This is a genomic window from Jejudonia soesokkakensis, from assembly GCF_042664795.1.
Taxonomy (GTDB): Bacteria; Bacteroidota; Bacteroidia; order Flavobacteriales; family Flavobacteriaceae; genus Jejudonia; species Jejudonia soesokkakensis.
The window spans coordinates 230,687-288,357 of record NZ_JBHTBN010000004.1 but is presented as its reverse complement, the minus strand read 5'-3'; the positions used below and the strand labels follow the sequence as shown (position 1 = coordinate 288,357).

The 57,671-nt window shown below is 36.7% G+C and carries 48 protein-coding genes (2 of these 48 running past the window's edge); 8 read left to right on the top strand and 40 right to left on the bottom strand.

What is annotated here, in order from left to right:
* The 3 genes in view from ACFQO1_RS09790 to ACFQO1_RS09780 are tightly spaced (at most 7 nt apart) and all read left to right on the top strand, a layout consistent with a single transcriptional unit that may run on beyond the window.
* Positions 1 to 300, top strand: partial view of a thioredoxin domain-containing protein gene (locus ACFQO1_RS09790; RefSeq protein ID WP_380217856.1) — the 3' portion only. Its footprint begins 1,737 nt before the window's first position; only the last 300 of its 2,037 coding nucleotides appear in the window; its start codon lies beyond the left edge, outside the window; the stop codon is at positions 298 to 300.
* Positions 301 to 304: 4 nt separating this feature from the next.
* Positions 305 to 1,156, top strand: a complete 852-nt coding sequence (locus ACFQO1_RS09785; RefSeq protein ID WP_380217855.1) for a mechanosensitive ion channel family protein — start codon at positions 305 to 307, stop codon at positions 1,154 to 1,156.
* Positions 1,157 to 1,163: 7 nt separating this feature from the next.
* Complete coding sequence (locus ACFQO1_RS09780; RefSeq protein ID WP_380217854.1) at positions 1,164 to 1,862, top strand: hypothetical protein; 699 nt, start codon at positions 1,164 to 1,166, stop codon at positions 1,860 to 1,862.
* A gap of 2 nt (positions 1,863 to 1,864) precedes the next feature.
* Here the strand turns inward: ACFQO1_RS09780 and tsaB are convergent, their stop codons facing one another.
* From tsaB to cyoE, 15 genes are all read right to left on the bottom strand, one after another.
* Complete coding sequence (gene tsaB, locus ACFQO1_RS09775) at positions 1,865 to 2,521, bottom strand: tRNA (adenosine(37)-N6)-threonylcarbamoyltransferase complex dimerization subunit type 1 TsaB (RefSeq protein WP_380217852.1); 657 nt, start codon at positions 2,519 to 2,521, stop codon at positions 1,865 to 1,867.
* Positions 2,521 to 3,810, bottom strand: coding sequence for an efflux RND transporter periplasmic adaptor subunit (locus ACFQO1_RS09770; RefSeq protein WP_380217851.1), 1,290 nt, complete (start codon positions 3,808 to 3,810; stop codon positions 2,521 to 2,523). The genes tsaB and ACFQO1_RS09770 overlap by 1 nt, the downstream gene beginning before the upstream one ends.
* Positions 3,811 to 3,812: 2 nt before the next feature.
* A complete protein-coding gene (locus ACFQO1_RS09765; protein WP_380217850.1) occupies positions 3,813 to 5,255 on the bottom strand; it encodes a TolC family protein in 1,443 nt (480 codons plus the stop codon).
* Between the two features lie 94 nt (positions 5,256 to 5,349).
* Positions 5,350 to 6,510, bottom strand: coding sequence for an efflux RND transporter periplasmic adaptor subunit (locus tag ACFQO1_RS09760; RefSeq protein ID WP_380217849.1), 1,161 nt, complete (start codon positions 6,508 to 6,510; stop codon positions 5,350 to 5,352).
* 48 nt (positions 6,511 to 6,558) lie between these two features.
* Positions 6,559 to 7,818 (bottom strand): ABC transporter permease, encoded by a 1,260-nt coding sequence (locus ACFQO1_RS09755; protein WP_380217847.1) that lies wholly within the window; start codon positions 7,816 to 7,818, stop codon positions 6,559 to 6,561.
* A gap of 1 nt (position 7,819) precedes the next feature.
* Positions 7,820 to 9,064 (bottom strand): ABC transporter permease, encoded by a 1,245-nt coding sequence (locus tag ACFQO1_RS09750; RefSeq protein ID WP_380217846.1) that lies wholly within the window; start codon positions 9,062 to 9,064, stop codon positions 7,820 to 7,822.
* The gene (locus ACFQO1_RS09745; RefSeq protein ID WP_380217845.1) at positions 9,057 to 9,764 is read right to left on the bottom strand and encodes an ABC transporter ATP-binding protein; all 708 of its coding nucleotides are present in this window, start codon (positions 9,762 to 9,764) and stop codon (positions 9,057 to 9,059) included. Before ACFQO1_RS09745 ends, ACFQO1_RS09750 begins: the two co-directional genes overlap by 8 nt.
* A gap of 149 nt (positions 9,765 to 9,913) precedes the next feature.
* Positions 9,914 to 10,144, bottom strand: coding sequence for a hypothetical protein (locus tag ACFQO1_RS09740; protein WP_380217844.1), 231 nt, complete (start codon positions 10,142 to 10,144; stop codon positions 9,914 to 9,916).
* Positions 10,144 to 10,665 (bottom strand): DUF420 domain-containing protein, encoded by a 522-nt coding sequence (locus ACFQO1_RS09735; protein ID WP_380217843.1) that lies wholly within the window; start codon positions 10,663 to 10,665, stop codon positions 10,144 to 10,146. Before ACFQO1_RS09735 ends, ACFQO1_RS09740 begins: the two co-directional genes overlap by 1 nt.
* Position 10,666: 1 nt before the next feature.
* Complete coding sequence (locus ACFQO1_RS09730) at positions 10,667 to 11,302, bottom strand: SCO family protein (RefSeq protein ID WP_380217842.1); 636 nt, start codon at positions 11,300 to 11,302, stop codon at positions 10,667 to 10,669.
* Positions 11,299 to 11,949: a hypothetical protein gene (locus tag ACFQO1_RS09725; protein ID WP_380217841.1), complete on the bottom strand. Its 651-nt coding sequence runs from the start codon at positions 11,947 to 11,949 to the stop codon at positions 11,299 to 11,301. The genes ACFQO1_RS09730 and ACFQO1_RS09725 overlap by 4 nt, the downstream gene beginning before the upstream one ends.
* 125 nt (positions 11,950 to 12,074) lie before the next feature.
* Entirely contained in the window at positions 12,075 to 12,461 is a 387-nt protein-coding gene (locus ACFQO1_RS09720; protein ID WP_380217840.1) for a cytochrome C oxidase subunit IV family protein, read from the bottom strand.
* Between the two features lie 16 nt (positions 12,462 to 12,477).
* Entirely contained in the window at positions 12,478 to 13,458 is a 981-nt protein-coding gene (locus ACFQO1_RS09715; protein ID WP_380217865.1) for a cytochrome c oxidase subunit 3, read from the bottom strand.
* A 44-nt stretch (positions 13,459 to 13,502) separates the two neighbouring features.
* On the bottom strand, positions 13,503 to 14,084 hold the full coding sequence (locus tag ACFQO1_RS09710) for a cytochrome c oxidase subunit 3 (protein ID WP_380217839.1): 582 nt from the start codon (positions 14,082 to 14,084) through the stop codon (positions 13,503 to 13,505).
* Positions 14,084 to 14,977, bottom strand: coding sequence for a heme o synthase (gene cyoE, locus ACFQO1_RS09705; RefSeq protein WP_380217838.1), 894 nt, complete (start codon positions 14,975 to 14,977; stop codon positions 14,084 to 14,086). The genes ACFQO1_RS09710 and cyoE overlap by 1 nt, the downstream gene beginning before the upstream one ends.
* Before the next feature lie 147 nt (positions 14,978 to 15,124).
* On the opposite strand from cyoE, the gene ACFQO1_RS09700 reads away from it, so the two are divergent.
* Positions 15,125 to 16,108: an MBL fold metallo-hydrolase gene (locus ACFQO1_RS09700; RefSeq protein WP_380217837.1), complete on the top strand. Its 984-nt coding sequence runs from the start codon at positions 15,125 to 15,127 to the stop codon at positions 16,106 to 16,108.
* Here the strand turns inward: ACFQO1_RS09700 and ACFQO1_RS09695 are convergent.
* The 11 genes from ACFQO1_RS09695 to ruvB form a co-directional block, all read right to left on the bottom strand.
* Complete coding sequence (locus tag ACFQO1_RS09695; protein ID WP_380217836.1) at positions 16,105 to 18,249, bottom strand: gliding motility protein RemB; 2,145 nt, start codon at positions 18,247 to 18,249, stop codon at positions 16,105 to 16,107. The genes ACFQO1_RS09700 and ACFQO1_RS09695 overlap by 4 nt on opposite strands.
* A gap of 96 nt (positions 18,250 to 18,345) precedes the next feature.
* Positions 18,346 to 19,146 (bottom strand): energy transducer TonB, encoded by an 801-nt coding sequence (locus ACFQO1_RS09690; RefSeq protein WP_380217835.1) that lies wholly within the window; start codon positions 19,144 to 19,146, stop codon positions 18,346 to 18,348.
* A 105-nt stretch (positions 19,147 to 19,251) separates the two neighbouring features.
* A complete protein-coding gene (locus ACFQO1_RS09685) occupies positions 19,252 to 19,977 on the bottom strand; it encodes an energy transducer TonB (protein WP_380217834.1) in 726 nt (241 codons plus the stop codon).
* An 80-nt stretch (positions 19,978 to 20,057) separates the two neighbouring features.
* Complete coding sequence (locus tag ACFQO1_RS09680) at positions 20,058 to 20,441, bottom strand: VanZ family protein (protein WP_380217833.1); 384 nt, start codon at positions 20,439 to 20,441, stop codon at positions 20,058 to 20,060.
* Positions 20,407 to 20,787: a glycine cleavage system protein GcvH gene (gene gcvH / locus ACFQO1_RS09675; protein ID WP_380217832.1), complete on the bottom strand. Its 381-nt coding sequence runs from the start codon at positions 20,785 to 20,787 to the stop codon at positions 20,407 to 20,409. The genes ACFQO1_RS09680 and gcvH overlap by 35 nt, the downstream gene beginning before the upstream one ends.
* Before the next feature lie 27 nt (positions 20,788 to 20,814).
* On the bottom strand, positions 20,815 to 28,137 hold the full coding sequence (sov, locus tag ACFQO1_RS09670) for a T9SS outer membrane translocon Sov/SprA (RefSeq protein WP_465262159.1): 7,323 nt from the start codon (positions 28,135 to 28,137) through the stop codon (positions 20,815 to 20,817).
* Positions 28,138 to 28,140: 3 nt separating this feature from the next.
* Positions 28,141 to 28,722, bottom strand: coding sequence for a Holliday junction branch migration protein RuvA (gene ruvA / locus ACFQO1_RS09665; protein WP_380217831.1), 582 nt, complete (start codon positions 28,720 to 28,722; stop codon positions 28,141 to 28,143).
* A gap of 85 nt (positions 28,723 to 28,807) precedes the next feature.
* Positions 28,808 to 31,114, bottom strand: coding sequence for an NADP-dependent malic enzyme (locus ACFQO1_RS09660; protein ID WP_380217830.1), 2,307 nt, complete (start codon positions 31,112 to 31,114; stop codon positions 28,808 to 28,810).
* 55 nt (positions 31,115 to 31,169) lie between these two features.
* Positions 31,170 to 32,096, bottom strand: coding sequence for a tRNA epoxyqueuosine(34) reductase QueG (gene queG, locus ACFQO1_RS09655; protein WP_380217829.1), 927 nt, complete (start codon positions 32,094 to 32,096; stop codon positions 31,170 to 31,172).
* 3 nt (positions 32,097 to 32,099) lie between these two features.
* Complete coding sequence (locus tag ACFQO1_RS09650; RefSeq protein ID WP_380217827.1) at positions 32,100 to 33,434, bottom strand: cytochrome P450; 1,335 nt, start codon at positions 33,432 to 33,434, stop codon at positions 32,100 to 32,102.
* 2 nt (positions 33,435 to 33,436) lie between these two features.
* Complete coding sequence (gene ruvB, locus ACFQO1_RS09645) at positions 33,437 to 34,459, bottom strand: Holliday junction branch migration DNA helicase RuvB (RefSeq protein WP_380217826.1); 1,023 nt, start codon at positions 34,457 to 34,459, stop codon at positions 33,437 to 33,439.
* Positions 34,460 to 34,590: 131 nt separating this feature from the next.
* Here ruvB and ACFQO1_RS09640 point away from each other — a divergent pair, with 131 nt between their 5' ends.
* On the top strand, positions 34,591 to 35,103 hold the full coding sequence (locus ACFQO1_RS09640; protein WP_380217825.1) for a peroxiredoxin-like family protein: 513 nt from the start codon (positions 34,591 to 34,593) through the stop codon (positions 35,101 to 35,103).
* 311 nt (positions 35,104 to 35,414) lie between these two features.
* Here ACFQO1_RS09640 and ACFQO1_RS09635 read toward each other — a convergent pair whose 3' ends face one another.
* From ACFQO1_RS09635 to ACFQO1_RS09600, 8 genes are all read right to left on the bottom strand, one after another.
* Complete coding sequence (locus ACFQO1_RS09635; protein ID WP_380217824.1) at positions 35,415 to 37,241, bottom strand: cytochrome c oxidase subunit I; 1,827 nt, start codon at positions 37,239 to 37,241, stop codon at positions 35,415 to 35,417.
* A 21-nt stretch (positions 37,242 to 37,262) separates the two neighbouring features.
* Positions 37,263 to 38,327, bottom strand: a complete 1,065-nt coding sequence (locus ACFQO1_RS09630) for a cytochrome c oxidase subunit II (protein WP_380217823.1) — start codon at positions 38,325 to 38,327, stop codon at positions 37,263 to 37,265.
* A 25-nt stretch (positions 38,328 to 38,352) separates the two neighbouring features.
* On the bottom strand, positions 38,353 to 39,765 hold the full coding sequence (locus ACFQO1_RS09625) for a quinol:cytochrome C oxidoreductase (protein WP_380217822.1): 1,413 nt from the start codon (positions 39,763 to 39,765) through the stop codon (positions 38,353 to 38,355).
* A gap of 24 nt (positions 39,766 to 39,789) precedes the next feature.
* Positions 39,790 to 40,473 (bottom strand): c-type cytochrome, encoded by a 684-nt coding sequence (locus ACFQO1_RS09620; RefSeq protein ID WP_380217821.1) that lies wholly within the window; start codon positions 40,471 to 40,473, stop codon positions 39,790 to 39,792.
* 1 nt (position 40,474) lies between these two features.
* Positions 40,475 to 41,011, bottom strand: a complete 537-nt coding sequence (locus ACFQO1_RS09615) for a DUF3341 domain-containing protein (protein ID WP_380217819.1) — start codon at positions 41,009 to 41,011, stop codon at positions 40,475 to 40,477.
* A 1-nt stretch (position 41,012) separates the two neighbouring features.
* Positions 41,013 to 42,788: an NrfD/PsrC family molybdoenzyme membrane anchor subunit gene (gene nrfD / locus ACFQO1_RS09610; RefSeq protein WP_380217818.1), complete on the bottom strand. Its 1,776-nt coding sequence runs from the start codon at positions 42,786 to 42,788 to the stop codon at positions 41,013 to 41,015.
* Positions 42,789 to 42,815: 27 nt separating this feature from the next.
* On the bottom strand, positions 42,816 to 45,878 hold the full coding sequence (locus ACFQO1_RS09605) for a TAT-variant-translocated molybdopterin oxidoreductase (RefSeq protein ID WP_380217816.1): 3,063 nt from the start codon (positions 45,876 to 45,878) through the stop codon (positions 42,816 to 42,818).
* 66 nt (positions 45,879 to 45,944) lie between these two features.
* Positions 45,945 to 47,291, bottom strand: coding sequence for a c-type cytochrome (locus ACFQO1_RS09600; RefSeq protein WP_380217815.1), 1,347 nt, complete (start codon positions 47,289 to 47,291; stop codon positions 45,945 to 45,947).
* A 223-nt stretch (positions 47,292 to 47,514) separates the two neighbouring features.
* On the opposite strand from ACFQO1_RS09600, the gene ACFQO1_RS09595 reads away from it, so the two are divergent.
* Positions 47,515 to 47,907, top strand: a complete 393-nt coding sequence (locus ACFQO1_RS09595) for an SPOR domain-containing protein (RefSeq protein WP_380217814.1) — start codon at positions 47,515 to 47,517, stop codon at positions 47,905 to 47,907.
* Positions 47,908 to 48,000: 93 nt separating this feature from the next.
* Here the strand turns inward: ACFQO1_RS09595 and infB are convergent, their stop codons facing one another.
* Genes infB through rimP form a run of 3 tightly spaced genes read right to left on the bottom strand, consistent with a single transcriptional unit; the run spans position 48,001 to position 52,503 of the window.
* Entirely contained in the window at positions 48,001 to 50,745 is a 2,745-nt protein-coding gene (gene infB / locus ACFQO1_RS09590) for a translation initiation factor IF-2 (protein WP_380217813.1), read from the bottom strand.
* Positions 50,746 to 50,796: 51 nt separating this feature from the next.
* Positions 50,797 to 52,029 (bottom strand): transcription termination factor NusA, encoded by a 1,233-nt coding sequence (gene nusA, locus ACFQO1_RS09585; protein WP_380217812.1) that lies wholly within the window; start codon positions 52,027 to 52,029, stop codon positions 50,797 to 50,799.
* Positions 52,030 to 52,041: 12 nt separating this feature from the next.
* The gene (gene rimP / locus ACFQO1_RS09580) at positions 52,042 to 52,503 is read right to left on the bottom strand and encodes a ribosome assembly cofactor RimP (protein WP_380217811.1); all 462 of its coding nucleotides are present in this window, start codon (positions 52,501 to 52,503) and stop codon (positions 52,042 to 52,044) included.
* Positions 52,504 to 52,665: 162 nt separating this feature from the next.
* Between rimP and ACFQO1_RS09575 the strand changes: the two genes are divergently transcribed.
* Positions 52,666 to 53,487, top strand: coding sequence for a universal stress protein (locus ACFQO1_RS09575; protein ID WP_380217810.1), 822 nt, complete (start codon positions 52,666 to 52,668; stop codon positions 53,485 to 53,487).
* A 5-nt stretch (positions 53,488 to 53,492) separates the two neighbouring features.
* On the top strand, positions 53,493 to 54,095 hold the full coding sequence (locus ACFQO1_RS09570; RefSeq protein ID WP_380217809.1) for a hypothetical protein: 603 nt from the start codon (positions 53,493 to 53,495) through the stop codon (positions 54,093 to 54,095).
* Here ACFQO1_RS09570 and flxY read toward each other — a convergent pair whose 3' ends face one another.
* The 3 genes in view from flxY to ACFQO1_RS09555 are tightly spaced (at most 2 nt apart) and all read right to left on the bottom strand, a layout consistent with a single transcriptional unit that may run on beyond the window.
* On the bottom strand, positions 54,096 to 55,382 hold the full coding sequence (flxY, locus tag ACFQO1_RS09565; RefSeq protein ID WP_380217808.1) for a flexirubin biosynthesis putative acyl-CoA ligase FlxY: 1,287 nt from the start codon (positions 55,380 to 55,382) through the stop codon (positions 54,096 to 54,098).
* A 2-nt stretch (positions 55,383 to 55,384) separates the two neighbouring features.
* The gene (locus tag ACFQO1_RS09560; RefSeq protein ID WP_380217807.1) at positions 55,385 to 57,043 is read right to left on the bottom strand and encodes a C45 family autoproteolytic acyltransferase/hydolase; all 1,659 of its coding nucleotides are present in this window, start codon (positions 57,041 to 57,043) and stop codon (positions 55,385 to 55,387) included.
* On the bottom strand, positions 57,033 to 57,671 hold the 3' portion of the coding sequence (locus tag ACFQO1_RS09555) for a cupin-like domain-containing protein (protein ID WP_380217806.1). The gene runs 240 nt beyond the window's last position; 639 of the gene's 879 nt are visible here — the last part of the coding sequence; its start codon lies beyond the right edge, outside the window; its stop codon occupies positions 57,033 to 57,035. The genes ACFQO1_RS09560 and ACFQO1_RS09555 overlap by 11 nt, the downstream gene beginning before the upstream one ends.

The following is a 57,671-nucleotide window of genomic DNA, read 5'->3' as shown; positions in this document are numbered from 1 at the left end:
GTTGAAAAAGAAATGCAGCAATATCCTACAGGATTTTCTAACTGGCTGGATCTTTTGGCGAATTATCAGTCAAAATTTTATGAAGTTGTCGTTGTAGGACCAGAAGCTTCAGAAAAAATAAATGAGATCAATAAAACATATATTCCAAATAAATTAGTTGCTGGGAGCACTACTAAAGATGATGCATATTTATTGGAAGGCCGCTATATTGAAGGACAGACGTTAATTTATGTATGCGTCAATAACACGTGTAAATTACCCGTAAAAGAAGTTTCAGCAGCACTAAAATTAATACAATAAATACATGGAAAAATTTAAAGACTTAGATCTTTATATTGACAAATACGGACAGAAATTAATTGACTTTTTACCCAACTTTATAGGAGCTATTCTCTTATTATTTATAGGCTTATGGGTTATAAGGATGATCAATAAGCTTGTAAATAAGTTTTTTACAAAAAAAGATTACGATCCTACTTTGGAAAAATTTATAGGAAGTCTTATAGGCTGGGGCCTTAAGATTGTTCTTTTTGTTTTAGTCATTACACAACTAGGCGTAGAATCTGCTTCGCTAGTTGCTATTATTGGTGCAGCAGGACTTGCTATTGGTCTGGCATTACAAGGCTCTCTTGCTAATTTTGCTGGTGGAGTACTTATATTACTATTAAAACCTTTTAAGGTAGGTCATTTTATAAAAGCGCAAGGTGTTGAAGGTACTGTAAAAGAAATTTCTATTTTTAATACAAAGCTTACAACCTTTGGAAACCAATTGGCTGTTATTCCAAATGGAAAACTATCCAACGACAACATAATAAACTTCACAGAAGAAGGATTGCGTCGTGAGGCACTTACTTTTGGCATAAGTTATGATAGTAATATAAAAGAGGCCAAGGATATTTTACTTAATTTAGTTATGGAACAGGAAACAGTTTTAAAAATTGAAGATAAAATGCCTATGGTTGTTGTAAGTGAACTAGCAGACAGTTCGGTTAATTTATCCCTTAGGTACTGGAGTAAAATAGAAGATTTCTGGAACATACGATGGTTCACTTTAGAAGAAGGGAAAAGTAGACTTGAAGCAGCGGGTATTGTGATACCCTTTCCACAACGTGATGTACATCACTATAATTTAGAATATCAACAAAAAAATAAATAATAAAAAAATGAAAAAAATATTCTTACTGTTATTCGCTATACTACTAGCAACCCCTATGTTAGGGCAAAGAGTTAGAGGAAGCGTATTATTTAACCTGAAAAGAATGATGGATGAACAAGTCATAGACTATAATGGAAACGAAGAAGAAATCCTTGTAGGGTCAAGATATCTTAATGATGATTTTCTGGCTGGTACTATTTTTTACAAAGACTCCATAGTAGAGGACAATGTATTATTACGTTATAATATTTTTGATGACCAAATTGAAATGAAAGACCCTAGACTTGTTAAAGAAAAAGGATTTTATGGAGCTTTAGTAAAACAAAGAGATGTTTATGTAGAAATTGCTACAAAAAAATATAAGTTTTTTCCAACTTTTAATATAGACTCCTATGGCTCTTACTTAGAAGAAATAGAAGCTGGCGACAAATTTAGTCTCTACAGAAAATACAGTATTAGATTTTTGCCTAGAATAATTCCTAAAACTGATTATGATGAGAGAAGAGAACCTACTTTAGAGCTTTCTTCCAAACTATATTTAAGAGGAGAAAGTGGAGTTTTTGAAGAAATGCCTGAAGGCAGAAGAGCTTATAAGCTTTTTGAAAAGAATTCTGACAAAGTAAAAAAATACCTTAAATCTAACGATGTAGATTTTGATCAGAATTCTGATCTGCAAAAGTTGATTCGTTTTGCAAATTCGATTTAGAGCTACCCTACCTTAAAATCTTTAAGGTAATAAGGCTCAAAATAAGCGACATCTTCGGTGTCGTTTTTTTTGTACTTGTTTTCTGCTATTAGTGCCATCTCTTTTGAAGAAGGTTGAATGTTTTCCATAAAAACAACAGTAGTCCATTGACAAATTTCTTTAAACTTTGTCACTCCATTTCCAATACAAATTATTTTTGCTTCGGAAGCATATTCTTTGAAGGATGTTTCAGTTAAAATTTCGGCCTTTGTTTCACGAATTTGTTTTCTTTCTGAAGAAAAAACAGCCGAATACACTTCCATCCTACGTGCATCAATCATAGGAATAATGATTCCTTTTTCTGAAACTTTTTCAGCAAGAAGAGTTAATGTAGGAATTGAAATTAAAGGAATATCAAGCGCATAACACAATCCTTTGGCAGCCGAAACTCCAATACGCAATCCAGTATAAGAGCCAGGACCCTTACTTACCGCGATAGCATCGAGATTTTCCATAGTGACGGAAGCTTCTTTTAAAACATCGGCTATAAATACGTGTAACTTTTCGGCATGCGAATATCCTGCACTGTCATCTTCTCTAAATGCAATAACGCTTCCGTCTATCGAAAGCGTTACTGAACAATTTGTAGTTGCTGTTTCAAGGCACAAAATAGTTGCCATTATTCTTCGTTTTCTTCTTGTGTAACCTTTTTATCTTTCTTTTCAGTATCAATTAAGTCTCCTGTTTGAAGGCTCTTTGTAACCGTATTATAAGGCCCTGTAATAACCACGTCACCCTCTTGTAATCCTGTTTTAATTTCAATATTTGAATCATCCTGAATTCCTGTAGTCACCACTCGTAACTTAGCTTTCCCTCCATCGTTTACAAATACACATTCAAATTTCTCATCATTGATGTCAATTTTCTCTCTTCCTGCTTTTCGGGTACTGGAAGTATCATTTTTAATCACAATAGCGCTTATAGGCACTCCTATCACGTCTTCCTTTTTATTTGTAATAATATCAACCGTAGCTGTCATTCCAGGTCTAAAAGGAGAGTAACTTTCCGGCTTTCCTTCGGTAAGATCTGCGTACGACTCTGGTAAAATTCTAACCTTTACTTTAAAATTTGTCACCTGATCTGCAGTCAACGTACTTTGAGCAGAGTTTGCAATTTCGGTCACAATTCCTTTAAATTCTCTTTTCAAATAAGCATCTACTTCAACAATAGTAGAATCTCCCAATGCTAATTTTACAATATCATTTTCATTAACATCTACTTCAACCTCCATGTTATTTAAGTTAGCTACCCGAATAATTTCTGTACCTGCCATTTGAGCAGTTCCTACTACACGTTCTCCCAATTCTACTGCTAGCATTGAAATAGTACCATCCATAGGTGCATAAATAGAGGTACGTGACAAATTATCTCGAGTTTGCTTTACATTAGCTGCAGCACTTTGCACATTGTAATACGCAGACTGCTTCCCAGCTTGAGCTCCTTCATATTCTGCAATAGAACGATCCCATTCAGATTTAGAGATAACTCCTTTTTCAAACAATGTTTTGTTTCTATCGTAGTTGGCCTTAGCGTTTTTCAAGCTAGCTTCGGCTTGTGAAAGTTGAGCACGTACATTCTGTAAGCCTGCTTGCGACTGACTTAATGCTGCCTGAATTAAATCTGGATTGATCTTAACGAGCAGGTCTCCTTTTTTGACTTCTTGACCCTCTTTAACGGGTAGGTCAATAATTTCTCCTGAAACTTCAGAAGAAAGGCTTACCTCTACTTCTGGTTGAATTTTTCCAGTAGCCGCAACCGTTTCAACAATTTTAATGGGTGCAATAGTAGTTACTTCTACCTCTTTCCCAGTTTGTTTACTGCCAATCATTCCAGCACTATGTGCGCCTAATAAAGCAATTATCAATACAACGGCAATTACAACTACCCAAATAAGTGTCTTTTTTTTCATGCTTAAAACTTTAATTCTGTTGGATTAACTCCAAAATAGAGCTCCAATACTTTCAGTTTAAAAATATAATCATATTTTGCACGATTTAACTCTATTCGTGCATTATCGTAACGAAGTTTTGATTGGCTAAAATCAAATGCATTAGTTAAGCCCACATCGTATCGCTCTTTTGCGTACTCATAGGCTAACTCTTGCGATTCAATGGCAGCCTGTGCAGCTTCAAAAGCTTTTAAAGCACCTTGAGCATCCACATAAGCCTGATAAACATTAGATTCAAGATCTAGCTTTGCCTGCTCTAATTGATATCTTGTGCGCTCTACATTAATTTGACTTCTTTTTACATTACTACGTACTACAAAACCATTTAAAACTGGAATATTCAAATTTAATCCGTACGCAATACCATCATTTTGATACAATTGGTCTATAAAAGGATCTGCCCCTACGACACTCGTTACAAAATTTGGTGATTGTCCTATTACATTTTGACCCGTTGCTTCAACAGTCCCAATATCTTGAATTGTAAAAGGGTTGTCTGGATCTAATTCTTGAGAAAATGACGTCGCATCTGTATACCTAGTATCGTAGCTAAAAAATGCAGATAAGGTAGGATAATAAGCCCCTTTGGATAACTGAAGGTCTTTTTCTGCCAATTCTACATTGCTTTCTGCAATCTTTACCTCATTTCTGTTTTCTTCGGCTGCATTTATGATTTCGTCAACTGGCTTTAGCAACATTTCCTGATTTATCACCTCATACCCTTCGTCAACAATATCAAAATTTTCGTAATCCTTAATTAATAAAAGTTGTGCGAGGCTAATCAATGAAACCCGCACTGCATTTTGGGTTTGCGCTATATTTCGTAATTCTAAAGAGTTGGTAGCTTGAATTTCCAACAAATCACCCCTAGGTAGTGTACCAGCATCGACAAGGTTTTGAGTTCTTTCTATTTGAGCTAAGGTTACTTCATTTTGAGATTGTGCTACTTCAAGATTTGCTTTGTTCAGTAATACTTGAAGATAGGAATTTGCTACAAATAGTGAAATATCATCCTTCATTTTATCAAGGCGGTATAGTGATGCGAGCTGAGACAACTCTGCCCTTTGTACTTCTCTTAAATTACGTAACCCATCGAACAATGTGTACCCAACATTGATACGTCCAGTAGCCGATAAAAATGTTGTGGTTTGTGCATTGTTGGTAACTGGGTTAAAACTTAGTCCCGTATTTTCAGAAACACCCGCTCCTAAACTTAACGACGGAATAAAATTACCTATAGCACTTAGTTTATCCGCTTCGGTTGCTTCTACATCCAGTTCACTTTGTTTTATGGATATATTATTTTCTAGTGCATACTGCACACACTCTACCAGTGTCCATTTTTTTTGAGCACTCACTTGCGTGATCGTTACTAAGAGAATTAAAACCGAAACTATTTTTTTCATAATTGTGATCCAGTTGCTATTGGCTGGGTATCTTTTTGATTGTTGGTGCATAGGTCTTGTGTTTCTTGAAAGTGTTACAGATTATTTTAAAAAATTATCTCCCTCCAAAAGAAGGAGCAGGCTTTAACTGGTTCCAAACTTTGATTTTATCATTTTCTGAAACCCCACTTAAAACCTCTACTTGTAACCCATCGCTTACTCCTAAGGTAACATCACGCCGTTCAAATTCTTGATCTCCTATTGCAACTTCTACAAAAGGCTGTTGTGTTTTAGGATCGTATTGAACTAATGCTTCTTTTATCGCTAACACATCTTCAGCTTTTGCCAGAATAATGGAAGCATTGGCACTCAATCCTGCTCTTATAAATGTAGTATCCTGTTTAGAAAGACTTCCTTTAATTGCAAATTGTATAGCCCCATTTTCACTCACTCCTTTTGGCGCTATATAATCTAATACTGCATCAAACTTTTTATTTTCGATGGCTCCTACGGTAATCTCTAAGGGGAGATTTTCTGTAATTTTTCCAACTTCACTTTCATCCACTTTGCCTTCAAAAATCATTTTATCTACATCGGCTAACGTCGCTATAGTTGTACCGTCATTAAAATTATTAGATTCGATGACTTGATTCCCAGTTTTTACAGGAACATCCAAAACCATACCTGCCACTGTCGCTCTAATTTCTGTATTTGCTGAAGCTCCCAATCCGCTGGCAGTACCAGTTTTTACAATATCAAAAGTTTGCTGAGCTCCACCTAAATTAACTTTCTCTTGATTGTATCGCTGTTGCGCTTGATCAAAAGAAAGTTGCGCTTGATCAAACTCGTTAGCCGAAATTACACCTTTATCGAAGAGTCCCTTTTGACGATTGTAAATGCTTCGTTGACTTTCCAGCGCAAGACGTGCTGTTTCCACTTGAGTCCGTGCACTATTAATATTATTTCTAGCACTACTTAAAGAACTAACATTAGGGACCACTTTTACTTTTGCTATAAGATCTCCAGCTTTAATCACATCCCCAGCTTCCACAAAAATCTCATCGATAATTCCAGAAATATTAGGTTTAATGAGCACTTCTTCTTTAGGCACAATACTACCTGTAGCTACTGTTTTTCTAACAATAGTCTGCTTGCTTGGAGTTTCAGTTTCATAGATTACCGGATCTGCCTGATCTTTGGACCAGATGTACCATATCCCTCCTAAAAAAGATATGAGTATAAGTACTAAAACAATGACGGTTCCTGTTCTTTTCATAATGTTATATCCGATTCACTTCGGAATTTTTAATAGTTAATTATTGTATTAATCTGTTCTTAATGCGTCCACGGGTTTCATTTTTGTAGCACGCGTAGCTGGAATTAATCCTGCCAATATTCCTGATATGACTAAAATGAGTAATGCGATACCGACTACAATGATATTTACTGAAGGATTTGCAAAATTTTCTACCGGACCATTTAAGTTTGTAAAATAGTTCATGACCCAAATACCTCCAGCGGCGACTGCAATGCCAACCATTCCCGAAATAATTGTCAATACCAACGATTCCTGTAAGATTTGAACTCTGATGCTCCACGGAGTTGCACCTAAGGCTCTTCGCACCCCAATCTCCTTCGTTCTTTCTTTTACTACAATAAGCATGATATTACTAATTCCAATAACCCCTGAGAGCAAAATCAAAGCTCCCACAAAATATCCTACAAAAGTGAGAATATCAAAGAGCCCTGTAATCTTTCCGAAGGCTTCAGCTCTATCAAAATTACCAATAGCTCGCTGATCGTTGGGATGAATGCCGCGCTGCTCTCGCATGATCTCCATAATCGTAGGGATAAGTGTTGTTATGCTTGTTTCATCTTCCGCAGTAATAGCCATCCAGCCTACATCTTCACCTCTGTTAAATACCTGCGAAAATGTTGTAAAAGGAACATAGATACTGTTTGCTTCTTCCTCACTATCCCCATTACTGTTGGGCAAACTAAATGTCCCTATCACCATAAAGTTCACTCCGTTTATTTTTAAATAGGAGCCCACTACCTCTTCTCCTATATCGTACAACGCATCAACAACTCCTTTGCCTATCACCACCACTTTTCGTTTTGCATCAATATCTGAATAGCTCATAAACCTACCGGCATTGATATCCATGGGCTGCTGCAAAATATATTCAGGATAGTCTCCATTTACGGTAAAAGCGCCCGTTTTTTCATTTCTGGTTACATTATTTGCCCCCTGATACCCTCCCAATTGATTTCTTGGGGATACATATTTTAACTGCGGAATTCTCTCCTTAAGCACAGCTACATCCTGAATTTTAAACTGAACGCGCCTACCTTTAGGAAGTCCCTTATAAGGAATGGAAGTTCCTTGTCCCCACATAAACATAGAATTGGTTGCAAAATCACCAAAATCTTTGCTCACACCATTCCTCAACCCATTAGTAAGTGCTAATAATAAAACAAGTATCATGATCCCCCAGAAAACGCCAAAAGCAGTTAGCAACGTTCTGAATCTATTTGCATTCAGCGCCTCTACTATTTCGTTCCAACGGTCTCTGTTAAACATATTACTCGTCTCTTAAAGCTTCAATAGGTTTAATTCTTGCAGCTCTTCGCGCAGGAATATATCCTGCAAGGCCTCCTGCTACAATTAATATAATGACAGTGGTCATGGCAGTTGTAAAATCTACCTGTGGTGCTTTTATAAAATCATTATTTACCAAAGGACTTACAATTTGAAGCAAAATAACCCCAACAAATAATCCGAAAAATCCAGCAACAGCAGTAATAAATATTGATTCCTGTAAGATCATCATAATGATAGAACTAGGCAGAGCACCTATGGCTTTACGAATCCCAATTTCTTTAGTACGTTCTTTAACTACAATGAGCATGATATTACTTACCCCCACAACGCCTGCAATGATTGTTCCTATACCTATAAACCAGAATACATTTCGAATGGTGTCTATTAGGCTATAGATCTGTTTTGCCTGTTCTAGTGTGTTGCGAACCTGAACGGCTGCTCGATCTTCTGGGTGCACACTATACTTAGCTTTGATGTCTTGTTCAAAACCTTGAGACATGGCTTCGGAAAGAGCCACTGCTTCATCAAAATTATCACTCATTTTAACGGTATACGCTAACGAGCGTATCTTGTCACCTCCGTTAAATGCAACTTGTGATGTACTTAATGGAATAAAAACACGGGTTTCTTCTCGTTCTCCTCCAGGGTCTGAAAATACCCCAACAACCTTGAATTGAATTCCGAAGATGGAGATCATTTCTCCCACCGCAGGCTTTCCTTTAAATAGATCTTTTTGAATTTGATAGCCAATAACCGCAACCTTTCTTGAAGCATTTAGATCATCTACACTTAAAAAACGCCCCGAAGTCAAACTTGCATTCTCAATGTTTTGCTGATCTGGATACACACCTTCTAATCTATAATTTCCTGATTCATTATTATAAGTAATTTGACTTCCCCAAATATTATAGATGGATGTTTTATATTCTATGTCGTCTTCATACTTTCTGTTTATTTCATTAAAGTCTTCATTTCGTAACTGAATATATCGTCCAGGGTTCAATCCTTTATATTGTTTTGTAGTAACTCTTGTATTGACTGAAATGCGATTAGTAGCATCCTGCTCAAACTGTGTTTTTACACCCTTTTGAATTCCTGTACTAAAACCTAATAAAATGACAAGAATAAAAATGCCCGAAAATACAGATACCATGGTAAGAATTGTTTGTAGTAAATTCTTACGCATCGTTTCAAAAATCTCCTGCCAACTTTCTATATCAAACATGTAATTTTGCTTTAGCACTTACTTGCGAAACTTTAGAATCGTCTATAATAATTCCATCTTTCAGATTTACAATTCTTTTAGTCATGTGAGCAATATCATCTTCATGCGTTACCACTATTATAGTTTTTCCTTCATCATTTATTCCTTGTATAAGCTCCATCACACCATAAGATGTTTTTGTATCCAGAGCTCCTGTTGGCTCATCTGCTAACAATACTTTAGGGTCACTTGCCAATGCTCTGGCAATTGCCACACGTTGCTTTTGACCTCCAGAAAGCTCACTGGGAAGATGGGAAGCCCAATCTGCAAGACCTACTTTATCAAGATAATGCATTGCTTTTTCAATTCGTAAACTACGCTTTACCCCTTGATAATAAAGAGGCATGGCTACATTATCGAGTGCAGACTTATAATTAATAAGATTAAAAGACTGAAAGATGAATCCGAGAAACTGATTTCTATATTTGGCGGCAATTTTTTCATTCAGGTTTTTAATAGGCTTATTGTCTAGGGTGTAACTTCCGCTATCTGCTTCATCGAGCATTCCTAAGATATTGAGAAGTGTGGATTTACCTGAGCCAGAGGAACCCATAATTGAAACCATTTCACCTTCAGCAACAGTAAAATTAATTCCCTTTAAAACATGAAGCGAATTTGCTCCCATTTGATAGGATTTGTGTAAGTCTTTGATCTCAATCATAGTAAAAAATATGGGTTACAAAATAACAGCTTACTTACTGCAATAATGTGAAATTGATGTTAAGACTTAGGGGATTCAGGTTTTTGAAAGTCTTACAGTACAAGACTCTAAAAACTAAAATGAGTTACAGTTAAAATGTGAAGATATTGTTAAGATTCTTCTTGTTTTGCTTTTTTACGCATTCTATAAATTACGTATCCAACCCCACCAACCAAAAGATAGGGCATTAACATTAAATACATAATACCATTGTTAATTCCTTTTGCCGCTTGACCTCCTTCTTCACTTTCAAGTACTGCACGGCACATCGCACATTGAGCTTCTGCAGGTAGGATTACAAGCAGTACTACTAAACTTAAAAAAATAGGAGTTCGTTTCATTAGTAGTAAGGGGAAATCATTAGGTAAACTAGCACACCAGTAATTGCGACATATAACCAAATTGGAAATGTAATACGTGCTATTTTTTTATGCTGCGGAAACTGACCCGTAATGGCACGAACATAGGTGATTAAAACAAAAGGGATCACAGTGATCGAAAGCAGAATATGACTTATAAGTATAAAGAAGTAAACATATCGTAAAGGACCTTCACCACCGTATGAAGTTGAATCTGATGTCATATGATACGCCACATACATAAGCAAAAACAAAGCTGAAAGTACAATGCACGTTTTCATGATACGCTCATGAGTTCGAATGTTTCCTTTTTTTATCTGAAACAAAGCAACTACCAATAAAATAGCCGTTAGACCATTTATACTTGCATAGATTGGAGGTAGAAATCCTAATCGTTCCACACCAGGAATTCTCACTGTGAACAAAACCGCAACAGCTATTGGTATTATAATACTTAAAACCCAAATCCAGACATTGTATTTTTTTGCTGAAACATCACTCATATTATAATAATTTTTTAATGTCTTCTATGATCATGGTAATTCCCTCCTGCGTTAATCCATCGTAGTAGATAATTGGATTTCCATTCTCATCATAGCGTGAACGAATATTTCCTTCCTGATCTACTAATGCAAAAAAGCCTGAATGTTCAAAAGAAGCTTCAGAATCTTCTGTTCCTGGCACTTCGCCAGCATACAAATTAAATCCTTTGTTTGCCAACGTGTAGATATCAAATTTTTCACCTGTAAGCAAATGCCAATGCGGGTTCGTAATTTCGTATGCTTCTGCATAATCTTTTAAAACTTCTGGCGTATCATAGGTAGGATCAATACTAAAAGATGCGATCCCAAGATTTGGGTTTCCGTAGAATTCATTCTGAATCTTCACCATATTTTGATTCATAATAGGACAAATGTCGGGACAGGTGGTAAAGAAAAATTCTACCACATACACTTTTTCGTGATAATCTGCATTGGTAATGGTTTCACCGTCTTGATTGGTGAAACTAAATGCAGGCACTTCTCCAATCGTAGCAAGATCTGGTTCACCAAAAGAATCGACAATTTTAGGAACTGCCCAAATCCCAAAAAGCAATATGATAAATGTAATCCCTACATACGAATAGTTTGTCTTTTTCATATTTGTCTATTTGAGTTGTTTTTCTTCAGTGCTAATCGGTACTCAGCCAAGACCACTTTCACATCATCATCCATCTTATTGTTTATTTCTGAATAATTTCTAGCATCAAATCCCTGCATGATGCCTACATCATCATCATCGGTTCTTCCACGTAAATTTTTGTTTTTATCAATAATAAATACGAATGGTGTACTACTATCTGAAGCTAACATATAATCTGTCTGAAGAGAAGAAAACAACCTGTCAATATTTTCTGGAGTTCCAAAACCGAATACCCATCTTTTTGTGTCTGCAATTTCACTTATTTCATTTTTAAGTATGGCTACATCTGCTTCGGTGCCTTCTGGTACTATAGTTACAAATTGAAAGTCTTCAAATTCTGCATATTTATTATAAATCTTGTGCGTAAGATTAAAGGCGTTGGCTTTTTTTGATAAAGGATCGGTTCCTAAAAAACTCAACACTGTAATCTTATCATGCAACATAACAGGCTTTCCTTCTGAGGTTGTAAAAGCTGTTGTTTCTTTGACATTTTCAGTAAGTACAGGCAACTGCTTAAAAAGGTCTGTCCCTGAAGCAAAGAAAACGTATATCGTTAATGGCAATACGAATAATATCCCTAGAACAATGTATTTTTTTACTTGCATAACCTGCTTAATTTTCTTTACAAAAATACTTCAGAAAAGCAGTATTACCAATGAAATTATCTGCTATTTACAAAAAACCCAGACGTATGAGGTCTGGGTTTAAATTTTTTTAAGAAAAAGTTTAGTTAGAAATTAAACTTTACATAATTGCTTTTATACACTTCATAGATATAATCTCCTTCAATCAAAAGTATCAATACTAAATAACAGATTAGAAATATTGCTGTCCAAACAACTGCTCTTCGCAATCCTTTGGTTTCATCGCGCATGTGCATAAAATCCCATGTGATATAATATGCTTTTACAATGGTAAGAATGATGAAAATCCAATTAAGGAGTTTCATTGCGATAAACGTATTTTCGGTTAAGAACGCTGGCTTATAGATCCCCAGAGCAACTTCAATGATGGTTACTACAGATAAGAATCCAAAAACAAACCAGATCTTAGCAACGTTTGATTTAAACTTTACTGTCCCTCTGAAGATTGCTAAATTATGCTCGTGATGTGCCATTTTTTAAATAAATATTTTAAACCAGGTAAAAGAATGTAAATACAAATACCCAAACTAAATCTACAAAGTGCCAGTACAATCCTACTTTCTCTACCATTTCATAATGTCCTCTACGTTCGTAAGTGCCAATAATAACATTAAAGAAAATAATACAGTTAATGATCACACCTGATAGTACGTGAAATCCGTGAAATCCCGTTATAAAGAAAAAGAAATCTGCAAACAGTGGTGTTCCGTATTCGTTATGTTTCAGGTTAGCTCCTTCAACCACTAGCTTTCCATCATTTATTAATTTTGCTTCGGAAGCTTCTCTCGTTAAAACAGTTGGTTTTCCATTTTCATCATAATACTGAGTTCTCACTAGCAAGTCATCATTTGCCAGGAAACCAGCTTTCACTTCTTCAAAACTGTAAGTAGTTTGTGTTCCTTCAGCTTCATACCAAACACCATTGCTTTCTAGATGCGTTTCTTTAGCAGTAGGAATATGAATTGCAAAATCTTTAATCGCAACGCGTTCTCCTTCAGTATTTAAAAACTGAAGAATTTTTCCCCCTTTGGTTTCAACAGCTCCATAATCACCTTTGATAAAAGTATTCCATTCCCAAGCCTGAGAACCTACGAATATAGCACCACCAATAATCGTTAGGAACATATAAAGGATAACCTTATTTTTTTGCATTTTATGTCCTGCATCTACAGCTAGTACCATAGTTACAGAAGAGAAAATAAGGATAAATGTCATAAACGCCACATAATACATGGGCGCATCTACACCGTGTAAAAATGGAAAGTGTGTAAATACCTCATCGGCGATTGGCCACTGGTCAATAAATTTGAATCTTGAGAAACCGTAAGAGGCAAGGAATCCAGAGAATGTTAAGGCATCTGAAACAATGAAGAACCACATCATCATTTTTCCGTAGCTGGCTCTTAGAGGTTTGTTTCCGCCTCCCCAGGTTTTTCCTTCAGTACCTGTTTTAGCAACAGTTGCTTCCATAGAAGTAGTTGGTGTTAAATTTTGCACAAAAATAGGGATAATTTTTATCTCACAAAATAGAAAAACAAAAAGAGGTAAATCCACAGAATATCAACAAAGTGCCAGAAAGTCGCAGCAAGTTCAATTCCAAGGGTTTTACCGCCCTTATATTTTTGTTTAGAATGGTTATAAATTACAATTAAAAGACAAATAAGTCCAGCAAGAATGTGGGCTAGGTGCATTAACACAACTAAATATAAAAATGAGGTTGTAATAGTACTCTCACTACCCGTAAAATAGTAGCCATTTTCAATTATCTGATTAAAGCCAACAAACTGTAGCAAAACAAATGAAAATCCTAAAAAAAGAGTTGACACTAAAAATAGCATTCCCACTTTATTTTTTTGTTTTAGAATCGCCGTTTTAGCAAGATGTATGGTTACACTACTAAGTATGATTACTCCTAAACTAATGTAAAATGCTTGTGGAATTTCAAAATCTGTGAGCCAATCTGGACGTTCTTTACTTACTACATAAGCACTTGTCAATCCTGCAAAGCTCATAGAAAGACTTATGATACCAAACCACAGCATCATTTTCTTTGCTCTATTTTGTTTTATTTCTTCGGAACCTTCGGTATAATTCATTATCGTATAAATTTATCGGCTACATAAATAATTTGAAGTAGTGTAATATAGCTTACACTAACCAACATAAGTTGTTTTGCAGCTTTATTTGTTTGCTTTTTATAAAGGCGGTAAGCATAATACAGTAACCATACACCTATTCCTGCAATAAGAATGGCAGATACTGGCGTAATGTACAATCTTCCTGTAACGCCAACAGCAGGAATTAATGAGGCTAAAACTGTCCAGACCGAATAGAGCAACACCTGTATTGCTGTGCCACGGTCTCGCTTTCCGTTGGGTAGCATGTAAAACCCTCCTTTTTTATAATCGTCGAATAGAAACCATCCAATAGCCCAAAAGTGTGGAAATTGCCAAAAAAACTGTATCATAAATAATGTCCCTGGTTCAATTCCAAAATCATTGGTAGCAGCGACCCATCCTAACATAAATGGAATAGCCCCTGGAAAAGCACCTACAAAGACCGCTAAAGGTGTTTTTGTTTTTAAAGGCGTATATAAACTTACATACATAAAGATGGAAATTGCTCCAAACATTGCAGTCTGTGGATTTATAACATACAATACTGAAATCCCAATAATGGTTAATAATGTAGCCAGAATAAAAGCACTACTAACACTCATTCTTCCCGCGGGAATAGGTCTGTTTTTTGTACGATCCATTAAAGCATCAAGATCACGCTCAATGATCTGATTAAACACATTGGAAGCTCCAACCATACAATATCCTCCAATAGTAAGCAATAATAGTATATAAAAATCTATAGTTTCACATCCTAGGAGATATCCCGCAACAGAGGAAAAGACAACACTTACCGAGAGCCGCATCTTAGTGATATCGGTAAAGTTCCGAATTACAGAAACTTTTTCAGTATGCGATTGTGGAACAGCCAAAAAGAAAATTTTTGTTATACAGCTCACTAAATTATGAGACCTGATTTTTGTGGTGCAAAGATATGTTACGAAGTCGTTTTTTCACAACATATAGTCCAATTTATTTGTTGTTTTTTACTACTTTGCACATTCATTAAAAATAAGACTATGAAAATTTTTTTTAAAGTATTAATCATTGGATTAATTTCATCAAATTATGTTTTTGCACAGGATTTTATTACTGAAGCGAAAGAGAATGAGCTCGATAAAGCTAAAAAAACAATTACTGCCAGAAATGTCTCTGGCAACACTTATATAATTACCGGTGAAGGTGGAAATATTGGATTCCACGTAAGTGAAAATGGAATTTTAATGGTAGACAATCAATTTGATGATTCTACAGAAAAAATTCTTGAAGAAGTCAAAAAAATTAGTGATAAGCCTATTACCTATTTAATTAATACACATCATCATGGTGACCATACCGGTGGGAATGAAAATATGGCTGCCCTAGGCACCAAGATTATCGCACATGAAAATGTACGTAATAATATGGTTAAGAGAAAAGGAGATGGGATACCTTATAGTGCAGTGCCAGTAATTACTTTCTCCGAAAACATGAAACTTTATTTTGATAGCCAAGAAATATTTGCATTTCATGTATCAAATGCTCATACCAATGGAGATGTTGTTATTTATTTCCCACAAACAAATGTTATGCATACTGGAGATGCCTTTGTAAATAAAACATATCCATTTATCGACATAGAAAGTGGTGGAACTTTAGAAGGGTATATGGAAGGGCTTGATAAAATGTTAATGATTATTAATAAAACAACACAAATCATTCCTGGTCATGGTCCTTTAGGTACTACTTTAGATATTATTGCTACAAAAAATATGCTGGATGCTATTTCAACAAAAGTAAAAATTGAAATTTCTAAAGGAAAAACAGAAGAAGAAATAGTAGCCAATGAAGACATTACGAAATATTATGATGACCAAGGCTACGGAAATGGCTTTATTAATAGTGAAAAAATAAGGAGGACTATTTATAATGAGATTGTTGAAGGCTTCGATGAAAAGCAGAAAAAGTTAATGGAATTACAAAAAATTAATTCAAAAAGAAAACAAGAGGATAAAAAAAACTAAAAATCGTAATACCAATTAAATAAATCAGTTCGAATTCCAAAATTTACCCAAGTAGTTTGATTTTCAAAAACTTCTTGGGTATTTTGTTGAGGTTTAAAATCTCTAAAAATTACACTTCCATAGAATTTAAGATTGGTAGCAGGATTAATTATGTACCCTGCTTCTACTTCAGCATGAAAAAAATCAGTAGTGTTTCCTTGTGCCAATTCATTTCCTAAATCTGAAATTCTATCGTCTTCAGTACCATAAATATCACCACCATAAAAGAACGAATCTTCAGTAGTATTATATTCAAAACCTCTTTTTGCAAGTACTACTTTGGCATCGGCAAATATTCTATGATTCCTATATCTTACAATTGCAAGAAATTCAGAAAAATTAGCTCCTAACGTATGTGCTAAAGACTGATTATTATGCCCATAATTTAAAACAACAGTATTATGAGAATAGGTATACGGTCTTACCCTGTTGTATTCTGCCTGCAAGTATAAATTGTCAACTCCAAAAGCATTGTAATATTTCACTCCGAGCTGATAACCTGTTTTATTTTTAAAACTTCCTTCTCCACCCAAAACATCACTCGAAGAAAACTCATCGATAATAAGCTGTCCATACGCATTGATCTGATCTGAAAGTTTATACTTCGCACTCAACCCTATAAGCGCATTTCCTCCTCTCGATCCTGTTGAAAACTCAATTGCACGATAAAATATAACTGGATTTATATAATTAAAATCAAACCCACGGTCATTATCATTCTGCCAGATCACAGATTCAAAAAGCCCAATATTTAATCGCTTTGTCACGTTGTAACTTAAATAGTGATTAGCCATATATTTAGTTCTGAAACTTCCATCTTCAGTCACTGCAGATCTTACATCTCTAAGCGACATCCATGTGTTAGTATATTTTATTTTCCAGAATGTAGTGTTAAGCTTAAAAAAGGGATACGGACTTGCATTATCACTCATAAATAAAGAGCGGTAGCCATCTCCTATAAATTGCTTTCCGTGGCCTAATTGTATATTAAAGTACTTTGAAGGGGTAAATGAAACATGTCCTGTTGCTATAGGATAATCGTATGAATCATCTCTAAATTCTTTTGCAATTCCCCTTCCTGGTATAATAGCAGGGTTTCCACCATCTGGGCGAATAGATTCTGCAAAACGATTAAAATATCCTGCAAAACGACCCTGACTTTCATAGATAGCAGTAAAAAACCCAATATTTTTTCCTAATCCACCCTGAGCATAAGCTAAACGGGTATTATTATAGGTGTCAATTTCTGCATCAAAATCTTTTCCTGCCTGAAGATCTACTCCAGGATCTATTGTAATCCAATACTCATCTCCCTTAATAGTAACCATGTGTTCATTCCATAGCTTCCTGCCAAACCAAGAAGATTTATTTTTAAGTAGTTTTTGATTTTCTTCTTCCAGATTATAATACCTATTTACTTCACTGTATATATATGGTTTTTGTGCCGTATGATTGTTTTGACCTACTCTGTTGAGGGCAGGATCAAAACGAGTATACATTTCATGAGATAATGGAATATTTATATTGCTTTTGTATTCTTCATTTTGATAAGGCAGATTTTTTATTGCTTCAAATTCTTCAAAAGGATTTTGCAGCGTTCCAATTGTAACAGGAGTTGTGGTATGTATCGCCGCTGGTGTTTCATTTTTTATTTCAGAAACTGCAGTTACTTGAGCTCCTTCTCCTTCAACAATAGTTTTATTTAATGGAATAGCAATTGGCATAGTAAATTGCATATAGGTAGGATTTCCACTATAGGTTGCAGGGGTAACTTGAGGAAGTAATCCAAACACTCTTTTGGTTTCATCTTTTAGCTGATTGTAAAAGGCATCTACATACAACACATTAAACATTCCTTCTTTATCAACTTCAAAAAATACAGTAAGACTGCCCTTATAATTTTCTTCGGAAACAATATCGGGCGTTTTAAAATTATCTCTTATAAACTGAAGTAAGGTGATATTAAAGCAATTTTCAATAGCATTTATTACCGCTTCCTCACAGGAAGGAAACACGGGATATTTTTCCAGAGATCCTGAATCGCGTTGGGCATACAAAGATGTAAAACATAGAAAGAAGAAAATAGCAGCAAAAACTTTCATATAAATAGTCATATTTATAGCGGAAAGATACAGTTTTTTAAGTTTCTGTTATATTAAAAAATCCGCCCTTATTTCTAAAAACGGATTTTTATAACATTAATTACTTACTTGAAAAGTGATGGGTATACTATATGCTACATTAACGGAAGTATTCCCTTGCTTACCAGCTTCCATTATAGGTAATTGAGAAATAACTCTTTTTGCTTCCTCTTCAAGTTTTTTGTTTAAGGCTCTTGCTTTAACATTTGTTACAAATCCTTTTTTATCAATTGTGAATTGAACATATATTTTATGTATATCGCCCTTCTCTAAATGATCAAAATCATTGGTTCTAAATTTTTTGCTTATAAAAGCATTAATTTTTGAAGACATACAAGACACTTTATCATTATTAGAAGAATACTTTTCACAACCTGGAAATACTGGAACAAATTCCACATTGATCATACTCTCGGTTTTATCTGAAACTGAAGGTGTAGCCACTACAGAAGGTGTATTTTTTGGTTCAATTGGCTTATTTGTAACTTCCGTAGTTGTTATTTGACTATCATCAATTGGTGTATTGTCCTTTTTTGTCTTAATGATATTAGTAATTATTTGCCGCTGTATAGCTCTCTTTTTTATTGGATTTTCAGCCTTAGCTATTGGCTGTTTTTCCTCTAGTGTAAAGACATAACCAGGCTCCTCCTCTAAATTTAGATCTCTTGGAGCAGCATAACTATTGGTAGTAAAACCAATATTTGCCTCAAGAATCAGCAGTACGGCAAACAACCCAATCAACAATCCAAATTGAAAATAGCGAACAGTTCTGGACTTTATATTAATGCTTTTTTTATCTAGTCTCTTACTACGGACAGTCGTTGTTACTTCTGTTCCATTTTTGTCTTGTGCTTTCATAGGATTGAATTTTAAAATTACTACATTCCTATAATTACAAGTGTTATGCCAAAAAATAAGCCTCCTTGTATGAGGAGGCTTATTAAAGTGTTTATTTATATGAAATTAATTTTCAACTTGAAAAAGAATTGGTAGGTTATATAGAACTCCTACGGGTTTTCCACGTTGTTTTCCAGGTGTCATTTTTGGAAGTGAATTAATAACGTCTTTTGCTTCTTTCTCTAATCTAGGGTGTGGCGCACGAGCTTGGACATTTGTAATATTTCCAGTCCTATCAATTTTGAAAATAACTGAAATTCGCTGTCTCCCATCTAATCCTAAATCATTTGCTAAATCTGTATCAAACTTTTTCTGAACAAAAGCTTGAATTTTATCTGACATACATTTTTTCTTCGCAGCATTACCACTTTGATTTTCACATCCTGGATAAACTGGAACGTTCTCAATTACTGCAAAAGGAACATCTGCTATTTCCTCTTCCACTTCAACTTCCTGAATCTCTTCTATCTCAACAATCTCTTCTTCTTGACTTGTTTCTGTAGACTCGATAATAGTTTCCTCAACTTCTTCTTCATCTTCCACAACTTCAATCACTTCGGGAGCTGGCGGTGGAGGCGGTGGAGGTGGTGGAGGTGTTAATTGCTGGGTAATTGGTACTTCTTCTTCTAAATCATCTCCTGTATCTACCAGCCCTGCATCAAGATCACTCTTGTCGTATGTTTTATACTCAATGGCTTGCCATGCGATTAAAAGCATTAGCGCCATTCCTAACTGAAAGAAAATCAATAGTCTGTGACTAAGATCTGCTTTAGGATTTTTTTTCGGTTCCATAATAATTATTTTATATGATTGTAAAAATAGAGAATTTCTTTTTCAATATAAAACGAAAATTGATTTTATAAAAACAATTTTCATCTAGTCTTTATAAAAAAAAGCGTTCCAAGAATCGACCCACCCACATTTGCCAAGATATCATAATAATCTGCAGTTCTGTTTTGGGTTAAAACTTCTTGTAAAACTTCAATAATTATGCCATAACCTAGGCATAACACGAAGACCAAACCAACACTTCTTAAAACATTTTTGTGTTTGTAAAATGAAAAGTACACAGAGAGCCAAAGCAAAATTAAAATAAGGTGTATAAAAAAATGTATCCATTTATCAATAGATACATTTTCTGTATTAGGTAGTGTCACCTTTGGAAATAAAAAAGCTATTGTGATAAGAATTGTATAGCCTACTCCTATTAAAAGTAGCGTTTTAGGCGCCAATAATTTCTTTATAGGCTTGGTCATCTAACAATTCATTAATCTCGTCTGGGTTGGTAATTTTAATTTTTATCATCCATCCATCACCATAAGGATCTGAATTGACTTTCTCTGGTTCAGATTCTAACGAATCATTAAACGCTATAATCTCCCCAGAAAGAGGTAAAAATAAGTCTGAAACTGTTTTAACAGCTTCTACCGTTCCAAAAACTTCATCTTTTTCTAAAGTTTCATCCACAGTTTCTACTTCTACATAAACGATGTCCCCCAATTCACCTTGGGCAAAATCTGTAATTCCTACAGTGGCAACATCTCCTTCAATATTAACCCACTCGTGGTCTTTTGTATATTTTAAATTAGCAGGTACGCTCATAATAGTATTTTGTTTGTTATTTGTTGATTAGTTTCCGAAGTTATATCGCAATGTAAATCCGCTTCGAATAGTTGTCTGCGGAAACGCTGTTGAGATAGCATATTGGGAAAATGAATGGTCATAGTAGAACAGAGCTGTTAAGTTTTTACTTAATGCATAATCCATCTGAAACTGTATTCCATAAATGGTCTGTCCTGCCGTTGTTTGATTATTTTCTATATCCAAATACCGTATCACGGTCTTATTATCTCTTCTTGAAAGATCCATTTTAAAGTTGAGATCACTCGTAATAATACTTTTCTTTCCCCCAAAATTAGTGCCTATTTTAAGATCTTTAATTCTATATCCAAGTCCTAAAATAATTTCATCTCCTTTTATTTCGGTTAGTAGATTATTTGCAAAACTTAGCGACAATGCTCTGTCTTTTCTTATTTCTGCCAAAATCTTTACAGAATTGTTCATTTCAAAATCTACCTTTAATAACGGAGAAAATTGTTCAGTTAAGTTGACATTGGTTAAAAGTGTTCTACTCTTAAAATCACCAGCCTGATTTGTCTCTGTTGGATCTTGTTCGTTAAAGTCTAAGTTATTCTGAAACTGATTCACAGTATAACCAGCCCTATATCCATGCTGTAATGAAAATCGTTTAAAGTTCTTTTTAAACCAAGGCAACTTCATCAAACCTGTATACTTAATATCCCAGTTTGGCAGGGGTACATCTCTCAAAAAGCCTTTTTTCTCTGAAGCAGCATCTGTTCCTTTATATGCGGCTATAAATGCTGGTAATAGTACATTCTGACTGGTTTTTCCAAAACCTACTGGAAAACCATCTTCATCACGTGGATAATTTGAGTTTCCATAAAAATCTTCAGCAAGACGATCTGCAATTACAATTCTATTAGCTCTAAAATCGTCGAATGCAGCAGAAGTCATTTCATTGCTTTGACTAAAAGCTGTTGCTATCAGCAAAGTTGAAATATTAAAGTTCCCAGATGTTCTAGGTGTTAAAGAACGATACCTATCATCGATAACTATATAGTTTTCTGCATAGTTTTCAGAATAAATCCTGCTGGCATTAAGATCTATTTTTAAATCTTGAATAGGCTCTAAATTTGCCTGAACATCTAATTGTCTACTTTCATTCTCTGTATATTGCTCATTGAATTCAGGGTAAATAGTCAACCAACCTTTACGTGCCGCAAGCTCTCTTATTTCACGCTGACTCCCTAAAGTGAAGCCCAGAGTAGGCTCAAGCGTACCTGCAAAACCTACAGATGGAGTGTACCCAGGCAAGAATATACCATTGGTTTCTTGATAATTCACCTGAATTTTCTTTAAAGATGTTGCCAAGCCTATAAATAAATTTGCTGCTTGTGCTCCCGCTCCTAACGAGTTTGAACTAGCGGCATCATTTCTATTTCCTGTGGTTTCACCAGAACGACCTCCTCTATTATTATTAGTTGTATCACCATCTTTTCCCCCTAATTGAGTAGCTCCTCCTTTATCCAAAGTTCCTGCGATACCACCTTTACCTCCTTTACCTCCTGTATTACTATTACCGCCTTTAGAATTGGTATCTTGATTTGCTCCTTCTGTATTCGTGTTAGCTCTTGGCTTCTTAATTTTAGTAATTCCTAAATACTTGTAAAGAGCGCCCATATCAAGACTCGAATTAACACGATGTGTACTAGCATTCTGAACAGAATTTCCTAAATCATAAAATTCTGTCGTTCCATCTTGTAACGTAATTGGGATATTGTTGAATAAATCACTTCCATCCTGCCATTGAAAATCTCCTGTGTAAGAATAGGTTCCCCTAATCCATTTTAAAAATGGAAATTTATTAAATGGTAAATCATAATTTACCTGAAGCGATTGAAAATGCTGATTTGGATCTCCTACATCAAAGAAACCATCCCAAATTCCAATACTATCATCTGTTTCATAAGAAATACTCCCATCAGGCTGCTCAACAGGCGTAATATAATTATTGACTATACGGTTATTCGCTGAGTTAAAATTAAATCTCAGTGATTTTGTCAAATTATAATTCAAAGTGTACTGCCAGTCAAAAAGGAAGTTACGTTGGTACAACAATGGAGCAGGAATAAATCCATCAGGTCTATTTAACTCCCTGAATTTTTGCTCATTGTATTGTCTTACAATATTTGAACTTACCGCAATATTTGTTGGTAAATAATTAAAATTTAGATCCTTTAAAAACTGCCAATACTTCCCAGTAAACAACGAATCGTTTTTCTTAAATGGCTCGTAAGATTTCTGTTCAAAATTATAGTTATACGTTGCCCCAACATTTACATTTTGATCTAAGGACTCTTCAATCTCAAAATCGTGATGATCTATTTGATTGTAAGAATAAGAAAGTGTGAGGTTTTCAACGTCATAAATTTTTGGTTTTGCATCCCCTGTTCTATTCTTACGAACCCCTATAAAGTTGACACTTTGTCTTTTTGTATAATCTACAGATTGTTCTTCAATTCTGTCTCTTTCTTCTGCGCTTTCACTATTATCAAGTCGCGTTTGCAATTCTATATCTTGAAATTCAGGATCGTATTGAGGTGTAATTAACTCTTCTCCACGACCATAACTAAAGGGTAATTGAACGCCCCATTTCTGAGGTAATAATTGCCCTAAATTAATATTTGTGATTACATCATAACTTTCAGCATCTTCCTGACTTCTTTCATTTGGACCTTGTTCAAGAGAACCAAATCCAATCGTACTTTTTCCTGCTGTAGCACTTACGGTTGCAAAATCTGCAAGATTAGCATCAAGACTTGCAACAGCTGCCCAGCCTCCTTCATTATTTAATTCTGAAAGACGTAACTCATTGAACCAAACTTCACCACAAATATTATCACCAGAAGCGTTTCTAACCCCAACCATGATATTTCGAACGGTTCCAAAACTTGGGTTTCCTTTGATACCAATGCGTAATTCATTTTCTGAACCTGAGAAATCTTCCAATTCAGATTGATCAAAAAACACAACATCAGTTGGGATTCCTCCAGCACCACCTAAAACTCTCGTTTTAACCTCCTGAAGCAAACTCAAAGGCACATTAAATCTATTTTCAATAGGCCAGATCTCTTCAGCAGAAGTAGCTCCAAAAGTCGTCGGATTTAAAGGCAACTGTATTTCGTAGTAATTTTGATCCAAATCATTTCCTAAACGCATAAATGCAACCATTTCACCGTCAGAAAGTGGTACTTCATTCGTTATCGATTCAGCATGGACAAACATTTCCAGATTTTTATACTGACGCATGTCAACATTAAAATTCTTATATACCGAACGACCGTCACCAGGCTCTAGACCACATAAACGTAAAGCTAAAGACTGTTCGTTTTGACGAATGAGATTGTTGTTATTATTGAGTTCCTCTCTAATTACTCCCGGAGGAAGCACATAAGGAATAGGTTCCCGATTCTCATTCTCCTCAATATTAACTGCTTCCACTTCAAAGACTGTATCATCCAGATCTGGATCTTCTCCGGTTACATCAAGAGTTTGAGTATATCTTCGGTAATCACCTCTTACTAACTCCAAAGTTCCAAAACGCAAGATGGTATTTTGAGCAAACTGTGATAGATACATACGCATAAAACGTATTGATCTAAAGTCTGAAATACCATTTACTGCCTGATCTGGCTCTCCAATTGGCACTTTAAACTGCACCCATCTTACAGGTATAGAAGAATTATTTTGAAGCGTAACATTTAATTCCTTGACATCGGTGATAAATTCATTGTTGGAAATATCCATCCCAGGATAAATATCAACATTGTATTCAAAATAACTATTTACCGTGTTCATAGTATTATCACGGTTAATATCTTCTACATCTGGTTGTGGGGTTGAACCTCTATTCGTATCTGTTACTTCTACCGGAGAGTTCCCCTGAGTACCATTATAAAAAGTATATCGCTGAAGAATATCTCCTTCGGCCTGTAAAAAATATTGATAGTTATCGAGTGCGGGATCTGCCAAACCTGCAAAATCACTATAATTAGCTGCTTCTTCTGCGTCGGTAAGTCCATCGTATCCAATATCCTGATTAGTACGTTGTTGCCCTTCTGTATCAAATGTATATACTAATGATTGCTGAGTTGGCACTTTACCCCAAGAGGTAGGAAGGGTATTGGTATCTGACCCATCCTCTGGAAGTCCATTTTCATACTGTTTCCTTCCATCTTTTAAAATATCTTCGGAAATATTTCCTAGGTTAAAGTTGATGGTTCCTCCTGTATTTCCAACATTTTCATCATAAATAAATGGATCCATTAACCAGAACGTAATGTATTCTACATTCGCTCTTTCAAAATCTGTAGTGGTCAATTGCCTTGAAATTCCACCAAATCGACTCGCCGGATTAGGAAGAGTATTGGTTCCAGCTGCTTCTGGGTTAAAGTTATATTCTCCACGTGTACTTGGATAATAACCAAGGTCTAACGTAAATAAAGCCTGTGTTTGTCCTTGAATGATATCCTGATTAGGGAAAATTTCATCTCTAAATACACGTCTCGTAAAAGGAGATGATAAATCTTCATCATTTATTCCTGCAGGTCGCTGGCTACTATAAAAAATTGGATCAATAGTATACCAAGCAAGTTTTGCACGATTATAGTTATACGCTAAATTGTTGTTTGCGACTTCTCCACCAAAACCAATTGGCGTACTTGACAAAAACCAGTTTAAAGGCGCTTTGATATCAAGTTCGGTTTGAGAAGCTTCAAAATCATCCACATAGACCGTTGTTTTACCATCAAAATCTGCCACTTTTGGCGCACCTGGCATTAAATAAGCAAACTCACCCCTTAGGGCAACATTTGACTCTACATCGGTATCAATATTAGGTAACTTATTTACCAAGCGTGTCAAGAAAGGAACTTCGGTAGAGTAATTAGCATTAAAACCAAATATGGTATTATTAATAGGCTCTACATTGTATGAAGATTTTTGTGTTAGTGGCCGTTCATTCAGATTTAAATAAGTGGCGCCAACTTGAAATTTATCACTAAATTTATGTTCTACATTCAACCCGCTAAAACGTTTTGTCTGCTGACCGAATAAGGTATTGTTTTCAGTAGATATATTTATAGGGGTATTCGAGTTTAATAATGCCGGATCTAAGATCTGCACTCGTCCCAGTTGGTAATTTACTGTATAATCAACTCCTTCAGTCAATGTTCTACCTCCAGCTGTTACGGTTACCGATCCCTGCGGAATATTAAAGGCTCCAATAGCAATTCCATCTGCTCCAGTAGATTTATAAGATCCTTTTAGCTGAAATTTATTTTTATCACTGGCCTCTTGCTCCGCTTGTATTTTAGTGGTCGTATACAGCTGACGGAATACATACTGATTCTGATTCGCGTTATAAGTGGAAGGAATTTCATAAATCTGACCCCCAGCTGGGCCATCGTTATCAAGTTTATCAAATAAATACTCTCCAAACGGTTCTACAGAGGTAAATATAATACGCCCGTTTTGTGTATCTACTGTAATACCTGGCAAGAAATCAAAAAATCCATCGCCTCCACTTTGAGGATCTCCATTAAAATTAAGTCGGTCCAGATTAAAAACATTCAATAAAATAGTATTATCTACATCTTCAGGCAACGGCACAGCAGGAAACGCTGGAGAGCCTGGTGCTGCTGTAATATAATTGATAGGAGATGGGTTGGTATATAAAATATTTAATCTGAAATCTTCTTGCTCTAATTGAAAAGCTCCTAGAGGATAAATGTTTTTCATCATTAAGTCCCAAACTGGCTCATTTACATTGGTGATATTGCTTTTCAGCATTTTTACCACAAGGTTTTGAGCTATGCCTTCAATGGGAGGGTCATTAGGATTATTAGGATCTGGGATATTTCCTCCTGAAGCATCTACACCGTCATTGGCAAATTCACCAACCTGATATACTTGGCCACCTACGGTAAATTGAAATGCGACTGCTAAAATTTCATCATTACTTAATCGTTGATTTAGGGAAATATATCCTAACTGCGTATCAAGTGTATATTCGTTTGGCAGTAATTGTCTTGCATTTTCTAATGTTACATAATCCAACCCTTCATTCACTTGTGTTCCTCCAAAACCTTGTTCTACAGAGGCAACATCTCTTATATTTTCATTAAGTAATGTTGGAGCCGAGCCATTAATTCCAAATGGGTTAAAATCGTTATTTCCATTATCTGGAAAAGCACCAGCAGGTCTGTTGATAAAACCTCCAGGAATAACATCAAGTCCCACATTCTCTGGGTTTGATTCTCCAATATCTTGTAATGCCACAATATTTCTTACGTTGTCTGTTCGGTTAGTCCTATTGGTAATCCAAACTTCTGCTCTGGTAATTTGAACATTAGAAGCGATAAATGGATATTGTGCTAAAAATCTATCGTAATTGTCTCTAAAGTAATGCGCTAAAAAGAAGTGTCTATTTTCGTCATATTCTGAAGCAAATAGTTCATAATCGGTCACAGTTGCTCCCCCTTCGGCGACTACGGTTCTTGTTTCAGATTTTTGTTCTGAAAAGACTCCAGTAACAGTCGTATTTCCAAACTGAAGCTGTGTTTTAACACCAAACAAACTCTGTGCCCCTTGAATTAGTGAACTATTGAGAGGCATGCTCACATTACCTACTTCTATCTTCTGAATGATATCATCTTCAGTTGGTGTGTATTCTAATTTTATCTGGTTCTGAAAATCGAAAGTAGATTGAGTGTCGTAATTTGCGTTAATCTGAAGCCGCTCTCCAATTCTTCCAAGCAAACTTAAACTAATTCGCTGATCAAAATCAAAAGATAAGTTACTTCTGTTTCGGGGAGAAAATGAAGGATTATCCTGTTTTGTATACAACAATCCAAGATCCATTTCTACCGTTCCTTGTGGTATCACTTCGATGGTGTTTCCACCGAAAATAGATTCAAAAAAATTCGAGTTGACGTAAAAGGTTGGAAGTAAGTTTTTCTGTTTTTCTTCAGACCCTTCTTTTCTTCCGTCGGCAGCATCAATCTTATCCTTGAAGTACTGCTTCATCTGTTCTTTTAAGATCAAATCACGGTACTCTTCTGGAGTTAAAATTAACGGATAAGATATTGTAAAATTACCGAGCGTTTTCGTGTAAATATACCGATCTGTAATAGGGTCGTAGGTGTATAAATTCTGGATACTTGGAGGCGTAGGCAAATCCATTCTCCCTAAAGAAGAACCTGTCGCCGTTGAGTCCTGTGCCTGCGCAAAAGACATTCCACCTATGATAAAACTAAAAATTAATAAGAGCTTGTAAAAGCTATTTTTGAAATCGTAATTTTTTGCGCCCAATTGTTACAAATTTTTTAAAGCTTGTTTTATAATCATCTCCACACTCGCATTAGGATCTTCTCTCACAATTTTATCACATACCTTTTCGGCTTGTTTACGAGCAAAGCCTAAGGTCTCCAAAGCAGATAACGCTTCATTTTTGTTCGTATTGCTCGAAACCGAAGAAACCTCTTCTAATCCGTATACTTTTAAGATTTTATCCTTCAAATCTATAATGACACGTTGTGCCGTTTTAGACCCTATACCCTTAATAGATTGTATGGTAGCTGTATCGTTTCCAGCGATAGCAGCGCTAACTTGTTCTGGAGACAAAGAAGAAAGCATGGTTCTGGCCGTACTTGCCCCTATTCCAGATACAGAAAGCAACAATCTAAATATCTCTCGCTCCATAGAAGTAGAAAAACCATACAATGTATGCGAATCTTCTCTAACTAATAGATGAGTGAGGAGTTTTACATTTTCAGATGTGGGGAGCTGCGAAAATGTATGTAATGATATATTTATAAAATAACCCACACCATTACAGTCTATTACAACATCGGTCGGGTTCTTTTCAATTAATCTTCCCTGTATGTGGGTAATCATACTGTTAATAAAAACTTAATGCCCCCAAATATAGTATAATTATTTTCATCTGGCACGCTTAGAAATATGAAAAAATTTCTACTTTCTATCTGCTTTTTGTTTGCTTTGCAGCTTCTTTTGCACGCTTCTCTTTTTGTTGTGCATCTACCACAGCAACGGCTGCCATATGAACTATTTCTTCAACACTCGCCCCCAACTGAAGAATATGCACAGGCTTACGCATTCCTAACATGATTGGACCAATTGATTCTACATTATTTAGCTCTTTTAATAGCTTATAATTGCTGTTTGCTGAATCCAGGTTGGGAAATATCAATGCGTTTACTTTTTTACCTGCCAGTTTTGAAAAAGGAAATTTTTTCTGAAGCATTTCAGGATTTAATGCAAAGTCTGTTTGAAGTTCACCATCTACGTGCATATCTGGTACCGCCTTATGCAATATACTTACTGCATCACGTACTTTAGAAGCATGAGGATCTTTTGAAGAACCAAAGTTTGCATACGAAATCATCGCAATTACTGGCTCCATACCAAACATCTTCATCGTATAGTTGGTCATCTGGGCAATCTTCGCTAACTCCTTGGCCGTAGGATCTATATTAATAGAGGTATCCGACAGGAATAAAGGTCCTCGTTTTGTTAACATTAAATTGGTAGTAGCCACTTTACTAACACCTTCAAAAGTTCCTATAGTTTCTAACACAGGTCGTACTACCGATGGATAGGATCTTGAATATCCAGAAATCATACAATCTACATCTCCTTCTACCAGCATCATACTGGCATAATAGTTTCGCAAACGCATCATCCCTTGGGCGTCGTAGAGTGTAATACCACTACGTCTTCGGTTTTTCCAGTACATTTCTGCATAGTGATTCAATTTGTCTTTTTGCTCATCACTTTTCGGGTCAATAATTTCAACCTCGGCATCATAATCCAGCTGCTCCATTAATTCAAGAATGATTTCCTTTCGACCTAGCAATACAGGAATTCCAATACCTTCTTCGTGAACAATTTGCGCCGCTTTTAAAACGTCTAACTGATCAGCTTCTGCAAATACGATTCGCTTAGGATTTGTCTTCGCTCTGTTTAGCAATAATCGAATGATCTTGTTGTCACTTCCCATACGCTCATAAAGCGCATCTTTGTATCCTTCCCAATCTGTAATAGGTGCCGTAGCTACACCACTTTCCATTGCCGCTTTTGCTACTGCTGGAGGAACAGTTGCGATAAGCCTTGGATCAAAAGGCTTCGGAATGATGTAGTCTTTCCCAAAATTAAGACGAGTTTCCCCATACGCAATATTAACCTGTTCTGGAACAGGTTCTTTTGCCAGATCTGCCAAAGCTTTAACTGCAGCCATTTTCATAGCCTCATTAATTTTTGTAGCACGAACGTCTAGTGCTCCTCTAAAGATAAACGGAAACCCTAACACATTGTTCACCTGATTCGGGTGATCGCTTCTTCCCGTCGCCATTATAATATCGTCACGGGTAGCACAAGCCAGCTCATATTCAATTTCGGGATCCGGATTTGCCATCGCAAATACAATTGGTTTCTTTGCCATTGATTTCAACATCTTAGGCGTTACAATATCTGCAATAGAAAGACCTACAAACACATCGGCATCTTTCATTGCTTGGTCTAACGTGTCAATTTTTCGAGCTGTAGCGAACTCAGCCTTTTCTTCGGTAAGCCCTTCTCTGTCTTTTCTAATCACTCCCTTACTGTCAAGCATGACAATATTCTCTGCCTTGGCACCAAACGCCTTGTATAATTTTGTGCAGGAAACTGCCGCTGCACCAGCGCCGCTAATAACAATTTTTACTTTTCCAATTTTCTTTTTAGCAAGTTCAAGTGCATTTAATAAAGCTGCTGCCGAAATAATTGCTGTGCCGTGCTGATCGTCATGCATTACAGGAATATCGAGCTCTTCTTTGAGTCTTCGTTCTATCTCAAAAGCTTCGGGAGCCTTGATGTCTTCTAGATTGATTCCACCAAATGTTGGCGCTATGTTTTTTACCGTTTCAACAAATGCATCGATATTTTCGGTATCCACTTCAATGTCAAAAACGTCAATATCTGCAAAGATCTTAAATAACAACCCTTTACCCTCCATTACGGGTTTAGAAGCTTCAGGACCAATATTTCCTAAACCTAACACTGCCGTACCGTTAGAAATTACAGCAACCAAATTTCCTTTTGCGGTATATTTATAAACATTTTCCTTATTTTTCTCTATTTCTAAACAAGGCTCTGCAACACCTGGTGAATAGGCTAACGATAGATCTCGCTGGGTTGCATATTTTTTTGTTGGTACTACCTGAATCTTTCCAGGTTTTGGCTTTGCGTGGTACAAAAGTGCTTCGCGACGTTTACTTTGCTTACTCATAATCTATTTGTATTCTAACTAACAAATGTAAGGGAGATATGGCGATAAAGAAAAGTTATTTCCCTTTTATAAACTCAATATTTCTTTTTAATCCTGAATATTTTGTACGTTTTACAGCGCTTTTTTTAAAGAGTTCCTGAAACACCTCTTCGGAAACTTCTTCCCACTCTTTCTTTGACATCGAAAGTAATTTTGGGTTAGGCTGAAACAAAGGTTCTTTATGTGATTCACTAAATCGATTCCAGGGACACACATCTTGGCAGACATCACAACCAAATATCCAATCATCCATCATTCCCGAAAAACCTGAAGGGATCGAATTCTTCAATTCTATGGTGAGATAAGAAATACATTTACTTCCATCGACTACATAAGGAGCTACGATCGCCTGTGTTGGACACGCATCAATGCATGCAGTACAGCTTCCGCAGTGATCTGTAACTGGCATATCATATTCCAGTTCCAAATCCACAATCAATTCGGCTATAAAATAGAAAGAACCTACCTGCTTCGTTAAAACATTAGAATGTTTTCCCATCCAGCCCAATCCGCTTTTTACAGCCCAAGCCTTATCAAGTACTGGCGCAGAATCTACAAAAGCTCGTCCATGTACCTCTCCAATTTCAGTTTGTATAAAAGTAAGAAGTTGCTTCAGTTTATCTTTGATTACAAAATGATAATCCGTTCCGTAGGCATATTTAGAAATTTTATAGGATTTTTCATTCTGAGTTTCAGCAGGGAAATAATTCAGTAATAAAGAAATCACACTTTTGGAATCTTCTACAAGCTTTGTAGGATCCAGGCGTTTATCAAAATGGTTTTGCATATACCCCATCTCACCCTGCATGTTCTGATTAAGCCAATTTTCAAGTCGTGGCGCCTCTTCTTCCAGAAAACCCGCTTTGCTAATACCACAAGACATAAAACCCAGTCGTTTTGCTTCGGTTTTAATAAGTACAGTATTTTTTGATTGGTTGTTCATTTCCTAAGATCGCATTTCGAATCTCAAAATAGCATCTTTTGGTTTCATCGTAATAAGCGGCGTGATGTTAATGGGTGACTTTTTCTCTTCAATCTTGAATTTAAAAATGAGTGATGCAATAGCTAACACCATTTCATACATCGCAAAATTATTACCTATACACATGCGTGGCCCTGCTCCAAAGGGGTAATAATACTCTGAATATTTTAAACCGTTACTAGCTGCAAACCTACCTGGATCAAAAGTATCAGGTTCATTCCAAAAGCGGGGATCTCGGTGTATCTCATGTAAAGAAAATAATAAAGTCGCCCCTTTTTCTATCTCCATCTCATTAAAAGAATCTGCTTCATGATTTACACGATCAATAAAATAGGCTGGCGGATACAGACGCATGGACTCTTCAATGACTTGTTTTGTGTAGGGACACACTTTTAAAAAGGACATTAAATCTTCTTTTATAGGTTGTGCTTCAAAAACTTCCTGAAAAACTTTATCTTGAATCTCCGGATGACGCGCCAGCAATTCGGCCGTAAAAGTAAGTGCGTTTGAGGTCGTTTCATGCCCTGCGGTAAATAGAATCAAGATTTCGTCGAGCAATTGCTTTTCAGACATCGCAGTTCCATCTTCATAGCGAGCGTCCAACAACATATCTAACAAATCGTCTTCCCGCTTTCCAGATTCTATTCTTCTAGTGACCAGTTGCTTTAAGATAGCACGGGCTTCATCCACCAAATCCATATGCTTTTTGATCTTTCCGCTCAACTTAAACCACCATATTTTAAAAGGTTGCCTAAGCTCTTTTACCAGCATTTTTTGAGCGGTTTCAGTAATGTATTGAAGCCTATTCGTTTCTGATGCCGTAACTCCTCCACTAAACAAAGCTTTTGCAACAGTTTGAAAAGCGAGATCATTAAATATAGGAAAGATATCTATGGCTTTATGAGTTTCTATCTTTGCTATTTCCACATCTATGGCATTCTGCATGGCTTCTAGCAGATTTACAAGTTGCTTTTTATGAAATGCGGGCTGAATCATCTTGCGTTGTTTCTGCCAATGTGACCCCTCTGCAGTTAATAATCCGCGTCCTACATATTTTGCAAGGTCTACTGTTTGAATGGTTGATTTTGTATAGTTTTTTTGGTTTTTCTGAAGCACATATTGTAGAAATCCAGCGTCCCTTGAAAAAATAACCGAAGTTCTTATACCCAACTGCAATCTGAAAGTATCTCCCTTTTCTGAAAAATTACGGTGATGAAACGGCAGAGGGTTTTTAAGAATATTGCGCGCGTGTCCTAAAAATTTAAAAATAGAAACTTTTGGGATTTTTTGATTGTCCATAGTTAAAATAATCCTCCCTGAGTAGGTCCTTTCAGTTTACCCAAATGTTTGTAGGCAGCTTCAGTTACTTCTCGACCTCGTGGAGTACGCATGATAAATCCTTGTTGGATTAAAAAAGGCTCATATACTTCTTCGATAGTTTCAGGACTTTCAGAAACAGCTGTAGCAATCGTTGTAATCCCTACAGGACCACCTTTAAATTTTTCAATAATCGTAGTTAAAATTTTATTATCCATTTCGTCCAGACCATGAGCATCTACATTCAATGCTTTTAGAGCAAACTTGGCGATTTTAATATCAATCGTTCCATTTCCTTTAATCTGTGCAAAATCCCGAACACGTCGTAATAGAGCATTTGCAATACGAGGAGTTCCTCTACTACGCCCTGCAATTTCAATAGCTGCTTCCATGGTTATTGGAACTTCTAAAATTCCGGCACTTCGCTCTACGATGGTCGTTAACAACTCTGTGGAATAATATTGTAGTCTGGAAGAAATCCCAAAACGAGCTCGCATAGGGGCCGTTAATAATCCAGACCGTGTTGTTGCTCCCACCAATGTAAAGGGAGCTAAATGTATTTGAACCGAACGTGCATTAGGTCCGGATTCTATCATGATATCAATTTTATAATCCTCCATTGCCGAATAGAGATACTCTTCTACTATGGGGCTCAACCGATGAATTTCATCAATAAATAACACATCCCGCTCTTCAAGATTTGTTAATAAACCTGCCAAATCTCCCGGTTTATCCAATACGGGGCCAGAGGTAACCTTAATACCTACGCTAAGTTCATTGGCAAGAATATGTGCCAGCGTTGTTTTTCCCAATCCCGGTGGGCCGTGGAATAAGGTGTGATCTAATGCTTCATCTCTACCATTTGCCGCCTGAACAAAAATCTGAAGATTTTCAAGCGCTTGGTCCTGACCCGTAAAATCGTTAAAACTTAAGGGTCTTAATTTTTTTTCAATTTCAATTTCCTGCGGACTTAAATTTTCTTCGGAAGGATTGAGATGTTCATTCATAACACAAATATACGAAGTGTATCGCTTTTAAAACCCGAGACTAAAATCTTATTAAAGATAGTTTAACAAGTTTTAATACTCTATTGTGAACCATTAAAACTACAAGTTGGTATCTTAGAAACAAAACAAATATGATGATTTTACCAAAAAAGAAAACACCCAGCTTAGAAGTAGATTTAATTAATGGTACTAAATGGGTTTTAGAAAAACAAGATCCAAAAAATTTTACATTAGTACTATTCTACCGAGGATTACATTGTCCAAAATGTAAGGATCAATTGGAAGATCTTAAAGGGTATTTAAAAGATTTTAGTGCTAAAGGAGTGAATCTTATCGCTATAAGTATGGATACTGAAAAAAGAGCAAAAATTACTTCTGAAAAATGGGACATAGAAAGCATTCCTCTAGGATATAATTTATCGGAAGCTTCTGCGAGAGAATGGGGATTATATATCTCAAAAGCAATTAGTGATGCTGAACCAGATGTTTTTAGTGAGCCAGGCCTATTTTTAGTTCGCACAGACGGTACTTTATATTCGGCTTCCATACAAACCATGCCTTTTGCCAGACCACAATTTGATGATTTGCTAAATGCAATTGATTTTATACTAGAAAAAGAATACCCAGCTCGAGGAGGTCACTAAAAAAAGCCATACAAAAGTATGGCTTGGTTTCAATAACCAACTCCCCAATTGGTTATTTACTATTATGAGATGTAAATGTATACTACATACTCATCTTTTGAAATACGTATAAATACGTATTTTTATAAAAACCGTGCCCTCCTCAAAGCACGGTTTAAATAAAACACTGAAAAAAAATTTAGTTAGTTCTAAATTACATTTCAAAAATAGAATTGATCCTAAACAGAAACAATACCCCATACTGGGTATATTTAAAGAAAAATCCCTTCTGAATTACTTCAGAAGGGATTTTATTATTTCAGTACTAAATTTTAATGATTCATTTCTTCTTCGTTATCCTGTAACGGAATATGTTGTGGAATAAAATCCTGTCCAGGTATTACATAATCACTTTCGTCTTTATTCAGTTTACTATAGTCATAAGACCAGCGGTATACATGCGGAATTGGACCATCCCAGTTTCCGTGGATATGCTTAACTTCTGCTGTCCACTCTAATGTATTCGATTTCCATGGGTTTTTAGGTCCTTTCTTTCCGTAGAACATAGAATAAATAAAGTTATAGAGGAATACTAACTGCGCAGCCGCCGTAATAATGGCAAAGATTGTAATCACCACATTTAAATCTGCCAGATCATCAAAATATGGGAATGCTGTATTTGTGTAGTAGCGTCGTGGAAGCCCTGCCATTCCAATAAAGTGCATCGGGAAGAAAACTCCGTAAGCACCCACCGCTGTAATCCAGAAATGGATATATCCTAAATTTTTGTTTAGCATTCTGCCTTCAAACATTTTTGGGAACCAATGATATACCCCTGCAAATAGACCGTACAATGCAGATATACCCATTACCAAGTGGAAGTGAGCTACGACAAAATAGGTATCATGAACATTGATATCTAAGGCACTATCTCCTAAGATAATTCCTGTTAGACCTCCTGTTATAAAGGTCGAAACCAATGCAATTGAAAACAGCATAGCAGGATTGAACTGTAAGTTCCCCTTCCATAAGGTTGTAATATAATTAAATGCTTTTACTGCAGAAGGAATTGCGATCAATAGTGTCGTAAATGTAAATACTGACCCTAAGAATGGATTCATTCCCGAAATAAACATATGGTGACCCCATACAATTGTCGATAAGAAAGCAATTGCTAAAATAGAGGCAACCATCGCACGATACCCGAAAATTGGTTTCCGGGAATTCGTAGCAATAATTTCTGAAGTAATCCCTAAAGCAGGTAGTAATACAATATAAACTTCTGGGTGTCCTAAGAACCAAAATAAATGTTCAAACAATACTGGTGACCCTCCTTGGTTATGTAATACTTCTCCAGCTATATAAATATCAGAAAGGAAAAATGACGTTCCAAAACTTCTATCCATAATAAGCATTAAAGCTGCAGATAATAATACCGGGAACGATACTACACCAATAATTGCAGTTACAAAAAATGCCCAAATGGTCAATGGAAGTCTTGTCATAGACATTCCTTTGGTACGTAAATTAATTACGGTAACAATATAGTTTAGAGATCCCAATAAAGAGGAGGCAATAAAGATTGCCATCGAAACTAACCATAGTGTCATACCCGCTCCAGAACCTGGGATAGCTTGAGGCAATGCACTTAATGGAGGATAGATTGTCCAACCTGCCGACGCTGGTCCAGCTTCAACAAATAATGACATTACCATGATCACACTCGAAATAAAGAACAACCAGTAGGATACCATGTTTAGAAAACCAGAGGCCATATCGCGTGCCCCAATTTGCAATGGAATCAATAAGTTACTAAAGGTACCACTCAGCCCAGCAGTTAATACAAAGAAAACCATGATCGTACCATGAATAGTCACCAATGCTAAATATACATTAGGATCCATGACACCTCCTTCTGCCCATTTTCCTAAAAAGATTTCATAAATCTTGAAAGGTTCTTCTGGCCATGCTAATTGCATTCTGAAAAGAATAGACATTGCAATACCAATGATACCCATAAACAATCCAGTAATTAGGTATTGCTTAGAGATCATTTTATGGTCTGTACTAAATATATATTTAGTTATAAATGTCTCTTTATGATGATGTCCATGATCATCGTGATGATCTACTACGTGGTCGTTTGCGTGTGCTGACATATCTTTTATTAGGCTATTTTATTATTGTTTTAATGCTTCAGCAAGGGTAGCCTGTTCTGCCATCCATGCATCATATTCTTCTTGTGTTTCTACAATTATCTTCATCTGCATATTGTAGTGATTACTACCGCAAATTTTGTTACAAAGTAACATGTAGTCAAATTCGTAAGGCTCTAAAGCTTCTTCACCTTTTGCTGTAAGTTCTATACTATTCTCTCTTCGGATATTGTTAATTCTTCTCACTTTAGCAACAATCTCATCATTCATGCGCATTTCTTCAGTAGTAATTACTGGAGTGAATGAAAACTGAGTAATCATACCTGGAACACAGTTCATCTGAGCTCTAAAGTGTGGCATATATGCCGAGTGTAATACATCTTGAGAACGCATTTTGAAATGAATCTTTCTTCCAACAGGCAAGTGTAATTCATTAACAATAACATCGTCCTGTGCATTCGGGTCTGAAGCATCCACTCCTAATTGGTTGACTCCTTCAATTAATCGAACATTCGCTTCTCCTAATGTATTGTCCTCTCCACCATAACGAGCTCTCCAGTCAAATTGATACGCGTATAGCTCTACCACAAGCGCATCATCATCTTCTTCAATATTCATGATATCTGTCCAAGTAAATAATCCGTAGATGATTAACCCCGCTAAAACAATTACAGGAATAATGGTCCAGATAAACTCTAAACGATCATTGTCTGCGTAAAACGTTGCTCTTTGAGTTACCTTTCCGCGGTATTTAAACGCAAAATAATGTAACAACCACTGTGTGATTATCCCTACTACAAAGATTAATACCATAGAGATTAACCAAAGTTGATCAATTTCTACTCCGTGTTCAGAAGCTGATTCTGGCAGCAGTACTTCCCACCATTTCCAGAAAGAAATGATACATAGCACGTAGATAAAAATCACAAATCCTAACATCAAATATCCATTGACGTTGTTATCCTTATCGTTTGCTATTTCAGAATTATCTCCATTAGGAGTCGTTTTGGACATTTGAAAGATCTTATTCATCTGCCAAACAGTGACACCAAAAAGAATGATTACTAATACAACTAAAAATGCGGTCATCGTTATCTGTCTCTATTCAAATTAATTAATAATGAAAGTGTTTACTCTCTTTCACAAATGGGTTTCGCTTCGCTAATAATGGCGCTTTGGTCAAGGCAGTGAACACTACCAGCACAAATAGTCCAAAGAAAAATAGTAACGCTCCAATTTCAGGTAAACCTATATACCATGATTTACCAACTGTTGCAGGCATTACCATATTAAATACGTCTATATAATGTCCGGCTAATATTACTATTCCAGTCATGATTACAAACCAGTTAATACGCTTGTAGTCACTATTCATTAACAAGAGTACTGGGAATATAAAGTTCATGGCTAACATTCCGAAGAATGGTAAATTATAATCTTCAATTCTAGTGACGAAATAGGTAACTTCTTCTGGAATATTGGAATACCAAATCAACATAAATTGAGAGAACCATAAGTAGGTCCAGAAAATACTGAAACCGAACATAAATTTTGCTAAATCATGAATGTGGCTATCATTGACAAACTCTAAGTATCCTTGACTTTTTAATGTCACGGTCACCATAGCGATTACTGTTATGGCACAAACCATCATTCCTGCAAATACATACCATCCAAACAATGTAGAGAACCAGTGTGGGTCAAAACTCATGATCCAATCCCATGACATCATCGATTCGGTATAGATAAAGAATACAAGGAAACCTGCTGAAAGTTTAAAATTTCTTTTAAACCAACGGTTGTCTTCTGCCGTATCCTGTTTGGCCAACCAGCGTTTAGATAGAACTCTATAGATGTTATACCCCAATAAATAGATTACAGCTCTTACAATAAACCAGGGACCGTTAAGCCAAGAACTCTTACCTGCAATCAACTTATCATATTTCGGACTTTCAGGATTAAGCAATTCGCCATCCATCCAGTGAAAAATATGATTTACATGGAATACAGATAGTAATAATAGTATTAACATTATAATAGAAGCCCACGGAAGATACGCCGTAATTCCTTCCATAACTCTAAATAATACTGGGGACCAACCTGCTTGTGAAGCATGTTGAATGGCATAAAAAGCTAATGTTCCTAGAGCAATCATAAAAAAGAAAAATGCTGCAATATATAACGCAGACCAAGGTCTGTTTTGCATTTGATGAAGGGTGTGTTCTAAATGCGCCTCTTCACTATCATGAGCAAGTTCTGTATGTTCTCCGTCTTTTACTAAATGATCTCCAGCTTCTACGTCATGGGATTGAGTTTCACTATGCGCTTCATTGTCACCGTCATGACTCCCTGCCATATTGTGATCTTCTCCATGAGATTCACCATGACCGTCACCATGAGCTGCCATCATTTCTTTTACTTCTGCCGTAGTGGAAGGTGCTGTTACAAAACCTGCAACAAGCAACAGGGCACCCACGACCATAAAAATGATTGAAAAGAGTCTTAATTTACTAGGTAGCGTATACATATCTTTAGCTATTCTCTTTATTCTTTAGTTAGTTTCGTTTGCGTTGTCTTCGGAAGGGTTTACTTCTGAAGTGTTTATCGTCTCCTCCTGTACTAGGTTTTCAGATAAAACTGTTGTACTATCAGCCTTTGTTTCTGGTGTAACCAATGGCTCTCCTTTTAACGCAGCTTTTAAGTTCATTACATGCTGTGTAATCTGCCAACGTTCTTCTTCATTGGTTTGAGAAGCATAAGAACCCATTGTGTTTAACCCATACATCTGAACGTGATAAACACCGCCTTCAGTAATTGTTCTTCCTTCAGCAGCATAACTAGGTATTCCTAAGAACTTCTCACGCTGGGCAAGTATTCCTAGGCCATCACCTTTATCACCATGACAAACTGCACAATAAATAGTGTACAGTTGTGCCCCTGCTGCTAAATTTTCATCAGTAACCGGTAAAGGATTTTTTAATTCAACTTTAGCTCTTTCAAGATCTTCGGTAGTATCTTCAAATTCATAAGGTCTCCATCCTCTTGGTATGGTACCATCTACGGGAAGCATTGCCTCTTGTTGTCCTGGAAAAATCTCGTACTCACCATACGTTTCATATCCTACAGGTTCGTACATATTTGGCATGTACTGATAGTTAGGTTTATTGTCATTAAAACAAGATACCAACGTAACAGTTGCAAACAGTGCGAATGTTATTTTTACTATACTTTTCATATTAATGGTGATCTTCAGTATCAATTAAACTAATTTCCAGCGCCCCTGTATCATATAAAAATTGTGTCAATTTTTCGACATCATGATTTCCTGCATCTACAGCCATCAAAAAATGATCATCTGTCGTTCTTACATCTGGGTTTTCAGCTTTTTTAAAAGGCCATAATTTACTGCGCATATAAAAAGTAATAACCATTAAATGAGCAGCAAAAAATACCGTTAATTCGAACATAATAGGTACAAAAGCCGGCATGTTTTCGATATAGCTAAAACTTGGCTTCCCACCAATATTTTGAGGCCAATCTTTAATCATGATAAAATTCATCATAACGATGGCTACAGACAACCCTACCAACCCATACATAAATGAGGTAATTGCAATACGCGTAGGCGCAAGTCCCATTACCTTATCCAGTCCGTGAACAGGAAAAGGAGTATACACCTCTTCAATATGATAACGCTCTGCACGCACCTGTTTAACAGCCTGCATTAAGATGTCGTCATCTGTATATATAGCGTGAACAACTTTAGATGCCATATTAATTATTTTTAAGTTTTTCTGCTTGTCCTGCCCAGTCGTCACGTTTTGCTCTCCCAGGGAACTCGCCTATAATTTCGTCAAGAAGATCGTAATCCCTATCTTCCATCTTACTTATTTGGTCAAATGTATACAATCCTAATTGATGTAATTTTCCTTCCATCACCGGACCTACGCCACTAATCTTTTTAAGATCGTCTGCTGTTTGTGTAGCTGGATTGAAAGTTCCCAATCTACTTAACATTGAATCTAACTGATCCTTCTGAGCTTCAGACGTAACCAATGCATCTGCATTTACTGACGGATTGTGGTGATCTGGAGTTGTATCATCTACATGCTGAGAATTTCCAGCAGGCTCTCTTACTACAGGACTGTAATGTTTTACATCATCTCCTTTTTCAGCTCTTAATTTTTTATAATAACTACCTGAACCTTTCAGAATAGATTTTACTTCTGCCTGTGCAATGACAGGGAAAGTTCTTGCATACAATAAAAATAATACGAAAAAGAATCCAATGGTTCCTATAAAAATTCCAATATCAACAAAAGTTGGTGAGAACATCGTCCACGAAGATGGAAGATAATCACGGTGCAATGAAGTCACAATAATTACAAAACGCTCAAACCACATTCCAATATTTACTACGATTGAAATAAAGAAAGAGAACATAATACTTCTTCTCAATTTTGGGAACCACATAAACTGTGGCGAGAATACGTTACATGTCATCATTGCCCAATATGCCCACCAGTATGGTCCTGTTGCTCTATTTAAGAATGCATATTGTTCATATTCCACTCCAGAATACCATGCGATAAATAATTCCGTGATATAAGCCACCCCTACAATCGAACCTGTAATCATTATTACAATGTTCATCAATTCGATGTGTTGTATCGTAATGTAGTCTTCAAGATTAGACACCTTCCTCATAATAATAAGAAGCGTATTTACCATGGCAAATCCAGAGAAGATTGCACCCGCAACAAAGTACGGAGGGAAGATTGTAGTATGCCAACCAGGAATTACCGACGTAGCAAAGTCAAACGATACAATTGTATGTACCGAAAGTACTAAAGGTGTTGCTAAACCAGCTAATACTAATGAAACTTCTTCAAAACGTTGCCAGTCCTTAGCACGTCCAGACCATCCAAAAGACAAAATACTATACACTCTCTTCGTAAAAGGAGTAATGGCTCTGTCACGTATCATCGCAAAATCAGGTAGCAATCCAGTCCACCAGAATACTAAGGAAACCGAAAGATAGGTTGAAATCGCAAATACGTCCCAAAGAAGGGGTGAGTTAAAGTTGACCCACAAAGAACCAAACTGATTAGGAATTGGTAATACCCAATACGCTAACCATGGGCGACCCATGTGAATGATTGGGAACAAACCTGCCTGGATTACAGAGAAGATAGTCATCGCCTCTGCCGAACGGTTAATCGCCATTCTCCATTTTTGACGGAATAACAATAGTACTGCCGAAATCAATGTTCCTGCGTGACCAATTCCTACCCACCATACAAAGTTTGTAATATCCCATGCCCAACCTACCGTTGGATTTAATCCCCAAACTCCAATTCCAGTAGAAATGGTGTAAATTATACAACCAATTCCCCATAAAAAGGCAACCAAGGAAATTCCAAAAACAATCCACCAGGATTTGTTTGCTTTTCCTTCCACAGGAGCAGCCACATCGACTGTTACATCGTGATAGGATTTATCTCCGGTAACTAAGGGTCTTCTAATAGGTGCTTCGTAATGCGACGCCATATCTTTATATACTATTTCTTAGTTAGTTTATACTTCGTTTGTATTTCTCACTTTCGTCAAGTACACCACATTGGGCTCTGTACCTACCGCTTCTAGTAAGTGATACATTCTATTATCATTCTTATCTGCATATACCTTGCTGTCATGGTCATTAATATCTCCAAATTTCATAGCTCCTTTATCACAGGCAGATGAACAAGCCGTTTGGAATTCACCATCCTTGATCTTACGACCGTCTCGTTTTGCCTCTAGAATGGTCAATTGTGTTTTCTGAATACACATAGAACACTTTTCCATAACTCCTCTCGAACGCACATTCACATCCGGATTGATGACCATACGACCTAGATCGTTATTCATGTGGTAATCAAACTCATCATTTTCTGCATACAAGAACCAGTTAAAACGACGCACCTTGTAAGGACAGTTGTTTGCACAATATCTTGTTCCTACACAACGGTTATATGCCATCTGGTTTTGACCCTGACGACCATGAGATGTTGCTGCCACAGGGCAAACCGTTTCACATGGAGCGTGATTACAGTGCTGACACATTACGGGTTGAAAGGCAACCTGTGGATTTTCAGAAGGATCTTCTAATTCTCCAAAACCGGTTAAGCTTTCACTTAACCCACTAATGTTTTCTTTCTTCTGAAGGTCTGCATCAAAGCTCTCTTCCGAAGAATAATATCTGTCAATACGCAACCAGTGCATATTTCTACTCTTTCTAACTTCTTCTTTACCTACCACAGGAACATTATTCTCTGCATGACAAGCAATCACACAAGCACCACAACCGGTACAGGCATTTAAGTCAATTGATAAGTTAAAGTGATGTCCTACAGAACGATCGAACGAAGTCCATAAATCGGCATCTGGCGAAGTCACAGGAATTTCTTCGTGATCTTTGGAAACCATTGGTACTGGATTCCATTCTTTTACATCTTTAGTACTAAAAATCTCTAAGGTCGTTTCTTTGATTATCTCACGACCCATCATTGTATTTTGAAGCTGAGTACATGCAAATTCATGAACACCTCCTGCTTTTTCAATACTAACATTTTGGACAGAAGAGAAATTCTCATAAACCTTGTAAGCATTTACTCCAGTCATCATTTCTTCCTGAACACCATCCTTTACTCCGTATCCAAATGCCAATCCAACAGATCCTTTCGCCTGCCCTGGCTGAATGATCACAGGTACATTTTCAAGAGTAGTTTCACCTACTTTTATATTCGCATAACTTCCATTCAGTGCTCCGTTTGCTACATTGTAGTTTTCAAAGCCCATTGCTTCTGCATCTGCTTTCGAAACAGTAAGATAGTTATCCCAAGCAGCACGTGTAATAGGATCTGGCATTTCCTGCAACCAAGGGTTACCAGCTTGCTGTCCATCTCCTATACTTGCTTTCGTATATAAGGTAAGTTCCATTCCGCCGTTATCCTGACTAGCAAAAGCCATGGCAGCATTGGAAGTTGATTCTTCAATTGTAACAGTTCCTTCTGAAGGAGTTACTTCATTCTCTACAGAAGCATCTGAAACATACACTCCTGCTTCTAAAGCATCATTCCATGAGCTTCCACCTAAGACAGGCGCCCATGTTTCTTTAATATAATCGTAATACGTTTGATCTGCTTTCCCAATCCATTGTAACAAACAATCCTGAAATTGCTTAGTGTCAAACAAGGGTCTGATAGTAGGTTGCATTAAGCTGAAAGTGCCCTTTTTCATTTGAGCATCTCCCCAAGATTCTAAGAAGTGAGGCGTAGCTGCTACTAGTTTTGAAGCGTTTGCAGTCGCCGTAGGCTTCATTGCAAATGCTAATGAAAAATCTAAGTTTTTATACGCTTCAGCAAATTCTGTTCCTGGAAATGCATATACAGGATCTACTCCAATCGTAATCATTCCTTTTGTGGTTCCTGAAACTACACCGTTCATTGCTGCAAGGACATCTCTCGTGTTTCCTTTACGCTTCATGATAGGTTTTTCAGCATCCATAACAACACTTGAAGCGTTGAAATCTAATACTCTTTTCTGAAGGGCAGCATCTGGAATATTTGTTACCAGTACTCCGCGACTTCCTGCACCATTCAATTGCGCTTTTGCTTTTGCAACAGCTTCGGCTACTTTATCTGAAAGTCCAGAGGTGCTTCCACCTAATAATGCGTTTAAAACTTTTACTTGATCGCTAGGTTTTACAGGAACACGTTTGTCTGCCGCAGCACCACTTAGGGTCATATTAGCTTCAAACTGTATGTGGCGAGACATTTTACCGTCTTTTGTAGGTACTCGGCTTTTTGCATACGAAGCATCATAGCCTCCTCCTTGCCAATCCCCTAAGAAATCTGCACCTACCGAAACAATTACTTCAGCTTTAGAAAAATCGTAATCTGGTAATGCTCTTGTTCCAAATTTAGACTCAAATGCGTCTAATGCTTCCGAAGCAGAAACCGTATCATAGATTACATGCTTTACATTCGGATATTTTGTAGTAAATTCTTTAATTAGTTTTGAAGCTGACGGACTGGCAAATGTTTGTGTTAACAACACTATTTCCTGTCCTGCCATTTCATTCATCTTCTGCGCCACTTGAGTGTTTAACTCATCCCAGCTAGCTTGCTTCCCATCAATTAAAGGCGACTTTAATCTGTTGTTGTCATATAAAGATAGGACAGATGCATGCACACGTGCATTTACACCACCACTATCTGCACGGTCATTGCGCTCTATTTTGATAGGGCGACCTTCACGTGTTTTTACTAAGATATTTGCAAAATCATTACCGTCTGCAATAGCAGAAGCGTAGTAGTTAGCAACTCCAGGAACTATTTGATCTGGAGCAACTACATAGGGTATGGATTTAATTACGGGGCCTTCACAAGCAGCTATAGACGCTGCCGCCGTAGTGAAACCAACGTATTTTAAGAAATCACGACGTGTCGTTGAAGAAGTCTCCAGCGCTTCCTTGTTACCAAGAAAATCGTCTGTAGGAATCGACTCTACAAACTCATTCTGTTGCAGCGCCTCAACAATCGCGCTGTTTTCATCCAGCTGCTCAACACTTTTCCAGTATTTCTTGTTTGATGCCATAGTATTCTTACTTGTTATCTTTATAATATCTTTTTCCTGGATCAACAGGAAAATTAAAATTTTCTTTTAATAGTGGCACTTACCACATTCTAATCCGCCCATTTGTGCAACGGTTAATTGGTCTACGCCATACTTCTTTGATAACTGCTCATGAATTTCTTCGTAATATTCATTTCCAGCTACATTCACATTTGTTTCTCTGTGGCAATTGATACACCAACCCATTGTCAACGGTGAATACTGCTCCAAGATCTCCATTTCCTCTACAGGACCGTGACATTTCTGACAATCAACTCCAGCGACAGTAACGTGTTGTGAGTGATTGAAATACGCAAAATCTGGAAGGTTATGAATACGCACCCACTTTACAGGCTCTGTTTCTCCCGTGTAAGATTGTGTCGCTTCATCCCATCCTGCAGCTTTGTACAACTTCTGAATTTCCTTGTTGTAGTCAACTCCATACTCATTTAAACCTTCTGCCTGAGTGTCATCGCTCACCGCAGCAATATTTTTATGACAGTTCATACAAACATTCAAAGAAGGAATTCCAGAGTGCTTGCTTTTTCTTGCCGAAGAATGGCAGTACTTACAGTCAATTTCATTTAATCCAGCATGTATTCTGTGTGAGTAGTGAATAGGCTGTACTGGCGCATATCCTTGGTCTACCCCTACCTGCATAAAATAACCATACATGAAATATGCTGAAGCCAATAATAAAAAGATAGCTGAAACAAATACCATGAATTGATTCTCTACGAACGCTTTCCAAATAGGAGTACGCTTTGCTTTTTCTTCATAAACAACACCATTGGCTGAAGCAATTTTCTTCAAGGTGTTTGTTACCAAGAACAACATAATGATAAGCAGCCCTAACACAAGTGCCAATCCTCCCAACACCAATCCTGTGGAAATGCCTCCAACGTTTTCTCCACCGCCTCCGCCAATATTTGGATCGATAGGAGTTACTGTTTTTTCAGTATCTGTATAGGCTAATATATTATCAATATCTGTTGTTGATAAGCCTGGGAAGGCGGTCATGACAGACTTGTTGTATTCTTCAAATATGGCTACAGCCTGCGCGTCGCCACTAGCTATTAGCTCTTGACTATTAGTGATCCATTGATACAACCAGTTACGATCATATTTTTGAGAAACTCCAAAAAGAGCCGGGCCAGTTGCTTTTTTATACAACTTATGACAAGCAGCACAGTTGGCATTAAACAGTGCTTTTCCAGCAGCAGCATCACCAACACCTTCCGCAGCAGGAGTTTCAGCAGCTGCTTCTTCAGTTACATTTTGAGCATCTGAAGTCGCTTGTTCTTGTGCTAAAATATTGTTTGTACAAGTTAGCAGAACTGCCAACAGTAAGAATGATACTATTGAGGATAGATTTGTAAACTTCACCTTTTGCATACTAATAGTTAATTATTGGCAATAGTTTGGCACATAATTGGTTACTTCATTTTGTAAAATAACTGCTATTTACATGCCATAAATAACGGCACAAAAGTACGTTATTAAGTCCATTTTAGAAATGCTAATAAAGTGTTAATCGTTAATTTATAATTATTCTAAATAATAAATTTGGCCTGATTAAAGTTTAATAGATTTACATTTGTATCAAAAATAACATCCTATGTCTTATTCGAATTTAAGCAAACTCTTAATTTTCAGTTTTTTAGTGCTTTTCTTTTCTGAAAATGCAAGTGCTCAACAAGGAACTGTAACTATAAATCAGAATTCTAAAATTCCCCAATTACTGGAAATCAAAAAGGACCTAGAAAAAGACAATAAACTTTCAGACGGTTATACCATTCAATTAGGATATTATGACAATCTTAATGGCGCCAACGCTGTTATTAGAAAATATCGTGGCATCTATGGTTCCTGGCCAGCTTCTATTGAATATGAAACACCTAATTATAAAGTTTGGGCGGGAAATTTTAACTCGAGATTGGAAGCAGACCGAGCCCTTATGGAAATTAAAAGAAACTTTTCCTCCGCATTTATTTTAAAACCTAATAAGTAGAGAAATAGATAATGGTTAAAAATAGTAAAAGCTCCAATTTTAATTAAAATTGGAGCTTTTTTATTGCATATTGTGACTAAATACTGTCTACGGTTACTTCAACTTTTTCTTGACAGCTACTTCCTGGAAGGATTCAATAATATCTCCTTCATTTATATCATTGTAATTTTTGATTTGAATACCACAGTCATAGCCTTTAGCTACTTCTTTCACATCGTCTTTAAAACGTTTTAAACTTTCTAATTCTCCAGTATATACAACTACGCCTTCACGTATCAACCTGATCCCAGCATTGCGAATAATCTTACCAGTTAAGACCATACAACCTGCGATGGTTCCAACTTTAGAAATCTTAAAGGTTTCTCTAATTTCTGCAGTACCTGTGATCTCTTCTTTCATTTCTGGAGATAACATTCCTTCCATGGCATCTTTGAGATCATTGATCGCATCATATATAATAGAATACGTACGGATGTCGATTTCTTCTTTATCTGCAATCTGACGGGCATTACCCATTGGACGCACGTTAAATCCGATGACAATCGCATCTGATGCTGACGCTAATAACACGTCACTTTCAGTAATAGGTCCTACAGCTTTATGAATAATATTTACCTGAATTTCTTCCGTAGATAATTTTTGGAAACTGTCTGTTAAAGCTTCAACAGATCCATCCACATCTCCTTTTAGGATAATGTTTAATTCCTTAAAGTCACCCAGCGCAATTCGACGACCAATTTCATCTAATGTAATATGACGTTGTGTTCTAACAGATTGCTCACGTTGTAATTGTGTACGACGTCCAGCAATATCTTTTGCTTCACGCTCATCTTCAAAGACATTAAATTTGTCTCCCGCTTGCGGCGCACCATCTAAACCTAAAATTGAAACTGGTGTAGAAGGCCCTGCCTTTTTAATTTTCTTCCCTCGCTCGTCATGCATTGCTTTTACTTTTCCGCTATGCTGACCCGCCAATACATAATCTCCAACTTCTAGCGTTCCACCCTGAACAAGAATCGTAGAAACATATCCACGCCCTTTATCCAAGAAAGCTTCAACAACTGTACCTGTGGCAGATTTGTCTGGATTTGCTTTCAACTCTAATAATTCGGCTTCTAACAACACTTTTTCAAGTAATTCTTTTACACCCTCACCGGTTTTTGCTGAAATATCATGTGACTGAATTTTTCCTCCCCAGTCTTCAACAAGCAAGTTCATTTGTGCTAAACCTTCTTTAATCTTTTCAGGATTTGCCGTAGGCTTATCTATTTTATTAATTGCAAAAACAATAGGAACACCTGCAGCCTGTGCATGCGATATTGCCTCCTTTGTCTGTGGCATGATATCATCATCTGCTGCCACTACAATAATTGCTAAATCTGTTACCTGAGCCCCACGAGCACGCATCGCCGTAAAAGCTTCGTGACCTGGTGTATCAAGGAATGCTATTTTTTGGCCACTCTGAAGCGTCACTCCATACGCACCAATGTGCTGTGTAATCCCTCCAGATTCTCCTGCAATTACATTTTCTTCTCGAATATAATCGAGTAAAGAGGTCTTACCGTGATCTACGTGACCCATTACTGTAACAATAGGAGCGCGTTCTACCAGATCTTCTGGAGCATCTTCCTCAACCTGAATAGACTCACCAATATCTGCAGTGATAAACTCAACTTCATATCCAAATTCGTCTGCAACAATCGAAAGTGTTTCGGCATCCAGACGCTGGTTCATCGTTACCATCATTCCAAGTGACATACATGCCGAAATAATTTTGGTAACAGGCACATCCATCATGGTAGCAACTTCACTAACTGTGACAAACTCAGTAACTTTTAGGATCTTGCTTTGTGCATCTTGTACTGCTGCTTCGTCCTCTGTTTTTTGACGGTGGCTATCACGTTTTTCTCTACGGTATTTAGCACCTTTTCCTTTAGAAGATTTTCCTTGTAGCTTTTCTAAAGTTTCACGTACTTGCTTTTGTACTTCCTCTTCGCTAGGCTCTTCTTTAGGGACATTAGATCGTCCTCTTCCTCCACGATTTCCACCTCCTCTGTTGTCTCGACTTCCAGAACTTCTGTTTGGCGCCTCTTTACTAATGCGACGACGACGACTTTTCTTTTTATCGTCATCTTTCTTTTCGGTTTTTTTCTTTTCTGGCTTTTTAAATTTAGAAAGATCGATCTTCTGACCTGTAAAATTAGGTCCGTCCAGTTTTTTATAATTGGTTTCAACAACTTCATTGTCTGAAGTTGCCTCTGTAGTTTCTTTGGCTATTTTTTCTTCGGAAGCTTTTACTTCTGGAGCTTTTTCTTCCTTTTTAGGAGCCTCTTTTGGAGCCGTTTCTTTCGGCTTTTCTTCGGAAGCTTCAGTCTTTTCAACAACTGTTTTCGTTTCCGTTTCTTTTTTAGGAGTCTCTTTTTTAGGGGCTTCCTTAGCTTTTTCAGCAGGCTTCTCCTCCACTTTAGGCTCTTTCGCAGGTTTTTTTGAATCGAGGTCAATCTTACCTACTTGTCTAGGACCATCAAGTTTAGCTTCAGCTTTAATAACTTTAGGAGCAGCTCTTTGCTGTTTTTCTTCAATTTCACGCTCTCTTTCAAGGCGAAGTTCCTCCTTCTCTTTTCGCTTTTCTTCTCCAACTTCTTTGGATGTAACCTTCTTCTCTTTGTCAGTTTCAAATTCATCGAAAAGCGCCTGGTATTCTTCACCCGAGATCTTAGTAGTAGGACGTGCCTCTATTTCGAACCCTTTGGAACTTAAAAATTCCACGGCACGATCTAGTGAAATATTAAATTCACGTAATACTTTGTTAAGCCTCATTGTTTTTACTTCAGCCATAAAAATGCTCTCTGTTCTTTATTATATGCGTAAAAATAGTTAAACTTTTAACTACTCTTCAAATTCTTCTTTCAATATATTGATAACCTCTTGAATTGTTTCTTCTTCAAGGTCTGTTCTTAACACAAGATCTTTTACGTCTTGCTCAATGACACTTTTTGCAGTGTCTAATCCTATTTTGTGGAATTCATCAATGATCCAGCCTTCAATCTCATCAGAGAATTCTCTTAATTCTACATCTTCTTCAGCACCTTCTCTAAGGACATCAATTTCATAGCCCGTTAATTGACCTGCTAATCGTATGTTGTGACCGCCACGACCAATTGCTTTGCTTACTTCTTCGGGACGAAGAATTACCTCGGCACGTTTTGTTTCTTCATTAATTTTTATTGAAGTAACCTTTGCCGGACTCAATGCTCTAGTAATAAATAAATTAATGTTATTGGTATAATTAATAACATCGATATTCTCGTTTCCTAACTCACGAACAATTCCGTGGATACGAGACCCTTTCATACCTACACAGGCACCTACAGGATCGATACGGTCATCATAGCTATCTACAGCAACTTTTGCCTTTTCACCAGGAATACGCACTACTTTTTTCACTGTAATTAAGCCATCAAAAACTTCTGGAATTTCCTGCTCAAATAATTTCTCAAGAAATACAGGATTGGCACGAGACATAATGATTGTCGGCTTATTTCCCTTTAGATCGACGCTTTCGATAATTCCTCTTACATTGTCTCCTTTTCTGAAAAAATCTGAAGGTATCTGCTTGTCTTTTGGCAAGATAATTTCATTTCCGTCATCGTCAAGCAATATGATAGCTCTGTGTCGTATGTGGTGTACTTCTGCGGTATAAATATCGCCTTCCATCTCCTTAAATTGCTTATAAATGATGGTATTGTCGTGTTCGTGAATTTTTGAAATCAAATTCTGTCGCAATGCTAAAATAGAACGGCGACCCAAGTCGATTAGTTTTACTTCTTCAGACACATCTTCACCAACTTCAAAGTCATCCTCAATCTTACGTGCAGCTGAAAGCGAAATTTCTTCATTTTCATCTTCTACTTCTCCATCTGCAACGACCACACGGTTTCTCCAGATCTCCAAATCTCCTTTATCTGGGTTCACAATGATATCGAAGTTATCATCACTTCCGTATTTCTTTTTCAGAGCATTTCTAAAAACGTCTTCCAGTATCGCCATAAGCGTTACTCTGTCTATTTGTTTATCGTCCTTAAATTCTGAAAAAGAATCAATTAACGCTAAATTTTCCATGTCATCTATTAATTAAAATGTTATCATCACTTTTGCTTCCACAATATCCTGATAGGGCACCACCGCTTCTTTTTGTACGGTAACTTTTCCTTTACCAACTGGTTTGGGCTCTCTTGCCTTCCACTGAAGGGTAATTGCATCGTTCGTACTTTGCACTAACTCACCTTCTATGGTTTCTCCCTCCTCAGTCTTGATCTTTAATCTTCTACCTACGTTCTTTTTATACTGACGAGGTATTGTTAAAGGCTCTGAAACTCCTGCCGACATTACTTCGAGAGAAAAATCTTCTTCTTCTCTGTCAAGATTATGTTCAATAGCACGACTCACAGCGATGCAGTCTTCAACTTTTACGCCTTCATCACCATCTAACGTAACTCTAATCTGGTTTGCGTCTGTAATTTCAAGGTCTATTAAAAACAGTGATGTGTTTTCTTCCAGGGCCTGTTGTAATAATTCTTCTACTCGTTCTCTCATTCAAATAGGGCTATAAAAAGAGGGGACTGTATGTCCCCTCGTCTTGTGCTTATCAAATTCTGTGCAAATATAGTACATTTTTTCAGAATTAAAAAACGTTTTAAATCCCAAAATAAATTCGTACCTTACTTTGAATAATTCAACCTCATAAATTAAACGCTTATGAAACGCATCTTAGTACCATCAGACTTTTCACCACAAGCCGAAAATGCATTAAAAGTAGCAGTACAGATGGCAAAAAAACACGGGAGTGAAATCTTTTTGTTACACTCTTTAGAGATGCCTTTACATCTTGCCAATACGGGAACTACTGGCGCGATGCCGGAAGCTTTATTTTTTATAAAACTAGCAGAAAAGAAATTTGAAGAACGACTTAAAAAACCTTATCTAAAAGATATAAAGGTTACTCAGACCATAGGTCATGGAGAAATCTATGATGATATTAGTGCTGCTGTTGCCGAAAATAATATTGATCTTGTTATTATGGGGTCTCATGGTGCCAGCGGATTTAAAGAAATGTTTATAGGAAGTAATACTGAAAAAGTAGTGCGCACCTCCAAAATACCCGTTTTGGTAATAAAGAATGAGCACAAAGATTTCACCATCAATGATTTTGTATTTGCTTCAGACTTTTCAAACGAATGTAAAAAAAGTTTCGGAAAAGCTCAGAAATTTGCAGATGAGGTGGGAGCCAAAATCCACCTGCTTTATGTAAATACTCCTGCCGGGTTTAAAACGTCACCACAGGCCAAAGCAATTATGGAAAAATTTTTACAGGGTACTGGAGCAGAGAATTACACCTTAAATGTTTATAATGACACTTCTGTAGAAAAAGGAATTCTAAATTTTGCAAAAGAAAGTGGTGCTCAGCTTGTGGGTATGAGCACACATGGTCGAAAAGGAATCTCTCATTTTTTTAATGGAAGTATTAGTGAAGATTTGGTAAATCACGCTAAGATGCCAGTCATTACATTTAAAATTTAAATGTGATGAAATACCTAGTTTCGCTCTATGCCTTCGGATTGCTATTTGGTTGTGGTTCGAACCCAAAAGAGAATCCTCCTAAAGAAATTATTAAAAATACAACTCCTATAGAAGAAGTCATTATAGAACCAGTTATAAAAGAACCTATCCTACCTCCTGGAGCTGTAGAGGCTAATTTTATAGAAGGTGAAGTTCCCTTATATGCACATGTCAAATATGTCGATAAGAAAAATGGAAAAACAATTATTGCTTTTCAGGATAAAAAACTTCCTCCTATAACTATTTCAGAAACTTATGGCGCTTCCCTTTCATCCTTACGATTTGATGAGTTTGATCGTGACTTATTATTAATTACCACCAAATTAAAAGATCCTATTTTTAATAAATACTTCTTGTATATCTATAAAGATGGACAATGGAAAAAGGTAGTCAACGGATTTTCATTACATAAAAGTCATGTAACAGATTCACTTATTCCCATTCGTATTGATCCAGAAAACCCCAATAACCTTTTTAGGTACTATTCTGTTTTTGACCTAGACGAGACCAGCGAATTAGGGTATACATGGCGGTTACTTTCTGAAAGTATTCCTATTCAAAACAAATAGTTACCGTTTATCATGTAACAAAACTGGCTTCCTACTCAATTTTGGAAATTGTAATTTTTGTAGTTCTTTTTCTGAAACTAATTCGATAGAAGGAAGTACACGCAGGGTCGCTCTAAAATGATTTTTAATTTTTTCTATACTAGTTTCAGAAGGATCTTTGACAACAAGCTTCAGCAAAATTTCATCAGTCCCAACAGCATTTTGAGACAACTCAATTACAAAATTTTGTATTTCTGAAAGTTCTTCCAACGCATTAAACATGGCTGGAGGATATAATGTTGTTCCTTTATATTTAATCATCTGCTGCTTTCTACCCACTACAGGTCCTAATCGCTTCGTAGTTCTTCCACACCCACACACTTTTGTAAATGCCTGCACCATATCTCCTGTTTTAAACCGAAGCAATGGCATTCCTTCAACTCCCAGCGTTGTGATGGCTAACTCCCCTACTTCACCTGCTTCAACTGGCTGGTGGTGTTCGTCAAGAATTTCAGAAATGATCAAATCCGGATGTTCGTGGCCTCCTTGATGCTCTGAGCATTCATTAAAAGCAGTCGCCATTTCGGTAGAGGCATAGGTTGAAAACAATTCAATATCCCAAACTGCTTGAATCTTTTTCCCTAAGGCATTCAGCTTAAAACTCGAATCTCTAATTGGTTCTCCAATACATATTGCAGCTTTTACATTTGTTTTTGAAACATCAATATCATTTTCTGAAGCAAAATCAACTAGTTTCAGTAAAAAAGAGGGCACACAAATGAGATACGTAGGTTTAAATTGTAAAATACTATCCCACTGTAATTCTGGAACTCCCGAACCTACTCGTATAATTCCAGCACCCAGTTTTCTCGCTCCCAAAAAATAGGCCAATCCCGCCATAAAACGTCTGTCTATGGTGGTCATCAACTGGATCGTATCCTTTTCAGAAACACCAGAACACGCCATAGAAATGGCTTCATTATAAGCTAATCTATCGAGATCCTTATCTGTTAATGCAAACGTAACAGGCGATCCCATCGTCCCAGAGGTGGTTACAAAGTCAATTATTTTAGTTTTCGGAACACATAAAAAGTCATCATTAAATTGCTGTAAATCATCTTTTGTCGTTACTGGAAGTTGTTGCAGGTCTTGCAGTGTTTTTATTTTTGAAACCTCAATAGTTCTCCCTGCAAACATCCGCTTGTAAAACGGAGAATTTTCAGAAATATAGGTAAGCATGTCCTTTAGCTTTTCCTCTTGAAATGCTTTAATCTCTGTCTCTGATGTATATTCTATTTCAGATTTCATGCTTAGCTCGCTTTACGTTTTGCCTTTTTAAGGTACTTTTCAACCAGTTTTTTCTCTTCCAGTGAAGGGATTTCTTTTTTAATTGCTTCGGAAAGTAACTCAATAGCTTTAGTGAATTTTTCAGTTTCGTAATAATACCTCCCTTGTAAATAATACGCCTTCCAGTATTCGGGATTTACTACTGAAAGTTGCTCCACATGTTGAACTACATAGTTTTCTGAAGCAATCGAAAGTTCAACCTCTGTTTCTAGTTCCCGATAGACTTCATAATTAGCATAGGCTTCGGTTTCTAAAAAGGGGTCGGCTGGAATATTGGCAGCCGATTTCTCTGTAAAGCGTTCTGAAACTTTTAAAAGTCGCTCAAATTCTTCGGTTAAGTCATAGCCAACAAATTCTCCTAACTGATACGGATTGCTAGACACCCAAACTTTTAAATCGGCTGGCTGAAAAACAACCCCATGATGCGCCAACAATTGATTCAGTGCTTTTTCATTTCCGAAGCCAAGTTCGGTGTCATTGATTCCTTTTCGGTTTCGTAAAATGGCAACTGCTTCAGTTGGATTGATTTTTGCTTCTTCGGTTAGCAATTCATTCATCCGGTCAAATCGGTATTGCGTATGACTTTCTTTAATCGTTTTTAGGTTTCTTCGGTCGTTTCCGTAGGCATCACTTTGAAAATGATTGGAACAGATCAACGTTGACGAATTTTCTACTTCAAACACGTCAAATTTTGTAGGAGATACCTCAATCAAAACTGCTTTGCCGTCATTGGCACTGCCTATCATGATTGATTCAGAAACAAAAACTTCAAATTTTTTTGCAATTTCAATAGCTTCTTCAATGGTAGCCGCATACTGTAAAATCTCTCGTGTTACAATTGAAATGGGCGTTTTTGCTACCAACGGAATTTTAGACGTTCCCGCATTGATCGTTACCGTTACCCCTTGATCGTTCATGCCAGAAACCACACCTATAAATCCGCCCCAAGTAACACTCATAAATTTGTAGCCATCGTCTGGTTTTACAAAAGAGATGATCTTATTTTCAGCAAAATCATCTCCCGCATAAAAATCAAAATTTCTACCAATCAGTAAGTTCCCATCTTCAGATTTTTCGTCCCAAACCGCAAACGAGGTGCAACCTACCAGCATAAGATCCTGCAACGCATGCCCAATATCATGTGCACCGTGCAAATACAACGAGCGAACGTATGGTTCTGCAATTGAATTAAAGTCGGTAGAGGCATACCGTGTAAGCCCGTAAATTTCGGTTTTATATTCTTCAGGAATATGTTTGTAGAGTTTGCGATTGTACCATTTTAAAAACTTGGCGAGGAATTTTTGTTGTCCTTTAGACGGCACCAAGGCGTTTATTTTCTCAAAAAAAACCTGCTCCTGATGGTACATCAATTCTTGTGTAAGAGCTCCGATGGCCAGCCCACGTTCTAGTGGATTCCCTTCTACATATAGTTCATACATGCCTTGTCTGTTCCTTGTTAGCAAGCCATTTTCAGAAATAAATGTAGAATCACTTAGCTGTGTTCTTTCAGCTGTATCAACATTATACATTGAAAGATCTGGCCGATCATTTAATGATTTTTTTATTCCGCAGGAACTCAAAGAAATCAGCAAAAGCAATGCACTAAAAATCTTACTTTGCATTCTTATGATATTTCTTATTTAGTTTCCGAAGCACACTATTTTCTTTGTAATCTGTCCACTTCTGACCTAAGGCATAGCGCATCATATTTTCAAAATTGCGCATGAATAACACATTAGAAAACAACTTAGCCAGTTTTTTAGGTTTCCGCGGAAAAGCCCGTAAGGTAATTGAAAAACCTCCATTTAAATAGGTAATATAATGCCAGTAGCCGCTTGGCATATACAAGGCATCGCCATGTTTCATTTTTACTGAAATTCCTTCCACCTCTTGAAGTGCCGGGTATTTGTCAAAGTCTGGATTGTCCATATCAATCGTTTCCAGATTATGAACGGTAAAGGGCACTTTATATAGATATTTTGCTTGATCTGGCCGAAACAAAGTTACCTCTTTATCGCCGTGAAAGTGAAAATGCACCAAATTTGCCAAATCCATATCGTAATGTGCCAATACTTTACTTCCCTTTCCGCCAAAGAACATTACAGGCAATTTTTTAAAGAATGGCAAACCAATATCTGGATAGTCAAAATCTTTTGTGAGTTCTGGCATTTTTTTCAGCACATTATAAAAGAACATGCGCAGATCTGTAGGCTTGGTTTTTAAGATTTCAATATAATCATACAGCTTCAT

Bases quoted from the DNA above. Each gene is read 5' to 3' on its own strand.
- ACFQO1_RS09785 (WP_380217855.1), top strand. From the start codon at position 305: ATGGAAAAATTTAAAGACTTAGATCTTTATATTGACAAATACGGACAG.
- ACFQO1_RS09780 (WP_380217854.1), top strand. From the start codon at position 1,164: ATGAAAAAAATATTCTTACTGTTATTCGCTATACTACTAGCAACCCCT.
- tsaB (WP_380217852.1), bottom strand. From the start codon at position 2,521: ATGGCAACTATTTTGTGCCTTGAAACAGCAACTACAAATTGTTCAGTA.
- ACFQO1_RS09770 (WP_380217851.1), bottom strand. From the start codon at position 3,810: ATGAAAAAAAAGACACTTATTTGGGTAGTTGTAATTGCCGTTGTATTG.
- ACFQO1_RS09765 (WP_380217850.1), bottom strand. From the start codon at position 5,255: ATGAAAAAAATAGTTTCGGTTTTAATTCTCTTAGTAACGATCACGCAA.
- ACFQO1_RS09760 (WP_380217849.1), bottom strand. From the start codon at position 6,510: ATGAAAAGAACAGGAACCGTCATTGTTTTAGTACTTATACTCATATCT.
- ACFQO1_RS09755 (WP_380217847.1), bottom strand. From the start codon at position 7,818: ATGTTTAACAGAGACCGTTGGAACGAAATAGTAGAGGCGCTGAATGCA.
- ACFQO1_RS09750 (WP_380217846.1), bottom strand. From the start codon at position 9,064: ATGTTTGATATAGAAAGTTGGCAGGAGATTTTTGAAACGATGCGTAAG.
- ACFQO1_RS09745 (WP_380217845.1), bottom strand. From the start codon at position 9,764: ATGATTGAGATCAAAGACTTACACAAATCCTATCAAATGGGAGCAAAT.
- ACFQO1_RS09740 (WP_380217844.1), bottom strand. From the start codon at position 10,144: ATGAAACGAACTCCTATTTTTTTAAGTTTAGTAGTACTGCTTGTAATC.
- ACFQO1_RS09735 (WP_380217843.1), bottom strand. From the start codon at position 10,665: ATGAGTGATGTTTCAGCAAAAAAATACAATGTCTGGATTTGGGTTTTA.
- ACFQO1_RS09730 (WP_380217842.1), bottom strand. From the start codon at position 11,302: ATGAAAAAGACAAACTATTCGTATGTAGGGATTACATTTATCATATTG.
- ACFQO1_RS09725 (WP_380217841.1), bottom strand. From the start codon at position 11,949: ATGCAAGTAAAAAAATACATTGTTCTAGGGATATTATTCGTATTGCCA.
- ACFQO1_RS09720 (WP_380217840.1), bottom strand. From the start codon at position 12,461: ATGGCACATCACGAGCATAATTTAGCAATCTTCAGAGGGACAGTAAAG.
- ACFQO1_RS09715 (WP_380217865.1), bottom strand. From the start codon at position 13,458: ATGGAAGCAACTGTTGCTAAAACAGGTACTGAAGGAAAAACCTGGGGA.
- ACFQO1_RS09710 (WP_380217839.1), bottom strand. From the start codon at position 14,084: ATGAATTATACCGAAGGTTCCGAAGAAATAAAACAAAATAGAGCAAAG.
- ACFQO1_RS09700 (WP_380217837.1), top strand. From the start codon at position 15,125: ATGAAAATTTTTTTTAAAGTATTAATCATTGGATTAATTTCATCAAAT.
- ACFQO1_RS09695 (WP_380217836.1), bottom strand. From the start codon at position 18,249: ATGAAAGTTTTTGCTGCTATTTTCTTCTTTCTATGTTTTACATCTTTG.
- ACFQO1_RS09690 (WP_380217835.1), bottom strand. From the start codon at position 19,146: ATGAAAGCACAAGACAAAAATGGAACAGAAGTAACAACGACTGTCCGT.
- ACFQO1_RS09685 (WP_380217834.1), bottom strand. From the start codon at position 19,977: ATGGAACCGAAAAAAAATCCTAAAGCAGATCTTAGTCACAGACTATTG.
- ACFQO1_RS09680 (WP_380217833.1), bottom strand. From the start codon at position 20,441: ATGACCAAGCCTATAAAGAAATTATTGGCGCCTAAAACGCTACTTTTA.
- gcvH (WP_380217832.1), bottom strand. From the start codon at position 20,787: ATGAGCGTACCTGCTAATTTAAAATATACAAAAGACCACGAGTGGGTT.
- ruvA (WP_380217831.1), bottom strand. From the start codon at position 28,722: ATGATTACCCACATACAGGGAAGATTAATTGAAAAGAACCCGACCGAT.
- ACFQO1_RS09660 (WP_380217830.1), bottom strand. From the start codon at position 31,114: ATGAGTAAGCAAAGTAAACGTCGCGAAGCACTTTTGTACCACGCAAAG.
- queG (WP_380217829.1), bottom strand. From the start codon at position 32,096: ATGAACAACCAATCAAAAAATACTGTACTTATTAAAACCGAAGCAAAA.
- ACFQO1_RS09650 (WP_380217827.1), bottom strand. From the start codon at position 33,434: ATGGACAATCAAAAAATCCCAAAAGTTTCTATTTTTAAATTTTTAGGA.
- ruvB (WP_380217826.1), bottom strand. From the start codon at position 34,459: ATGAATGAACATCTCAATCCTTCCGAAGAAAATTTAAGTCCGCAGGAA.
- ACFQO1_RS09640 (WP_380217825.1), top strand. From the start codon at position 34,591: ATGATGATTTTACCAAAAAAGAAAACACCCAGCTTAGAAGTAGATTTA.
- ACFQO1_RS09635 (WP_380217824.1), bottom strand. From the start codon at position 37,241: ATGTCAGCACACGCAAACGACCACGTAGTAGATCATCACGATGATCAT.
- ACFQO1_RS09630 (WP_380217823.1), bottom strand. From the start codon at position 38,327: ATGACCGCATTTTTAGTTGTATTAGTAATCATTCTTTTTGGTGTCACT.
- ACFQO1_RS09625 (WP_380217822.1), bottom strand. From the start codon at position 39,765: ATGTATACGCTACCTAGTAAATTAAGACTCTTTTCAATCATTTTTATG.
- ACFQO1_RS09620 (WP_380217821.1), bottom strand. From the start codon at position 40,473: ATGAAAAGTATAGTAAAAATAACATTCGCACTGTTTGCAACTGTTACG.
- ACFQO1_RS09615 (WP_380217819.1), bottom strand. From the start codon at position 41,011: ATGGCATCTAAAGTTGTTCACGCTATATATACAGATGACGACATCTTA.
- nrfD (WP_380217818.1), bottom strand. From the start codon at position 42,788: ATGGCGTCGCATTACGAAGCACCTATTAGAAGACCCTTAGTTACCGGA.
- ACFQO1_RS09605 (WP_380217816.1), bottom strand. From the start codon at position 45,878: ATGGCATCAAACAAGAAATACTGGAAAAGTGTTGAGCAGCTGGATGAA.
- ACFQO1_RS09600 (WP_380217815.1), bottom strand. From the start codon at position 47,291: ATGCAAAAGGTGAAGTTTACAAATCTATCCTCAATAGTATCATTCTTA.
- ACFQO1_RS09595 (WP_380217814.1), top strand. From the start codon at position 47,515: ATGTCTTATTCGAATTTAAGCAAACTCTTAATTTTCAGTTTTTTAGTG.
- infB (WP_380217813.1), bottom strand. From the start codon at position 50,745: ATGGCTGAAGTAAAAACAATGAGGCTTAACAAAGTATTACGTGAATTT.
- nusA (WP_380217812.1), bottom strand. From the start codon at position 52,029: ATGGAAAATTTAGCGTTAATTGATTCTTTTTCAGAATTTAAGGACGAT.
- rimP (WP_380217811.1), bottom strand. From the start codon at position 52,503: ATGAGAGAACGAGTAGAAGAATTATTACAACAGGCCCTGGAAGAAAAC.
- ACFQO1_RS09575 (WP_380217810.1), top strand. From the start codon at position 52,666: ATGAAACGCATCTTAGTACCATCAGACTTTTCACCACAAGCCGAAAAT.
- ACFQO1_RS09570 (WP_380217809.1), top strand. From the start codon at position 53,493: ATGAAATACCTAGTTTCGCTCTATGCCTTCGGATTGCTATTTGGTTGT.
- flxY (WP_380217808.1), bottom strand. From the start codon at position 55,382: ATGAAATCTGAAATAGAATATACATCAGAGACAGAGATTAAAGCATTT.
- ACFQO1_RS09560 (WP_380217807.1), bottom strand. From the start codon at position 57,043: ATGCAAAGTAAGATTTTTAGTGCATTGCTTTTGCTGATTTCTTTGAGT.